The organism is Streptomyces sp. NPDC104371, assembly GCF_055583785.1.
In genome coordinates this window covers 627,444-682,742 of record NZ_JBVJNF010000001.1, presented here as the reverse complement: position 1 = coordinate 682,742, position 55,299 = coordinate 627,444, and the positions used below count along the sequence as shown (strand labels likewise).

General features: G+C 71.5%; 52 protein-coding genes and 1 pseudogene (2 of these 53 running past the window's edge). 29 read left to right on the top strand and 24 right to left on the bottom strand.

Annotated elements, in window-relative coordinates; all coding sequences use genetic code 11:
* The 6 genes from ACZ60T_RS03175 to ACZ60T_RS03150 all read left to right on the top strand — a co-directional run.
* Window positions 1-284, top strand: the 3' portion of a protein-coding gene (locus tag ACZ60T_RS03175) for a hypothetical protein (RefSeq protein ID WP_469663943.1). It extends 172 nt beyond the left edge of the window; 284 of the gene's 456 nt are visible here — the last part of the coding sequence; its start codon lies beyond the left edge, outside the window; it ends in the stop codon at window positions 282-284.
* A 58-nt stretch (window positions 285-342) separates the two neighbouring features.
* Window positions 343-1,344 (top strand): FecCD family ABC transporter permease, encoded by a 1,002-nt coding sequence (locus ACZ60T_RS03170; RefSeq protein ID WP_365630116.1) that lies wholly within the window; start codon window positions 343-345, stop codon window positions 1,342-1,344.
* Window positions 1,345-1,421: 77 nt separating this feature from the next.
* Window positions 1,422-2,489: a FecCD family ABC transporter permease gene (locus ACZ60T_RS03165; protein WP_469664745.1), complete on the top strand. Its 1,068-nt coding sequence runs from the start codon at window positions 1,422-1,424 to the stop codon at window positions 2,487-2,489.
* A complete protein-coding gene (locus tag ACZ60T_RS03160) occupies window positions 2,486-3,322 on the top strand; it encodes an ABC transporter ATP-binding protein (protein WP_469663941.1) in 837 nt (278 codons plus the stop codon). Before ACZ60T_RS03165 ends, ACZ60T_RS03160 begins: the two co-directional genes overlap by 4 nt.
* A 166-nt stretch (window positions 3,323-3,488) precedes the next feature.
* Window positions 3,489-4,544, top strand: coding sequence for an ABC transporter substrate-binding protein (locus ACZ60T_RS03155; RefSeq protein ID WP_469663939.1), 1,056 nt, complete (start codon window positions 3,489-3,491; stop codon window positions 4,542-4,544).
* A 106-nt stretch (window positions 4,545-4,650) separates the two neighbouring features.
* A complete protein-coding gene (locus tag ACZ60T_RS03150) occupies window positions 4,651-5,454 on the top strand; it encodes an SAM-dependent methyltransferase (RefSeq protein WP_469663937.1) in 804 nt (267 codons plus the stop codon).
* Window positions 5,455-5,530: 76 nt separating this feature from the next.
* On the opposite strand, the gene ACZ60T_RS03145 is transcribed toward ACZ60T_RS03150, so the two are convergent.
* Window positions 5,531-5,884: a hypothetical protein gene (locus ACZ60T_RS03145; RefSeq protein ID WP_469663935.1), complete on the bottom strand. Its 354-nt coding sequence runs from the start codon at window positions 5,882-5,884 to the stop codon at window positions 5,531-5,533.
* A gap of 228 nt (window positions 5,885-6,112) precedes the next feature.
* Here ACZ60T_RS03145 and ACZ60T_RS03140 point away from each other — a divergent pair, with 228 nt between their 5' ends.
* The 3 genes from ACZ60T_RS03140 (at window position 6,113) to ACZ60T_RS03130 (ending at window position 8,355) form a co-directional block, all read left to right on the top strand.
* Complete coding sequence (locus tag ACZ60T_RS03140; RefSeq protein WP_469663933.1) at window positions 6,113-7,324, top strand: globin domain-containing protein; 1,212 nt, start codon at window positions 6,113-6,115, stop codon at window positions 7,322-7,324.
* Window positions 7,325-7,603: 279 nt separating this feature from the next.
* Complete coding sequence (locus ACZ60T_RS03135) at window positions 7,604-7,948, top strand: hypothetical protein (RefSeq protein ID WP_252422850.1); 345 nt, start codon at window positions 7,604-7,606, stop codon at window positions 7,946-7,948.
* Between the two features lie 188 nt (window positions 7,949-8,136).
* The gene (locus tag ACZ60T_RS03130) at window positions 8,137-8,355 is read left to right on the top strand and encodes a hypothetical protein (protein WP_365630138.1); all 219 of its coding nucleotides are present in this window, start codon (window positions 8,137-8,139) and stop codon (window positions 8,353-8,355) included.
* Between the two features lie 49 nt (window positions 8,356-8,404).
* Here ACZ60T_RS03130 and ACZ60T_RS03125 read toward each other — a convergent pair whose 3' ends face one another.
* The 5 genes from ACZ60T_RS03125 to ACZ60T_RS03105 form a co-directional block, all read right to left on the bottom strand.
* Entirely contained in the window at window positions 8,405-9,733 is a 1,329-nt protein-coding gene (locus tag ACZ60T_RS03125) for a protoporphyrinogen/coproporphyrinogen oxidase (protein WP_469663931.1), read from the bottom strand.
* A gap of 62 nt (window positions 9,734-9,795) precedes the next feature.
* A complete protein-coding gene (locus ACZ60T_RS03120; RefSeq protein ID WP_469663929.1) occupies window positions 9,796-11,391 on the bottom strand; it encodes a class I adenylate-forming enzyme family protein in 1,596 nt (531 codons plus the stop codon).
* 161 nt (window positions 11,392-11,552) lie between these two features.
* Window positions 11,553-12,557 (bottom strand): UbiA family prenyltransferase, encoded by a 1,005-nt coding sequence (locus ACZ60T_RS03115; protein ID WP_469663927.1) that lies wholly within the window; start codon window positions 12,555-12,557, stop codon window positions 11,553-11,555.
* A 100-nt stretch (window positions 12,558-12,657) separates the two neighbouring features.
* Complete coding sequence (locus tag ACZ60T_RS03110) at window positions 12,658-13,146, bottom strand: hypothetical protein (RefSeq protein ID WP_365630150.1); 489 nt, start codon at window positions 13,144-13,146, stop codon at window positions 12,658-12,660.
* 102 nt (window positions 13,147-13,248) lie between these two features.
* Entirely contained in the window at window positions 13,249-13,665 is a 417-nt protein-coding gene (locus ACZ60T_RS03105; protein ID WP_469663925.1) for an ester cyclase, read from the bottom strand.
* 242 nt (window positions 13,666-13,907) lie between these two features.
* On the opposite strand from ACZ60T_RS03105, the gene ACZ60T_RS03100 reads away from it, so the two are divergent.
* Both ACZ60T_RS03100 and ACZ60T_RS03095 read left to right on the top strand, forming a co-directional pair.
* The gene (locus ACZ60T_RS03100; protein WP_365630156.1) at window positions 13,908-14,573 is read left to right on the top strand and encodes a lytic transglycosylase domain-containing protein; all 666 of its coding nucleotides are present in this window, start codon (window positions 13,908-13,910) and stop codon (window positions 14,571-14,573) included.
* A gap of 149 nt (window positions 14,574-14,722) precedes the next feature.
* The gene (locus tag ACZ60T_RS03095) at window positions 14,723-15,130 is read left to right on the top strand and encodes an SseB family protein (RefSeq protein ID WP_469663923.1); all 408 of its coding nucleotides are present in this window, start codon (window positions 14,723-14,725) and stop codon (window positions 15,128-15,130) included.
* A gap of 24 nt (window positions 15,131-15,154) precedes the next feature.
* Here ACZ60T_RS03095 and ACZ60T_RS03090 read toward each other — a convergent pair whose 3' ends face one another.
* Window positions 15,155-15,544, bottom strand: a complete 390-nt coding sequence (locus ACZ60T_RS03090; RefSeq protein WP_469663921.1) for a MarR family winged helix-turn-helix transcriptional regulator — start codon at window positions 15,542-15,544, stop codon at window positions 15,155-15,157.
* 227 nt (window positions 15,545-15,771) lie between these two features.
* On the opposite strand from ACZ60T_RS03090, the gene ACZ60T_RS03085 reads away from it, so the two are divergent.
* From ACZ60T_RS03085 to ACZ60T_RS03070, 4 genes are all read left to right on the top strand, one after another.
* Window positions 15,772-16,248, top strand: a complete 477-nt coding sequence (locus ACZ60T_RS03085; protein ID WP_469663919.1) for a fluoride efflux transporter FluC — start codon at window positions 15,772-15,774, stop codon at window positions 16,246-16,248.
* A 20-nt stretch (window positions 16,249-16,268) separates the two neighbouring features.
* Window positions 16,269-16,643, top strand: coding sequence for a DUF190 domain-containing protein (locus ACZ60T_RS03080; RefSeq protein WP_469664743.1), 375 nt, complete (start codon window positions 16,269-16,271; stop codon window positions 16,641-16,643).
* Window positions 16,640-17,014, top strand: coding sequence for a fluoride efflux transporter CrcB (gene crcB / locus ACZ60T_RS03075; protein ID WP_365630166.1), 375 nt, complete (start codon window positions 16,640-16,642; stop codon window positions 17,012-17,014). Before ACZ60T_RS03080 ends, crcB begins: the two co-directional genes overlap by 4 nt.
* Before the next feature lie 109 nt (window positions 17,015-17,123).
* Window positions 17,124-17,957, top strand: a complete 834-nt coding sequence (locus ACZ60T_RS03070; protein WP_469663916.1) for an undecaprenyl-diphosphate phosphatase — start codon at window positions 17,124-17,126, stop codon at window positions 17,955-17,957.
* 67 nt (window positions 17,958-18,024) lie between these two features.
* Here the strand turns inward: ACZ60T_RS03070 and ACZ60T_RS03065 are convergent, their stop codons facing one another.
* From ACZ60T_RS03065 to ACZ60T_RS03040, 6 genes are all read right to left on the bottom strand, one after another.
* Window positions 18,025-19,173 carry a D-alanyl-D-alanine carboxypeptidase family protein gene (locus ACZ60T_RS03065; RefSeq protein WP_469663914.1) on the bottom strand — a complete coding sequence of 383 codons (1,149 nt, stop codon included), beginning with the start codon at window positions 19,171-19,173 and terminating at the stop codon, window positions 18,025-18,027.
* A gap of 105 nt (window positions 19,174-19,278) precedes the next feature.
* Complete coding sequence (gene rho, locus ACZ60T_RS03060) at window positions 19,279-20,427, bottom strand: transcription termination factor Rho (protein ID WP_365630176.1); 1,149 nt, start codon at window positions 20,425-20,427, stop codon at window positions 19,279-19,281.
* Window positions 20,428-20,779: 352 nt separating this feature from the next.
* Window positions 20,780-21,757, bottom strand: a complete 978-nt coding sequence (locus ACZ60T_RS03055; RefSeq protein ID WP_469663912.1) for an acetylxylan esterase — start codon at window positions 21,755-21,757, stop codon at window positions 20,780-20,782.
* 75 nt (window positions 21,758-21,832) lie between these two features.
* Window positions 21,833-22,417 (bottom strand): Rv1733c family protein, encoded by a 585-nt coding sequence (locus ACZ60T_RS03050; RefSeq protein WP_252422866.1) that lies wholly within the window; start codon window positions 22,415-22,417, stop codon window positions 21,833-21,835.
* A gap of 320 nt (window positions 22,418-22,737) precedes the next feature.
* Window positions 22,738-23,511, bottom strand: a complete 774-nt coding sequence (locus ACZ60T_RS03045; RefSeq protein WP_469663909.1) for a ferredoxin reductase — start codon at window positions 23,509-23,511, stop codon at window positions 22,738-22,740.
* A 7-nt stretch (window positions 23,512-23,518) separates the two neighbouring features.
* Window positions 23,519-24,124, bottom strand: a complete 606-nt coding sequence (locus ACZ60T_RS03040) for a sulfite oxidase-like oxidoreductase (protein ID WP_365630188.1) — start codon at window positions 24,122-24,124, stop codon at window positions 23,519-23,521.
* Between the two features lie 351 nt (window positions 24,125-24,475).
* Here ACZ60T_RS03040 and ACZ60T_RS03035 point away from each other — a divergent pair, with 351 nt between their 5' ends.
* Window positions 24,476-25,252, top strand: coding sequence for a putative protein N(5)-glutamine methyltransferase (locus tag ACZ60T_RS03035; RefSeq protein WP_365630191.1), 777 nt, complete (start codon window positions 24,476-24,478; stop codon window positions 25,250-25,252).
* Window positions 25,253-25,261: 9 nt separating this feature from the next.
* On the opposite strand, the gene ACZ60T_RS03030 is transcribed toward ACZ60T_RS03035, so the two are convergent.
* Window positions 25,262-26,083 (bottom strand): alpha/beta fold hydrolase, encoded by an 822-nt coding sequence (locus ACZ60T_RS03030; RefSeq protein ID WP_469663907.1) that lies wholly within the window; start codon window positions 26,081-26,083, stop codon window positions 25,262-25,264.
* Window positions 26,084-26,142: 59 nt separating this feature from the next.
* Here ACZ60T_RS03030 and ACZ60T_RS03025 point away from each other — a divergent pair, with 59 nt between their 5' ends.
* The 3 genes from ACZ60T_RS03025 (at window position 26,143) to ACZ60T_RS03015 (ending at window position 29,331) form a co-directional block, all read left to right on the top strand.
* Window positions 26,143-26,616, top strand: a complete 474-nt coding sequence (locus ACZ60T_RS03025) for a MarR family winged helix-turn-helix transcriptional regulator (RefSeq protein WP_365630197.1) — start codon at window positions 26,143-26,145, stop codon at window positions 26,614-26,616.
* 94 nt (window positions 26,617-26,710) lie between these two features.
* Window positions 26,711-28,726: an NADPH-dependent 2,4-dienoyl-CoA reductase gene (locus ACZ60T_RS03020; RefSeq protein ID WP_469663905.1), complete on the top strand. Its 2,016-nt coding sequence runs from the start codon at window positions 26,711-26,713 to the stop codon at window positions 28,724-28,726.
* Window positions 28,727-28,776: 50 nt separating this feature from the next.
* Window positions 28,777-29,331 (top strand): PadR family transcriptional regulator, encoded by a 555-nt coding sequence (locus ACZ60T_RS03015; RefSeq protein ID WP_365630204.1) that lies wholly within the window; start codon window positions 28,777-28,779, stop codon window positions 29,329-29,331.
* A 267-nt stretch (window positions 29,332-29,598) separates the two neighbouring features.
* Here the strand turns inward: ACZ60T_RS03015 and ACZ60T_RS03010 are convergent, their stop codons facing one another.
* The 3 genes from ACZ60T_RS03010 to dhaK are packed head-to-tail and all read right to left on the bottom strand — an operon-like array spanning window position 29,599 to window position 31,635.
* Window positions 29,599-29,994, bottom strand: coding sequence for a PTS-dependent dihydroxyacetone kinase phosphotransferase subunit DhaM (locus tag ACZ60T_RS03010; protein WP_365630635.1), 396 nt, complete (start codon window positions 29,992-29,994; stop codon window positions 29,599-29,601).
* 13 nt (window positions 29,995-30,007) lie between these two features.
* Window positions 30,008-30,607, bottom strand: a complete 600-nt coding sequence (gene dhaL, locus ACZ60T_RS03005; protein WP_469664741.1) for a dihydroxyacetone kinase subunit DhaL — start codon at window positions 30,605-30,607, stop codon at window positions 30,008-30,010.
* A gap of 35 nt (window positions 30,608-30,642) precedes the next feature.
* A complete protein-coding gene (dhaK, locus tag ACZ60T_RS03000; protein ID WP_365630207.1) occupies window positions 30,643-31,635 on the bottom strand; it encodes a dihydroxyacetone kinase subunit DhaK in 993 nt (330 codons plus the stop codon).
* 339 nt (window positions 31,636-31,974) lie between these two features.
* On the opposite strand from dhaK, the gene ACZ60T_RS02995 reads away from it, so the two are divergent.
* Both ACZ60T_RS02995 and ACZ60T_RS02990 read left to right on the top strand, forming a co-directional pair.
* A complete protein-coding gene (locus tag ACZ60T_RS02995; protein WP_469663902.1) occupies window positions 31,975-33,330 on the top strand; it encodes an NAD(P)/FAD-dependent oxidoreductase in 1,356 nt (451 codons plus the stop codon).
* 78 nt (window positions 33,331-33,408) lie between these two features.
* On the top strand, window positions 33,409-34,995 hold the full coding sequence (locus tag ACZ60T_RS02990) for a phytoene desaturase family protein (protein ID WP_469663900.1): 1,587 nt from the start codon (window positions 33,409-33,411) through the stop codon (window positions 34,993-34,995).
* Window positions 34,996-35,064: 69 nt separating this feature from the next.
* Here ACZ60T_RS02990 and ACZ60T_RS02985 read toward each other — a convergent pair whose 3' ends face one another.
* Complete coding sequence (locus ACZ60T_RS02985; protein WP_469663898.1) at window positions 35,065-36,870, bottom strand: serine hydrolase domain-containing protein; 1,806 nt, start codon at window positions 36,868-36,870, stop codon at window positions 35,065-35,067.
* 229 nt (window positions 36,871-37,099) lie between these two features.
* On the opposite strand from ACZ60T_RS02985, the gene ACZ60T_RS02980 reads away from it, so the two are divergent.
* Entirely contained in the window at window positions 37,100-38,605 is a 1,506-nt protein-coding gene (locus ACZ60T_RS02980) for an acyl-CoA synthetase (RefSeq protein ID WP_469663896.1), read from the top strand.
* Window positions 38,606-38,607: 2 nt separating this feature from the next.
* Here the strand turns inward: ACZ60T_RS02980 and paaK are convergent, their stop codons facing one another.
* A complete protein-coding gene (paaK, locus tag ACZ60T_RS02975) occupies window positions 38,608-39,903 on the bottom strand; it encodes a phenylacetate--CoA ligase PaaK (RefSeq protein ID WP_365630222.1) in 1,296 nt (431 codons plus the stop codon).
* Window positions 39,904-40,111: 208 nt separating this feature from the next.
* Here paaK and ACZ60T_RS02970 point away from each other — a divergent pair, with 208 nt between their 5' ends.
* The 4 genes and pseudogenes from ACZ60T_RS02970 (at window position 40,112) to ACZ60T_RS02955 (ending at window position 43,029) form a co-directional block, all read left to right on the top strand.
* Window positions 40,112-40,948: an alpha/beta fold hydrolase gene (locus tag ACZ60T_RS02970; protein ID WP_469663894.1), complete on the top strand. Its 837-nt coding sequence runs from the start codon at window positions 40,112-40,114 to the stop codon at window positions 40,946-40,948.
* A 130-nt stretch (window positions 40,949-41,078) separates the two neighbouring features.
* Window positions 41,079-41,322: pseudogene (locus ACZ60T_RS02965) on the top strand (DUF397 domain-containing protein).
* A 164-nt stretch (window positions 41,323-41,486) separates the two neighbouring features.
* Window positions 41,487-42,404, top strand: a complete 918-nt coding sequence (locus tag ACZ60T_RS02960) for a universal stress protein (protein ID WP_469663892.1) — start codon at window positions 41,487-41,489, stop codon at window positions 42,402-42,404.
* Window positions 42,405-42,531: 127 nt separating this feature from the next.
* A complete protein-coding gene (locus tag ACZ60T_RS02955) occupies window positions 42,532-43,029 on the top strand; it encodes a hypothetical protein (RefSeq protein WP_365630235.1) in 498 nt (165 codons plus the stop codon).
* A 68-nt stretch (window positions 43,030-43,097) separates the two neighbouring features.
* Here the strand turns inward: ACZ60T_RS02955 and ACZ60T_RS02950 are convergent, their stop codons facing one another.
* Both ACZ60T_RS02950 and ACZ60T_RS02945 read right to left on the bottom strand, forming a co-directional pair.
* Window positions 43,098-45,074: an N-acetylmuramoyl-L-alanine amidase gene (locus tag ACZ60T_RS02950; protein WP_469663891.1), complete on the bottom strand. Its 1,977-nt coding sequence runs from the start codon at window positions 45,072-45,074 to the stop codon at window positions 43,098-43,100.
* A 267-nt stretch (window positions 45,075-45,341) separates the two neighbouring features.
* Window positions 45,342-46,472, bottom strand: a complete 1,131-nt coding sequence (locus ACZ60T_RS02945) for an aminoglycoside phosphotransferase family protein (protein ID WP_365630241.1) — start codon at window positions 46,470-46,472, stop codon at window positions 45,342-45,344.
* Between the two features lie 233 nt (window positions 46,473-46,705).
* Here ACZ60T_RS02945 and ACZ60T_RS02940 point away from each other — a divergent pair, with 233 nt between their 5' ends.
* Window positions 46,706-48,205: a DNA-binding protein NsdB gene (locus ACZ60T_RS02940; RefSeq protein ID WP_365630244.1), complete on the top strand. Its 1,500-nt coding sequence runs from the start codon at window positions 46,706-46,708 to the stop codon at window positions 48,203-48,205.
* 53 nt (window positions 48,206-48,258) lie between these two features.
* Here the strand turns inward: ACZ60T_RS02940 and ACZ60T_RS02935 are convergent, their stop codons facing one another.
* Complete coding sequence (locus tag ACZ60T_RS02935; protein WP_469663888.1) at window positions 48,259-49,659, bottom strand: PP2C family protein-serine/threonine phosphatase; 1,401 nt, start codon at window positions 49,657-49,659, stop codon at window positions 48,259-48,261.
* A gap of 191 nt (window positions 49,660-49,850) precedes the next feature.
* Complete coding sequence (locus ACZ60T_RS02930) at window positions 49,851-50,948, bottom strand: baeRF3 domain-containing protein (RefSeq protein WP_365630250.1); 1,098 nt, start codon at window positions 50,946-50,948, stop codon at window positions 49,851-49,853.
* Window positions 50,949-51,036: 88 nt separating this feature from the next.
* Between ACZ60T_RS02930 and ACZ60T_RS02925 the strand changes: the two genes are divergently transcribed.
* Window positions 51,037-52,293 (top strand): arginine deiminase, encoded by a 1,257-nt coding sequence (locus tag ACZ60T_RS02925; protein ID WP_469664739.1) that lies wholly within the window; start codon window positions 51,037-51,039, stop codon window positions 52,291-52,293.
* A gap of 308 nt (window positions 52,294-52,601) precedes the next feature.
* A complete protein-coding gene (gene asnB / locus ACZ60T_RS02920; RefSeq protein WP_469663886.1) occupies window positions 52,602-54,443 on the top strand; it encodes an asparagine synthase (glutamine-hydrolyzing) in 1,842 nt (613 codons plus the stop codon).
* Window positions 54,444-54,453: 10 nt separating this feature from the next.
* Here asnB and ACZ60T_RS02915 read toward each other — a convergent pair whose 3' ends face one another.
* Window positions 54,454-55,299, bottom strand: the 3' portion of a protein-coding gene (locus tag ACZ60T_RS02915; protein ID WP_469663884.1) for an alpha/beta hydrolase. 717 nt of this gene lie beyond the right edge of the window; 846 of the gene's 1,563 nt are visible here — the last part of the coding sequence; its start codon lies beyond the right edge, outside the window; it ends in the stop codon at window positions 54,454-54,456.

Genomic DNA, 55,299 nt, shown 5'->3' with positions numbered 1-55,299 from the left:
TCACCACCTACCTGGTTCTGTCCTCCGTCATCGGAGCGCTCGGTGTGCTCACCTGGCTCGGGACGATATGGGCGGTCAGGGCGGACATGCGGTGGGCCCGCCCCGCCGCGACCGTGGCGTTCGTGCTCGGCGCGGGCGTCGGGCTGGCCGGGCTGCTCACCAAGGACACCTCCGGCGAGACCGGTCTGCCGCCGACGCTGGGCTGGGTCGGGATGGCGCCCTGTCTGGCAGGGCTGTTGGTGGTCGTACTGCTGTGGAGGCGACCGCCGCCCCGCCGGGGGTGACGTCCGGGCACCGCGTAGGCTTAGGCAAGCCTTAGCTAAGCGATGCCGGGAAGGGTTCATGTCAGGAGTCGTAAGACGCCGCTTCGGGTGGCTGGTCGCCGCCCTGCTCCTCCTGCTGCTGGCGGTCCTGCTCAGCCTCGCGGTGGGCAGCCGGGCGATCGCGCCCTCCGCGGTGTGGGACGCCCTGCTGCACGGCGGGAACAGCGCCGACGCGCAGGTCGTACGGTCGTTGCGGGTGCCGCGGACGGTCATCGGGGTGATGGTCGGCGCCGCGCTCGCCGTCGCCGGAACGGTCTTGCAGGGGATCACCCGGAACCCCATCGCGGAGCCCGGCATCCTGGGCATCAGCCAGGGGGCGTCGATGGGCGTCGTCTGCGCCATCGCCTTCCTCGGCGTGCACAGCCTGAACGGCTATGTCTGGTACGCCTTCCTGGGCGCGGGCGTCGCGGCGGTCCTGATCTACGCCGTCGCCAGCAGCGGACGAGGCGGGGCCTCGCCGGTCAAACTGGCGCTGGCGGGCGCCGCGATGAACGCGTTCCTCGCCTCGCTGATCTCGGCCGTCCTCACCACCGACGCACGCGCCCTGGACGAGTTCCGGTTCTGGGACGTCGGTTCGATCAGCGGCCGGGACGCCGCGATCGCCGGTCAGGTCTGGCCGTTCCTCCTCGCCGGTCTGCTGCTGGTCCTCGCCATGGCCCGCGGCCTCGACGCGCTCGCGCTCGGCGACGACATCGCCCGAGGGCTCGGCCGCAACGTCGCCCTGCTGCGCGCGACCGGCGCCCTGGGCGCGACCGTCCTGACCGGTGCCGCCGTCGCCGCCGCCGGTCCCATCGCCTTCATCGGTCTCGCCGTACCGCACATGGCCCGCGCCCTCGTCGGGCCGGGCCACCGCTGGCTGCTGCCCGTGGCCGCGCTGCTCGGGCCCGTGATGCTGCTGCTCGCCGATGTGCTCGGCCGCGTCGTCGTACGGCCCGCTGAGGTGCCCGTGGCCGTGATGACCGCGCTGGCCGGCGTGCCGTTCCTGGTCGTACTGGTCCGACGGAAGACGGTGGCGGCGTGACACGCGGCGGAGCGGTCGACGACACCAGAGACGTCGACGACACCAGAGACGTCGAGGGCATCAGAGACGTCGAGGGCATCAAGGGTGGGCGTCCGGGCGGCCGACCCGCCGGGCATGCCGTCCTACGAGCCGGGCAGGGCAGCTTCCTCGTGCACCGCAGAGCCCTGGTGGTGGGTGCCGTCCTCACCGTGCTGCTCGCCGGTGCCGTGGTGACGTCGCTGTGCGTCGGTGAGTCCTTCGTCGCGCCGAGCGAGGTGGTCCGCGTCCTCCTCGGCATGCCCAGCCCCGATCAACTCGTCGTCGGCACACTGCGGTTGCCGCGCCTCGTGACCGGACTGCTGGTGGGCGCCGCCTTCGGTATGTCCGGCGCGCTGATCCAGACCATGGCCCGCAACCCGCTCGCCAGCCCGGACGTCATCGGTGTCACGCACGGCGCGGGCGCGGCGACGGTCGCCGCGATGACGTTCGGCCTCACCTCGTACACCGCTCTGCCCTACGTGTCCGTGGCGGGCGGACTGCTCGCCGCGCTGCTCGTCTATCTCTTCGCCTGGCGGGGCGGGTTGACCGCCTCCCGCTTCGTCCTGATCGGCATCGGCATCTCGGTCGCGCTCGGTTCAGTGACCCGGCTGCTGGTGACCAAGGGCGACTATCTGGTCGCCCAGCAGGCCAAGACCTGGCTCACCGGATCGCTCAACGGCCGCGGTTACGACCAGGCGGCGCCGCTCGCCACGGTCCTGCTCCTGGCGGTGCCGTTCCTGCTGTGGGCGGCGCGTGCGCAGCGTGGCTCGGCGTTCGACGACGACACGGCCACCGCCCTCGGTATCCGGCTCGGCCGGGTCCGGGTCGGGCTCAGTGTCCTCGGTGTCGTCCTGGCGTCCGTCGCGACCGGGGCGGCGGGGCCCGTCGACTTCGTGGCCCTGCTCGCCCCGCAGATCGCCCGTCGGCTCACCCGTACCCCGCACATCCCGCTGGTGTGCTCGGCGTTGACGGGCGCGCTGATCGTGGTCGTCGCGGATCTGCTGGCCCGCAGGCTTCTCTCGCCGCTGGAGCTTCCGGTCGGCGTGTTCACCGCCCTGGTGGGCGCCCCCTATCTGATGTGGCTGATCGTCCGCACCCGTAGCAGCCGTTCCGGAGGAAACGCGTGACCGGCAACCCTTCCACCGCCCCGGGACCTTCCCGTCTCACCGCACGGGATCTCACCCTCGCCTACGAGGACCGTACGGTCGTCGAGGAGCTGGACCTCGACATCCCGGACGGCAAGGTCACCGTCATCGTGGGCCCCAACGCCTGTGGCAAGTCCACCCTGTTGCGCGCCCTCGGCCGACTGCTGAAGCCGCGGCGCGGGGCCGTCCTGCTGGACGGAACCGAACTGTCCCGCCTGCCCACCAGGCGGATCGCCCAGGTGATCGGGCTGCTGCCGCAGACGCCGGTGCCACCGGAGGGCATCACGGTCGGGGATCTGATCGCGCGCGGGCGCCAGCCGCACCAGAAGTGGTGGCAGCAGTGGTCGGAGGCGGACGAGGCATCCGTCTCGGCGGCGATGGAACGCACCGGGACCGCCGAACTCGCCGAGCGTCCGGTGGACGAACTGTCCGGCGGGCAGCGCCAACGGGTCTGGATCGCCATGGCACTTGCCCAGGACACCGATCTGCTGCTGCTCGACGAACCGACGACGTACCTCGACATCGCGCACCAGGTGGAGGTCCTGGACCTGGTGCGCCAACTCAACCGGGAACGCGGCCGGACGGTCGTGGCGGTCCTGCACGATCTGAACCAGGCCGCGCGCTACGCGGACCATCTGATCGCCATGCGGGCGGGGCGGATCGTCGCACAGGGACCGCCCGTTGACGTCGTCACCGCCGAACTGGTCGAGGAGGTGTTCGGCCTCGCGTCGGTCGTGGTGCCGGACCCGGTGACGGGTGGCCCCATGGTCGTTCCGCAACGACCCGGTGGAGCAAGCCGATTCGTCGACGTGTGACCGGAAGCACACATTCCAGGAGCATCAGGGGCACGGATACCCCATAAGGTAAGCCTTACCTAAATGTCTAAGTGTCGCGAGCCGCTCGCGCGTTGCTCTCGATGCTGCCGTGCCCCCCGTGTCCCACCGTGTCCCCCTCGATCCCCTCACGACAGGAGCCCTCCCCATGTCTGTCGGACGCCGCGGTACCGCCGCCGCAGCCCTCACCCTCGCCGCCGCGCTCGCCCTGACGGCCTGTGGTGGTGCCGGCACCTCGGAGGAGGGCGCGGGCGGCAAGTCCTCGGCGGAGACAGGCGCGGGCGGCAAGAAGTCCGTCGCCCAGGGCGGGAAGGAGTTCGCGGACGCGGCGAAGAAGACCGCGGCGATGGGCACCGACGCGGCACCGGGCGAGTGGCCCCGCACCGTCACCCACGCCATGGGTAAGACCGAGTTGAAGGCCCAGCCCAAGCGCGTGGTGGTCCTCGACGTCGGTGAACTCGACAACGTCGTGTCCCTGGGCATCAAGCCGGTCGGCCTCGCGCCCACCGAGGGATCCCCCGAACTCCCCTCGTACCTGAAGAAGGGCGCGGGCACTCCGAAGAACGTCGGCACGATCAACAACCTCAACCTGGAGGCGATCGCCGCGCTCAAGCCCGACCTCATCCTCGGCAGCCAGCTCCGCGCCGCCGACAAGTACGACGAGCTGTCGCAGATCGCGCCGACCGTCTTCTCTCTCCGTCCCGGGTTCACCTGGAAGGAGAACTACCTGCTCAACGCCGCCGCGCTCGACAAGACCGCGCAGGCGAAGCAGAAGCTCACGGCCTACGAGGGCAAGGCCAAGGAGCTGGGCGAGAAGCTCGGCGCGGACAAGCCGACCGTCTCGATGGTCCGTTACCTGCCCGACGGCGTCATCCGCCTGTACGCCAACGCCTCGTTCATCGGCACGATCCTGAAGGACACCGGGATCCCCCGGCCGAAGAACCAGGACATCGACGACCTCGCCGCCGAGATCAGCGCCGAGAACATCGACAAGGCCGACGCCGACTACATCTTCACGGGTGTCTACGGCGACCCGAAGGCCACCGACCGGTCCAAGGCGCAGAACAACCCGCTCTGGAAGAACCTCGGCGCCGTGAAGGCGGGACACGCCTACAACGTCCCCGACGAGACCTGGTACCTCGGCCTCGGCGTGACGGCCGCCGACGAAGTGCTCGCGGACCTGGAGAAGCACCTCACCAAGTAGGCCGCGACGCTGAAGACTTGAGCGACGAGAGCCCCTCGGGCGTCAACAGCGAACGAATGTACGGGAGTTGAGCGCTCCCACAGTCGTTCTGTGTCATCCTTCGATCATGAGTGACCGAGACGATCAGGACAGCAGGTTGCAGACCGACCGGCCCCACTCGGCGCGGGTGTGGGACTACCTTCTCGGTGGGAAGAACCACTACCCGGTGGACAGTGAGGCCGGTGAGCTGATTCTCCAGAACTTCCCCGAGTTCGCGGCCATCGCCCGTCTGCAACGGGGCTTCCTGGTGCGGTCGGTGCGGTTCCTGACGCGGGAGGCGGGGATCCGGCAGTTCCTCGACATCGGTACCGGGCTGCCCACGGCCAACAACACCCACGAGGTCGCCCAGTCCATCGCGCCCGGGAGCAAGATCGTCTACGTCGACAACGACCCCATCGTGCTGGCCCATGCCGATGCCTTGCTGCGCAGCGCGCCGGAGGGGGAGTGCGCCTATCTCGACGCCGATGTGCGCGATCCGCAGAAGATCCTCGCCCAGGCGGCTCATACGCTCGACTTCGACCAGCCCATCGGGCTCATGCTGCTCAACATCATGGGTCAGGTCTCGGACGCGGAGCGGCCGGAACGTATCGTGGCCGAGCTGGTCGACGCTCTGCCGCGCGGCAGCTACGTGGCGTTGAGCGACGGCACGGCTACCAATGACCAGCTCAAGGTGGCCGTCGAGGCGTACAACGCGGAGTCGGTCAACACGTACCACCTGCGCTCGCCCGAGCACATCGGGAGGTTCTTGCAGGGGCTGCGTCTGGTCGAGCCGGGCCTGGTCAGGTCCGCCGACTGGCGCCCGGACCCCGGCGCGGCGGAGGCCACTCGGGAACAAGGGAACGCCGTCGGAGCGGTGGGTCTCAAGGAGTAGAGGCCGCGGAGGTGTGGTGTCCTGTGTCCGCCGTCCATGGCATGACACAGGACATGGGCCGGGTCGGGCCGTCAGGTCAGGCAGGGTCTTCGTCCGCTTCCGCCGCCGCTGCCATGAGCGCGGTCTCGTACAGGTCGACGACCTGCTCCACGGTGCGGTCGGTGTACTTCGCGAGGTCGGAGACCGCCGCGACGGCCCAGTTCGCCAACGACAGGGCGAAGGCCAGCAGTTCGTCGTCGCCACGAGCGCGTTTGACCCCCAGCAGGTAGGCCAGGTTCAGGTAGGGCACCAGGTCGGGCTGCGCGACCTGCTCCGCGCTCTTCCGCACCATCTCGATCGTGGTCCGCGTCGCCTCACCGCGCAGCGGCAGCAACCGCTCCCGCTCGGCCTGGACTTCGGCGATCAGCCACGTGCGCTCGTGCTTGTCCACGCTGTACCTCCCGGACGGTGTCCCCACCCAATGTCGCCGATAGGGCTTCGACTTACCGCCGGTTTGGTCGAACTACGCACGTTGTAGGGCTATTTGTTGGCCTTCTCCGCGCCTCCCGCTCGATCGGCTACGGAGGCGGCGGTAGACGGAGGTGGCGGACACCCCTCGTGACGCGGACCGCATATCAAGGGACAGTGGGGGACACCTACGGCCTCTGGAGGTAGCACCGTGCTCTCGCAGAAGTCCCGTCCCGTCGTCATCGCGACCCTTCCGGTCGTCGCCGACCACATCGCCGAGATCGCCCAGCGCTTCTACCGGCACATGTTCGCCGAGCAACCAGAGCTTCTCGACGGCGTGTTCAACCGCGGCAACCAGACGCAGGGCCACCAACAGCAGGCGCTGGCAGGCTCGGTGGCCGCCTTCGCGAGCGCCTTGGTGGAGACACCGGAGCGGCTGCCCGAGCATCTGCTCCGTCGCGTCGCGCACAAGCACGCGTCCCTCGGCATCCGCCCGGACCAGTACCGGATCGTCCACGACCACCTGATGTGGGCGATCGTCGACGTCCTGGGCGACGCGGTCACCCCGGACGTCGCGGCGGCCTGGGACGAGGTCTACTGGCTCATGGCCGACACCCTCATCAACCAGGAGCGAGGCCTGTACAGCGCGCGCGGGGTCCGGGCGGACACGGTGTGGCGGGACTGGCGCGTGGTGCGGAAGACCAAGGAAGCCGAGGACGCGGTCACCTTCGTGGTCAGGCGGACCGACGACCGCCTGGTGAAGACATCATTGCCGGGCCAGTACGTCACCGTACGGATACGCATGCCCGACGGGACTCTCCAGCCGCGCCAGTACAGCCTGACCCGGGCCGACGACGGAGAGCACCGCCAGTTCACGGTCAAGCGGGTGCGCGGGGAGGACGGCGATCCGGACGGTGAGATGTCGGTGGTGCTGCACGACACGGTGAGCGTGGGCGATGTCCTGTCCCTGTCGGTGCCGTACGGCGACGTGGTGCTGGACGACTCGGGGCGCCCGGTGGTGCTCGTGAGCGCGGGGATCGGCGTCGCTCCCATGGCGGGGATGCTCTCGCACCTGGCGGCGGCCGAGTCGGGGCTGCCGGTCACCCTGCTCCACGCCGACCTGGACGAAGCGTCCTTCCCGCTGCGCCGCCAGGTCGTCAACGACGTCCTGGCGCTGAAGAACGCGCGTATGTACCTCTGGTACGAGCGGGGCGCGCACAGTCAGGAACCCGTGGACGGCGTGTTCGAGGGCTTGATGGACCCCACCGCCGTCGACCTGGCCGAGGACGCCCTGTACTACCTGTGCGGTCCGCTGCCGTTCATGCGGGACGTACGGAGCCTGCTGATCGCCCGCGGGGTGGCCCCGCGTGACATCCGGTACGAGGTCTTCGGCCCCGATCTGTGGCAGGCCGACCGCGATTGAGACGGCTCGACCAGGGCGGCGCGGCCGACGTCCAGCGCCGATTCCGCCGTACCACCGCCCAGTACCCCAGAGCACGCGCCGGGGAGCGCGGCCCGCGGAGAAGCTGCCGCTTCACCGACCGGAGTGGTTTGGCCGTTCCCGGCGAGTGACGGCCTCGGGGTGACCATGGCCTGTCGTGAGGAGCCTTGGTGCACTCGTACCGCACTCGTCCGCCTGCCCGGCACCCCCAGGCAGGCGGATGAGTCCAGGCACCTCGGCAACCCACATCTGGAGGACTGGATGACGACACGCAGAGGCTGGACGGCGGCAGGCCGATGGGCCGCGGCCACGGCGGCGGCACTGGCACTGGTCGGAGCGGCATCGGCGACCGCCACCGCCGACCCGGCACACGAGCACGAGCCCACCTACCGGTGCGTGCTGTTGGAGACCCATGAACTGCCCTTCGCGGTGGGCCGGTTCTGCGAGGCCCACCACGGGGCGCCGCATGAGGGGCCCATCTTCGGCCACTTCCGCATCGAGAGCCCCCGAGGAGCCGTGCGCTGCGAGGTCTTCCGCCCGTTCTCCGGCTTCGCGCAACTCCCGGAGCGGGTCGAGGGACGGTTCTGTCACCACATCGTGAGGTGACCGGCCCACGGTGACCGGTTGACCGGTTGACCGATTGACCGGCTGACGGCGACCGGCTGATACGGAGCGGTGAGCGGAGTGCCCAGGGCGGCAGCCCGGGGGCGTCCTCCGCTCGCCGTTCCGTACGCGTCTCCACTGACAGCCCTCTCCTGCGTGCGGTGCGGCGTTCCGGGCGGGAGGCTGGAGCCATGGCTGAGCGTCGTGTGATCGTGGACCGGCCCGAAGAGGGCGGCGGTCGGCGTGTCCAGGTGGATGGCGAGTCGCTGGGTGTGGCGTACAGCCTGCACGATCTGTCGGTGTTCCTGGAACGCGCGGGCCTCGAGGGGCTGGACGAGTTGGACGTGGCCATGTCGCCGCTGATCGAGTGGCACGGTGGCGGGCCCGAGGTGTGGCCGGCGACGGACTGACGCCACGCCACGACCGGTCGCCCCGCACCGGTGGCCCCGCACCGACGGCTCACATGTCGACGGCGAGCACGCGCCGCGCCGCGATCCGTGCCGAGCGGACGGCCGCCTCGCTGTTGGGCCGCAGCATCACCCAGTCACCGGCGTAGTCCACCCGGCGCCGGGGCCGCTCCATGAAGGCCGACCGCAGGCGCAGCGCGGCCGGAGTCGCCTCCGGCAGCCCGTTCGGCCAGCGCACCACGAACTGCGTATGCGTCGCCCCGGTCAGGCCCGGCAGATACCGCTCGGCACGTGCGCGGACCATGGACGCGATCTCGTCGTCGGAGCGCGCCATCAGCTCCGGTGACGCGTACGGCGAGACGAACAGGCTGACCAGTCCCCGGCCGGGCGGGACCCGGTCGGGTGCCTTGAGATGGTCGAGGATGGCCCCGGCGAGCAGCGGGTCGGCCGCGGCCGGGACGGCCAGGGCGTACGACGGGTGCCGGGTCGGGCTCGGCAGCGGGCGGTCCAGCAGACACAGCACCTTCAGCATCGGACTGTAGGTACTCGCCGCGAGGTAGGGACGCTCGTCGTCCGGCGGATCGGCGTGGAGCGTGAGCGCCACGGGCGCGGGCACGGCCAGTACGGCGCACCGCGCGGTCACCGTCGCGCCGCCTGTGAGGTCGACGCGTACCGTACGCGGTCCCGGCTTGACCGCGACGGCCGCGGTGCCGGTGACGACGTCCAACTGGTCCGCCAACGCGCTGGCCAGCGCGTCCATACCGTCCTGGTAGGCGCACCAGCGGGCCGCCGCACCGCCCACGGCGAGCAGCAGCGCGGCCATCGGGCCGATCGCCGAACGCTCCGGTCGCCAGCCGAAGAAGCCACCGGCCATCGGCTGCAACAGACAGTCGTACAGGTCGCGATGGTAGTGCCGGGCGAACTCTTCGACGGTCGCGTGACCGAGGGGAGTGGCCTCGGGACGGTCCTGGTCGAAGCGGTCGCGGTGCCGCATCAGCGTGCCGGTGAACCGCAGCCAGTCGAGCCGCCCGCGCCATGACATCCCGGCCCCGGTCAACAGTCCCGCCGGGTGACCGAGGTTGGTGTGGGCGCGGCCGTCGCGCCAGAGCGCGATCCGGCCGCCGACCGGCATCACGGCGTCGTCGCCCAGACCGACCGCCCGCACCAGCCGCCAGGTGTCCTCGTAGCCCCGGACCGCGAGGTGCTCCGCGCCCTGGTCCAGTACATAGCCCTCGTGGCGACGGGTGACCATCCGCCCGCCCACCTTGTCGAGTGCCTCGAACACCCGCACGGACCGGCCGGCTCGGGCCAGATGGAAGGCGGTGGCCAGGCCGGAGATCCCGGCCCCCACCACGGCGATGTCGACATCGGTCTCGGTCATGAGCGGTTCATCCCTCGTGAAGGTGTCGATACGGAGGTGCCAGGGCGTGGACGCGGCCGGGATCAGATCCAGTGCCCGGTGCCGTACGGTTCCGCCCCGTCGAGCAGCCGGTCCCGCAGCTCCTGTCTGCGGACCTTGCCGGTCGCGGTGAGCGGAAGCCGACCGTCCGGCATCAGCACCGGCTCGGCGAGCGGCGGCAGATCGGCCGCGGCCCGGCGCCACGCGGCCCGGTCCAGCGTGCCGTCGCGGGTCACCAGGACCGGCAGCGGCCGTCCGCTCGCGCGACCGAGCACCACCGCCTCGACCACCTCCGGCAGCCGGTCGTGGAGCACGTCCTCGATCTCCACACAACTGCCGCCTTGGACCGTGTCCACCTCGCGGTCGAGCAGGAGCAGCCGCCCGGACCGGGTGAGGATGCCGAGATCCCCGGTGGCGAACCAGCCGTCGGTGACCTTGGCCCGCAGCCGCTCCGTCTCACCGACGTACCCGGCGCACAGCGCCCCCGTACGGGCCAGCACCAGGCCGGGCGAACCACGCCGCACCGGCCGCAGCGTCTCCGGATCCACCACGCGCAACCGTGTCCTGCCGGGAACCGGGCGGCCCAGGTCACGGGTGGTGGGGTGGCGTCGGCCCACGGCGCGCACCGAGCGCCGGGTGAGGCAGCGGAAGGTGAGCGGCCCGGTCTCGGACTGCCCCCAGACCTGCACCCACAGCGGCAGACGGCGGCGGGTGGCACCGAGGAACGCCCGTACGGTGGGCGGGTGAACGGCGTCGAAGGTGTTGACGTAGAGCCGTACATCGCGGAACGGGTGGTCCGGTGCCGCGGCGAGCGACTGCCAGCGTACGAAGGCCGCGGGCGCCGCCTCCACGACGGTCGGCGGATGGGCGCGCAGGACCGGTTCGGCGCGCCGGGGGTCGTAGCTGTCGAGGATCACCGCCTCGCGCGGGGCGAGCCAGAGCACGCTGAGCGTCCAGGTGAGACCCCGGCCGTGGGCGTACGAGGTGGCCTGGACGACGGTGTCGTCACGCCGCGGCGACACGAGAGGCAGGCGTCGTGCCTCGGCGGCGGCGATCCGGTGGATCAGGGTCTCACTCGTGTGGGTGACCAACTTGGGGATCCCGGTGGTGCCCGAGGTGTGCATGAGAGCCAACGGCGCGCCGTCCGGGCGGCGTCGGGGTGGTGGCGGCTGGTGTCCGCGTACGTCCTCCAGCGGGACGGCGCCGCGCGCGGGGCCGTCGAGCGTCAGGGTGCGACGCGTGAACGCGCTCAGGTCCGTGCCCGCGGCATCCGCGCTCACCAGGGTGTCCGCGGTGGTGACCAGCGCGGTGGCGTCCAGCCGCTTGAGCAGCAGTTGGAGCGTCTCGGCCGGGAGGCGGTCGGAGAGCAGCGCGGGCACGGCGCCGATACGGGCGGCGGCACAGGCGAGCAGGACGTAGTCCCAGTGGTTCGGCTTGACCACGGCGACCCGGTCGCCACGCGCCACGCCCAGCGCGTTGAGCCAGCCAGCGGCCTGCGCGACGAGTTCGGCGAGGCCCTCGATCCCGTACGTCGTCGGGCCGTTCGGCGCGATGTCCAGGGCCCGGCCCAGACGGACGAGGGTCGGGGTGCCGCGCTCGGCGAGAACGTCGAAGAACGGGCCGGGGTCGAGAGGGATCATCGTGTCGCTGCCTTCTGGATGAGGCTGGTGGGTCGGGCTTCGGGAACGGGCTGCCGGGGCAGGCGTGTGGATCGGGCTTCTGGACCGGGCTTCCGGGCAGGCGCCTGGATCGGGCTTCCGGCGCAGGCGTATGGATCGGCTGTCCGGACCGGGCTGCCGGATCAGGCGGTGCGGGCGCTCAGCAGATTGGCCGTCACCAGCGCGGCGACCAGGAGCCGGTGGGCGCGGATACCGATCAACCGGCCGCGCAGGACATCGCCGCGCACCATGCCGATCGTGAACTGCCCGACGCGGGCCGCCGTCACCGGCAGCAGGACCAGCGGGAACCACCAGGGCACGGCCCCCAGGAGCGCCGCCGCGCCGACCACCGCGGTCTCCAGTACGGAGAGCGCGCCGATGAAGGCGGTGTTGCCGCGCGGCGACAGGAGACACGCGAGGGTGGGACGGCCCACCGCCCGGTCACCGGCGATGTCGTTCGTGTTCGAGTACACGCCGAACAGCAGCGGCCCCAGACCGAAGAGGAACGCCTCCACGACGGCCGGACCGGTGGCCTCCCCGGTGAGCAGGCCGTGCAGCGGCAGCACGAACGCCCAGCCGACGGCCGCGAGGAACACCTCCTGCGCACCCCGGTGGCCCAGCCGCAAACCCCACGAGTACTGCGGGACCACGAGTCCGGCGCCCACCACACCGAGCACCGCCCACAGCGGCCGGTGGGGCGCGGCCACCAGCGCGACCGCCCAGCACAGACCGCCGCCGACGAGCGCTCCCCAGGCGAAGCGCAGCGCGTCCGCCTCGGTCAGCGTGCCGGCCAGCAGGGGCTTGCGGGCGAGTCTGCGGACCGGCGCGTCCGCCCCGTAGTTGGCGGCGTCGCTGCCGTCCCGGTAACCGGCGACGTCGTCGAACGCGACCGCCGCGCCGACCAGGCACACCTCGCCGAGCAGGAACGCGAGCAGCGTCACCCCTGTCGACACGCCCTCACCGGGCCGCTCCCGCGCGACAAGAAGCGACCCGACGACGAACAGGCTGAGGTAGTAGTCGACCATGCCGAGCTTGGCCAGCCGGACATAGGCGGCCAGCCGGACACGGTCGGGCAGCCGCGTCCATGGGTGCCCGCCGGGGCGGGCCGAAGTCGCGGTGGTGGCGGCCGGGTTCAGCTCAGCGGCCATGAACGCTCCCTGCTGTCGTGTCGTCGAAGGGGCCTGAACGCGTCGTACTCACGGAGAGAGCCGCCGAATGTCTCGGCGGCTCCCCTTGCCTGCTCGGGCCTTACTTGAAGTCGACGACGACCTCGTAGACACGGGGCCGGTGGGCGATGATCGTCGCCTGGCCCTGTGCGCCGTCGTACATCCCGGTGCCGCCCTGCACCACGCCCTGGAACGTGTACGGGTAGTCGCGCGGGTTCACGTCGACCGTGGCCTGGGTGCTCAGGTCCAGCTCGCTGCCGTTGGCGAACTTGACGTACACCGTGCAGATGACGTCCGCCGTCGTGGCGTTCTCGATGCCGTCCACGGCGCAGGTGTCGTAGGCCGTGCCGATCTGGTTGCCGTCGGAGTCGACAACCGGGCCGTTCCCGGCGAAGCCTCCGCCCAGCGTCGGCACCTGCGGGAACGACGTCTTCGAGAAGTCGACGGTGAAGTTCAGGGGGTCGGGAGCTGCCGCGTGGGCCTGCACCGAGCCGGTCAGGCCGAGAGCACCGGCGAGGGACGCGGTGGCGAGGGCGGCGGCGATCCGCCTGCCCACAGCGAGTTTGCGCATGAAGTCTCCTTGGACATCTCGGGCCCGTTGCCCGACGACCGACACAGTGGATCACAATGCACAACCGTGAGACTACTAAGCGTGATCGTGGCGCGTCCCGTGTCAGTGCTCCGGCACCGCGCCGATCTGCCGAAGGACCGAGAGCGAGTCGAAGTACTCCCGCTCGCGGTAGATGAGCCGGTCGCGGACCTCGATGACATGGCAGGCGTGCGACACGACCGTCTCGCCGGTCGGCTTGATGTCCCCGAGCGGGCCGAGGTGGGTGCCGCGGCACACCACCTCCACGAAGGAGACGGCGTCGGACTCGCCGGAGTGGAAGGCCCGGTAGGAGAACCGCAGATCGGGGAACGCGGTGTGCACACGGCGCATCATGGCGACCGGGGTGTCGGTCTCCGAGAACTGCCGCCCGGTGTTGTCGGTGTAGACGTACTCCGGGTGGTAGAGCCCTCTCATCCCCTCCCAGTCGTGGTTCTCCACGGCCTCCCACTGCCGCCGGTGGATCTCGGTCGCCAGCATCATGCGCGCTCCCGTAGTCAGTCGATCGTCCAGTCGGTGATCATCGCGATGGTGATCAGTACGCTAGGAGCGCCGGGGGCGGTGAACCATCACGCATCCGGGTTGACTTCGCGGGACGGAAGGCCGACGCGGCAGCGGCGTGCCGCGTCGGGTCCGTGGTCCGCGGCCGGGTGTTCGACGGTCCGGTGTCCGATGTCCGACACGGGTCGTAGGGTGCCTGCTGTCGGGCGAGGGAAGGGTGGGAGATGGGCGAACCCCGTGCGGGGCGGTCGTGGCGGTGGCTCGGTGTGGTGGTCTTCGCGCTGGCCCTCTACGTCATCGTCCGCGCCGCCAACTCCCCGCAGGCCGACGCTCCGCCCGCGCCGGGCGCCCAGGCCTCCCCGTCGGCCTCGCCGACCGGACCCTCCGCCTCGGCGACCCCCTCCACGTACGACCCCGCCGACTACGCCTCCCAGGTCCGTACCCGGGCCCGGCAGACCGGCGTCAGCGCCCGACTGCTCATGGCGATCCTCTACAACGAGTCCTACAAACCGCACGATCCGGAGCTGGAGCGGGCCTGGCAGCGGTACAAGGAGGACTCCGCCTTCGGGATCGCGAACATGCACCGCGCCGCCTTCGACGAGGTCAAGCAGGGCCGTGACTTCGCGAACCGGCGCTGGGAGGAACTGCCCGACGACCGCGATCTGGCGATCCAGGCCGAGGCCTGGTATCTGCACGACCTGTCGGCCCAGCTCCCCGCCCAGTGGTCGGCCGCCTACAGCCGGGACGAGTTGCTCGCCCTCGGCTACAACACGGGCGCGGGCAACATGCTCGCGTTCGCCCGTGGCGCGACCCCCGGCAGCCAGGCGCAGTCGTATCTCGACAAGCTGCACGCCAACTGGGCCAAGGCGGGCAAGGTGGTCACTCCGTGACCGACAAGCCCGCTCGTCGCTGGTCACGCGGGCGGTGATTCCGGGCGGTGGCCTCAGGCATGCCCCGGCTCCCGGCGGGTACCCGAGCCGGAGTGCGCCCGGAGGGGATGGTTCCGGCGCGCCCGACCGTCACTATCTGGGGATCTGCCATGGACATACCTGACAAGAACCAGCATCCGACCACGGCGCAGGAAGCGCTGGACACCCTCGTGGTGCACTCCGAGGACACACAGGCGCTGGACACGCTGGCCGGGAGCGATGTGCTCGTCCCGGTACCGGACGACGCCACCGAGGCCGAGGCGGCCAACCCCAACACCGTGGCCCTGCCCGTCCTCCAGCAGCCGGACGGCGAGCAGACGGTGCCCGTGTTCACCTCGGAGACGGAGATGGCCGATCTGCTGCCGTTCGTCTCGCGCTACCGGCTTGTGCCGCTCGGCGCGTTGGCCTCGCAGTGGCCCACCGGCGAGCTGACGCTCACCATCGACGCGGCCTCACCGCACGGACTGACGCTCAACTCCGACGGCGTCCGCACCCTGCTGGCCCGGCCGCACGGGTGAGGCGGCGGGGCACGCCCCGCGCTCCTACCCCTTCAGCGTGCGGGTCAGTGCCTCGCGCTGGAGCGGCAGCACCTCGGCGTGCAGCGCGCGGCCCTTCTCGGTCAGCGCGACCCACACACCGCGCCGGTCCTCCTCGCACACGGACCGCCGCACCAGGCCCTCCTTCTCCAGGCGGCCGATCAGCCGGGACAGGGCGCTCTGGCTGAGATGCACGCGTCCGGCGATGTTCTGCACACGGCAGTGGTCGCCGTGTGCGGACATCTCGGCGGCGAGGATGTCGAGCACCTCGAAGTCACTGGCGCCGAGGCCGTGCGGATGGAGCACGCGGTCGATCTCGCAGAGCGTGCGCGCGTGGACGCACAGGATCTCCCGCCACTGTTCCGCCAGCCGGGAACCGGCCAAATCCGCTGCCATGGGGGCACGGTAACAGAAACGGCGTATTGCATTTACGTGCATCTAATGCGTCTGCAACCAACTCGCCCGAACGAGGCTGCGTTACCCTGTTTCCCGGCCGCGAACCTCTCTCGCGGCGCGGCGGTGGGGCCCGCCGTATCCGAACCGCGGCACTGCGCCGCCAACGGTCCCTACTTGCGAACGAGCGTGCCCCTTCCCGGGGCCCGGCGAGTAGGAGACGTATGCCCATGAGAGTTCCGCAACCCCAGAGCGCCGACGCGGTCGGGGCCGCCGAGGCCGAGTCCTCCCGGCAGCCCTCGCCCTGGCGAGGTCAGGGGCCCGTGGTGGCGGTGGTCGCCCTCGGCGGCGGCATCGGCGCGGGTGCCCGGTACGGTGCCTCGCTGCTGTGGCCGACGCCGACCGGTGGCTTCCCCTGGACCATCTTCGTGGTCAACCTGGTCGGCTGCGCCGTGATCGGCGTCTTCATGGTCGTGATCACCGACGTCTGGGCGGCCCACCGGCTGGTGCGGCCCTTCTTCGGGACCGGTGTGCTCGGCGGCTTCACCACCTTCTCGACGTACGCCGTCGGCGTCCAGGAACTGGTCAGCGGGGACCACCCGCGCATCGCGCTCGCCTATCTGTTCGCGACGCCCGTCGGCGCGCTCGCGTCCGTGTGGCTCGCGGTGGCGGGCGCCCGCCGTGTGCTGGCATGGCGGCAGCGATGAACGAGACGGCGGAGGCGGCGATGACACGACTGACCGGCAGGGCCCTGCGGCTGACCGTCCTCATCGGTGAGAACGACCGATGGCACCACAAGCCCCTCTACGCGGAGATCGTGCACCGCGCGCACGGCGCGGGCCTCGCCGGAGCGAGCGTCTTCCGCGGCGTCGAGGGCTTCGGCGCCTCCTCGCTCATCCACACCTCGCGGCTGCTGTCGCTGAGCGAGGACCTGCCGGTGGCCGTCGTCATCGTCGACACCGAGGAGCGCGTCCGCGCCTTCCTGCCCCAGCTCGACGAACTCGTCGCCGAGGGTCTGGTCACCCTGGACGCGTGCGAGGTCATCCGGTACGCGGGGCGCCATGACACGCCCGCGGACGGCGAAGGTGAGAACTCGTTGTGAACTGGCTGCTGGTGATCGGCGGTGCCATGGTCGGTGCGCCGCTGCGCTATCTCACCGACCGGGCGGTGCAGCTCCGCCATGACACCGTCTTCCCCTGGGGCACCCTCGTCGTCAACGTCATGGGCTCCGTGATCCTCGGCGTGCTGACCGGCGCGATCGCGGCCGGACACGCCTCGCCGCAGGTGCAACTCCTGATCGGAACGGGCCTGTGCGGGGGCCTGACCACGTACTCGACGTTCTCCTACGAGACGTTGCGGCTGACCCAGACCGGGGCGGGGTTCTACGCGGTCGTGAACGTCGTCGCGAGCGTGGCGGCGGGGCTCGGCGCGGCCTTCGTTGGCGCGGCGTTCGCCCAGGCGTTGTGGCGCTGACCCTGGAACGTCACCCGCGCGTAGTAGAAACGTCTTCACTGCCGGGGCCGAAGACACCGCCGGCAACTTCTCGGGAAACACCGCCGGCACCTCCTCGGAAACGGAACGCATGAGCGCCATCAACGTCGGTCAGGCCGTCATCCTCGGCGTCGTCGAGGGGGTGACCGAATTCCTCCCCGTGTCCTCGACCGGCCATCTCAAGCTGACCGAGGGGCTCATGGGGATCCCCGTCGACGACAAGTCCGTCGTCGGCTTCTCGGCCGTCATCCAGGTCGGCGCCATCGCGGCCGTCCTGCTGTACTTCTTCAAGGACATCGTGCGGATCGTCTCCGCCTGGTTCCGCGGCTTCACCGACCGCGAGGTACGGCAGCACCACGACTACAAGTTCGCCTGGTGGGTCATCTTCGCCACCCTTCCGATCGTGGTCGTGGGTCTGGCCGCCAAGCCGTTCATCGACGGCCCGCTCGGCTCGCTCTGGGTCGTCGCGGGCTCGCTGATCGTCGGGTCCGGCGTGATGTGGGTGGCCGACCAGATGGGCCGGCACAAGCGCGGCGAGGACGACACCTCGTTGAAGGACGCGATGCTGGTGGGCAGTTCGCAGATCCTCGCCCTGCTCTTCCCCGGGTTCTCCCGCTCGGGCGCCACGATGTCGACGGCGCTCATCCTCGACCTCGACCGGGTCGCCGCCACCCGCCTCTCGTTCTTCCTCGGCATCCCGGCCCTCACCGGAGCGGGCCTGTACGAGCTGAAGGACGCCCTCGGCGCGGGCGTGGACGCCACCCCGCTCGTGGTCGGTACGGTCGTCTCCTTCGTCGTCGCGTACGCCTCGATCGCCTGGCTGCTGAAGTTCGTCGCCCGGCACTCCTTCAACGCGTTCGTGATCTACCGGATCATCGTCGGCGTCCTGCTCCTCGGCCTGCTCTCGACCGGCGTGATCGGCTGACCGGCATGACCGCTGTGACCGGCTGACCGGCGCGGACGGACCGGCCGCCGCTCGCGCGGCCGGTCCGTCAGCCGCGCGCCGACCGGCCGCCCCACCGCCGCAGCGCCACCACCGCCGCGCCCGCGCCCGCGCCGACCGCGCCCGCGAGCGCCCCCGCCCCGAGCCAGTCGTCGTCCGGCTTCGCCGCGTGCACCGCGACGGGAGTGGACCGCGGCACGGGCTGCCGGGGCGGCAGGAGGGAGCCGACCGGCGCGATACGCCCGGACGTGGCGAACCCCCAGTCGAGCAGGCGGCGCGCCTCCTCGTAGACCGCGAAGCCGCCGTACTGGGGGTGCATCACCGTCACCACGAGGGTGCGCCCGCCGCGGCGGGCCGCGGCCACCAGGGTGTTGCCCGCGCCGCTGGTGTAGCCGTTCTTGACGCCGATCAGCCCCGAGTACGCGGTCACGCCGTCGCGGCCGGTCAGCAGCCGGTTGGTGTTCGCGATCTCGTAGGGCGCGCCGTCGCCGGGGAAGCTCGACTCGGTCGTGGCGCAGTAGCGGGCGAAGTCCGCGTTGCGCAGTCCGGCCCGCCCGAACACGGCGAGGTCGTACGCCGACGACACCTGGCCCGGAGCGTCGTAGCCGTCGGGCGAGACGACGCGGGTGTCCAGGGCGCCCAGCGTGCGGGCCTTGGCCTGCATCTGGCGGGCTGTGGTCCGCCAGCCGCCGTTGAGCGAGGCCAGCACATGGACGGCGTCGTTGCCGGAGTGCAGGAAGACCCCCTTCCACAGGTCGCTCACCTGGTAGGTGAGGCCCGGCTTGACCCCGACGAGGCTGCTGCCGGGGCCGATGCCCGCCAGATCCTGTCCGGTGACGGTGTGCCGGGTGCCGCCGGGCAGCGCGGGCAGGACCGTGAGCGCGAACAGCGTCTTCAGAGTGCTCGCGGGCGGCAGCGGGCGATGGGCGTCGTACCCGGCCAGCACCTCGCCGGTGTCCGCGTCGGCCACCAGCCAGGACAGCGCCGTCATCTCCGGGACCTCCGGGAGCCCGGGGTGCCAGTGGACCTGGGTGCCGGACCGGTACAGCAGCCGCTGTGAGGAGTCCGTCGACGACGCGCCGGCGGCGTCGGTGCGCGTCTGGGCGGCGGCCGGGTGCGGTGCGGCGAGGGCCAGCACCCCGACCGCGCAGAGGGTGCGGCAGGCGACGGCGATGCGGTGCGGAAATACGACGGTCATAGCGAACACCGTAGGAACGGAGAGCGCCTGAGCGCTGATCACTTGAGCCGAGTGGGGGGACCGTACACCCGGATGCGGGACGCGGGGGCCTCGCGGCCGGGCAGGTCAGTCGGTCGGCAGCGTGGGCTGGATCCGGCGCAGGAAGGACGCGTTGTCGGGGGTGGTCCGCATCCGCTCCAGCAGGACCTCCAGGCTCGACCGGCCCTCGCGTGACCGCAGGGCGCGGCGCAGGCCCCGTACCGCCGTCAACTCGCCTGCGGAGAGCAGGAGTTCCTCGCGCCGGGTGCCGGAAGGGGTGATGTCGACGGCCGGGTGGACCCGGCGGGTGGCGAGCGCGCGGTCCAGGCGGAGTTCCATGTTGCCGGTGCCCTTCAGCTCCTCGAAGAAGAAGTCGTCTGCGCGGGAGCCGGTCTCGACCAGGGCGGTGGCCAGGACGGTGAGCGAGCCGCCCTCCTCGGCCAGTCGGGCGGCACCGAAGAGCCGCTTGGGGCCGTGCAGGGCCGCCGCGTCCACCCCGCCGCTGAGCGTGCGGCCACCGGCGGCGGCAGCGTTGTTGTGCGCCCGGCACAGCCGGGTCAGCGAGTCGAGCAGCAGGACCACGTCCTGCCCCTGCTCGACCAGCCGCTTGGCCCGTTCCACGACGAGGTCGGCGAGCGCGATGTGCTGCCTGGGGGTCTGGTCGAACGTGGAGGCGTACACCTCGCCGCGCACCGAGCGCCGCATGTCGGTGACTTCTTCCGGCCGCTCGTCGAGGAGCAGCACCATCAGGTGGCACTCGGGGTGGTTACCGGCGACGGCGGCGGCGAACTGCTGGAGCAGGACGGTCTTGCCGGTCTTCGGCGGGGCGACGATCAGCCCGCGCTGGCCCTTGCCGACGGGCGCGATCAGATCGACGACCCGCCCGGCGAGACCGCTCGCGGGGTGTTCGAGCCGCAGGCGCTCGCGGGGGTGCAGCGGGGTCAGATCGCGGAAGTGCGGACGGCCGCGCTGCTCGTCGGGGGTACGGCCGTTGACCCGCTCGACCTCGGCGAGGGCGCGCTGCTCCCCGCGTACGCCGACGAGCGTGTCGCCCTTGCGCAGGCCGAGACGGCGGATCAGGGCCGCGGGGACCGGGAGGTCCGCGGGCGAGGGCAGGCAGTCCCGGGCGCGCAGATGTCCCTTGCCGCCGTGGTCGATGTCGAGGACACCGGTGACGGTCCGGGGCCGGGGCGCGGGCGCCTGCTGTACGAGAGGCTGTTCGAGTGTGGTGGTCATGGAAGCCCTTTCACGGACGGAAGGCAGCAGGAAGGGGGGAGGGGATGGCCGCGAAGGCGGTGTGTGAGCACGCCTCGACACGGCGGGGAAGACCACCTCGGGTGCGGCAGAGAAGCACTGCTCACGAGGTGATACCGGAAGCCGCTGCCGACCGGAGATGGCGGATCGGCGGGCTGGGGAGGAACAAGCACCGGCGCCCGAGAAGGGGCGTACACAGGTGCTGATGGCACTGTACCACGCGGGGCGCGAGTGTGAAGGGTGAGCGCAGCCGAACGGCAACTCGCAGTCGAACGTCAACTCATAGTTGAAGACGGGGCGTTGGGGGAGACGCGGAGTAACGCCCCGCGTCGGCTCAGGTGTTGTCCCGGAAGCGGGCCGGGAGCCAGCGCAGCTTGACCGCTTCCTGGTGGGTGCCGCCGCCCTCGTGGTCGTTGAAGTCGTACACCTCGATCGTCTTGTCCGCGTGCGCCCAGGAGTTGAACGCGGCGAACACCGTCGACGGCGGGCAGGTCTGGTCCTCCAGCGCCGCCGAGAACAGCGCGGGCGCCCGGCCGCGCGCCGCGAAGTGCACCCCGTCGAAGTAGGACAGCGTCCGCAACACCCGCTCGGTACGCCCCCGATGGGTCTTGAGGTAGGCGCCGATCTCCCGGTACGGGCTGCGGTCCGTGAGCCTCGTCGCCCGCGGGAAGTCGCACAGGAACGGCACGTCCGGCGCCACCGCCACCAGGTCCGGTACGAGTCCGCCGACCGCCAGCGTGACACCGCCGCCCTGGCTGGTGCCGATGACCGCGGTGCGCGAGGCGTCGGTCAGCGGGTGGGCCCGTGCCGCCTCGACGGCCCGGACCCCGTCCGCGAACAGCCGCCGGTAGTAGTACGTTTCGGGCTCCTCGACGCCTCTCGTCATGAACCCGGGGACGGCCGGTGCGCTGCCCACCGGGTCCGGTGTGTCGCCGCCGCTCCACGCGCTGCCCTGGCCGCGCGTGTCCATCACGAAGTGCGCGAACCCCGCCGAGGCCCACAGCAGGTGCGTGTGCGGAAGGTCGCGCCCGCCGCCGTAGCCGATGAACTCCACGACCGTGGGCAGCGGTTCGTCCGTGGCCGCGGGCACCGTCAGCCAGCCCTTCACCGGATGGCCGCCGAACCCCGCGAACGTCACGTCGTACACCCGCACCGTCCGCAGACCCGTCTCGACGGGCTCGAACCGGGCGGCCAGTTCGTACGCGCGGGTCTCGTGCAGCGTCTTCGCCCAGAACGCGTCGAAGTCCGCGGGCTCGGTGGAGGCGCTGCGATACGTGCGAAGCTCGGCGAGCGGCAGGTCGAACACGGCCATGCGGCAACCCTTCGAGGTCGGAGCGACGCACCACACCGTACGGTCATCGCCGTACGGTCCACCAGACCGCCCCCGTCACGCGGTGTGCCGCCGCCACTCCGGACCCGTGCGGGCCCACTCGGCCTCCCACTCCGCCATCCGGTGCCGCTCGGCGACCCGGCGGATCACGGCGCGGGACAGCAGCACGGTCCCCGCGACACCGCCCGCCGCCCAGACGCCGGCCGACACGGAGTGTTGCCACACCGCCGCGTCGCTGACTGGCGGAGCCACGCCGTGGCCGCGCGCGTCCAGCCACACCTCGGTCCGCTCGCCCTGCCGCGAGCCCGCCGGTACCTGGGCGTAGGCGGTGTGGGTGCCCTTCCCTGGGTCGGTCCAGTGCACCTTCACGCGGTACAGGGGCTGGTTGCCGTTCTGCGTCGAGGGCGCGGCGGCCGGGGCGTCCTCGACCAGGACCGCCGGTACCTCATGGCGCTGGGCACGCTGGGTCACCTGGGTCGCGTGCACCGTGCCGTACGCCCACAGGCCCGCGACCACGCCCGCGAGCGGGGCGCCCACGCAGAGCAGAAGCGCGAGGATCAGAGCCGTCCACGCTTCTATGACATCCGACCTGCGGCGCAGCGGATTGCGCCGCCAACGCCAGCCGCGCACCCGGGTTCGCATCTCGACCTCCTAGCCGCCGCGTCCCGCCCGTGGCGAGCGCCGATGCGCCTTCCCGGCGCACCGTGCCCGACGCGAGCGTTCCGGCGTCGACTCCATGCCCGTGCGACCACCCCCGGGTCGGACGTCGGCCCCTCGGTGGGGTACCGCGTGGCAGCGCCTGCGGCGCGTCCGAACCCCTCGCCTCTCGGCGGGCCGTTCCGACACCTCACCGCGTCCGGGAGGCTCCCGGATCGCGACGGCGTGTCGAGCGGCTTTACGTACCGATTGTCCTCCCGACGCAGGTTCCCGGCCATACGGTCCCGAAACGCCGTAAGGGCGGCTCAGCCGAAGCGTTCGATCCGGATCCGGTCCACCGGCTGCCCCGCCGCGACGAGCAGTCGCGAGGCGTGTTCCGCGAACCCGTTGGAGCCGCACACATAGGCCTCCCACCCACCAGGAGGGGCGTCGGCCAGGAGTGGCGCCACATGGGCCGCCGACATACGGCCCACGGGCACACCCTCGGGCGCGCTCCGCGTGAAGACCGGCGTGGTCTCCGCGCCGTACTCGTCCGCGTAGATCAGCTCCCGCGGTCCGCGCGCCGACACCAGCAGCCGCAGCGGTACGTCCAGGCCGCGCGCCCGGTGGTGGCGCACCATCGACATCAGCGGGACGACCCCCGACCCGGCCCCGAGCAGCAGCGCGGGCCGGTCGCCGGGCCACGCGAAGAAGCCGCTCAGCGGCCCGCGCACCCGCACCTCGTCGCCGGGCCTGGCCACCGTGTGGAACCAGCCGGAGACCTCGCCGCCCTCGACATGGTCCAAGGTCAGCTCGATGTGCCCGGCGTCGTCCGGCGCTGACGCGATCGAGTAGTGCCGCTGCGCCACGTAACCGTCCGGCGCGGTCAGCCGCAGCATCAGATGCTGGCCGGGCAGATGGCCCGCCCACTCCGGCACCGCGAACCGGAACGTCGCCGCGCGCGGCGTCTCCCGGCGGATCTCGGTCAGCGTCGCGGTCTGCCACACGCTTGCCGTGCCCTCGCCGACGGCGATGCGCCCCGGCACGGCGAAGCGCGTGGGCGGGACGAAGGGCTCGGAGGCCAGAGTCGGCTCAGTCACCGTCGTCTCAGTCACCGGAGTACCGCTGCTCCTCCCACGGGTTGCCCCGCGCGTGATAGCCGTTCTGCTCCCAGAACCCCGGCTCGTCGTGATCGAGGATCGTGAGGCCCGCGATCCACTTCGCGCTCTTCCAGAAGTACAGGTGCGGCACGATCAGCCGCGCGGGACCGCCGTGCTCGGCGGGCAGCGGTTCACCGCCGTACGTGAAGGCGATCCAGGCCCGGCCGCCGGTGAGGTCGGCGAGGGGGAGGTTCGCGGTGTATCCGGTGTGGGAGTAGGCGACGGCGTGCGTGGCCGTCGCCTCGGGCCGTACGAGATCCAGGAAGGCGTCCAGGGACACGCCCCCGAACCGCACCCCGAACTTCGACCAGCTCGTCACGCAGTGGATGTCACCCTCGTACACCGACCCCGGCAGCGCGTGCGCCTCGTCCCAGGTCCAGGTGCGGGGCTCGGCCACCAGGCCGTCGATCCGGAACGTCCAGTCGGCCGCCGCCAGCTCGGGTGTGACCTCGGCGGACAGGACGGGCCAGTCGTCACCCGCGTCGTACTGGCCGGGTGGCAGGTGAGGGCCCGCGACCCGGGGGCGTCCGGTGAAGCCTCGGGTGACGTTCATGGCGGTGGTGCCTCCAGGCCGTCCTGCGGGGGACGACCGGTCGTGCGTGAGCAGTGCGTACGCGTTCAACGGTACGTGCCCGCGGGGTGTGCTCCCGCCGGGGCTGCCGGGTGCGCTTGCTCGGGACGTGGGCGCCCGGCCGATGGGCGTGCGCGAGGGCCCGTCGGGGCGGTGGCGCTGCTGCTAGGGTGACCGTCCCGGCTGCGGAGCGTCCCGGCCGGTTCGTGATCGAGGAGGTGAGACCCATTTCCGCCGTGTCGGCTCGGGTGCTCTCCTCTCCCAACAGCGCGGATCTCCGCCGTAGTTGATCGCGAGAGCGCCCTTCGGTCCACCGAAAGGCTTCTTGGCTTCATGCCATCGCTGTCGTACCCCACTGTTGTCTCCCTGCTGCGCTCCGCCGGTTGTGTCTTCGCCGAGGACGAGGCGCGGTTGATCCTCTCCACCGCCCGTACGCCCGAGGAGGTCGCCGCCATGGCCGACCGCCGGGCCGCCGGGCTTCCGCTGGAACACGTCCTCGGCTGGGCCGAGTTCCACGGTCTGCGGGTGGCCGTGGAACCGGGCGTCTTCGTGCCCCGCCGTCGTACCGAGTTCCTGGTCGACCAGGCCCTCACGCTCGGGACGGACGCCACCGTCGTGGTGGATCTGTGCTGCGGCTCGGGCGCGGTGGGCGCCGCCCTCGCCGCGGCGCTCGACGCGCCCGAACTGCACGCCGCCGACATCCACCCCGCCGCGGTGCGCTGTGCCCGCGGCAACGTGGCGGCGTACGGCGGGCGCGTCCACGAGGGCGACCTGTTCGCCGCGCTCCCGGGCGAACTGCGCGGCCGGGTCGATCTCCTGGCCGCCAACGTGCCCTATGTCCCCACGGGCGAGGTCGCGTTGCTGCCCTCCGAGGCCCGCGACCATGAACCCCTGGTCGCCCTCGACGGCGGCGCGGACGGACTGGACGTCCTGCGCCGCGTCACCGCCGAGGCGGCGCGGTGGCTGGCACCCGGCGGCGCACTGCTGGTCGAGACCAGCGAACGCCAAGTCCCGCCCGCGACAGAGGCGTTCACCCAGGGCGGCCTGGACGTCCGGCTCGCGGTGTCGGAGGAGCTGTACGCCAACGTCCTGATCGGCACGGCGCGTTAGCGGCCGGCGTCAGGAGTCCAGGGCACGCAGGAACTCCTGGACGATGGTGTCGAAGGCGTCGGGCCGCTCCATGTTGGGGTAGTGCGCGGTGTCTTGGACCGTCGCGGCCCGGCCGCCCGGGACAAGGCGGACGAGCCGTTCCGCCATGCCGATGTGGTCGGCCGAGTCGCTGCCGCCGTTGACGGCCAGCAGTGGCACGGTGATCGTCGCGGCGCGGGCCCAGGTGTCGGTGACGGGGACGGACCAGTCCGGTTCGTCCCCGGTGTGCTTGGCGATCGTGCTCCGCGTCATCTCCCGTAGGCGGCGGTCGACTTCGGGGTTCACGTCCTCGGCGGTGCGGTGCGGGCCGTAGATGAACAGCGAGAACGTGTCGATGAAGGTGTCGATGTCACCGGCGCCGAGGGCCTGCCAGTACGCGGACTGGGTGGCCGTGGTCCACGGGTCCTGGAATGCGGGCTCGCTGGTCCCGACGCCGCTGACGACCAGGGCGCGTACGACGTCGGGGTGTTCCAGCGCGGTGTCGACGGCGATCCCTCCGCCCATGGACAGGCCGACCAGGATCGCGGGGCCGGCGTCGAGGTGGCGCAGCAGCGCGGCGAGGTCGTCGGTGTGACGGAACGGCCGGGTCGCGTTCGAGGAGGCTCCGTGGCCCCGGGCGTCCGGGGCGATCACCCGGTGGGTCCGCGCGAACACGGGGATCTGGGCGTCCCACATCCGGTGGTCGACGAAGCCGCCGTGCAGCAGCACCAGCAGGGGTCCCGCCCCCTCGTCGCGGTAGGCGAGGCGGCCGTCTTCGGTCTCGAACGTCTGGATCTGCGAGGTGCTCATCATGACAACCAAGGTGTCAAATTCACCCCACGCTTGACAACCCAGGTGTCATAATCGCCTTCATGACCGACGAGAACGCGCCACATGCCCCCGAGGGTCTCGCCCCTCATCTCATGGAGGTCTTCGCCCTGGTGGGCCCGCTGTACCGGCGGGTGCTGCGCAAGGTCGAGCAGGCCGAGTCGATCGAGGGGGTCTCCGTAGGGGTGCGGGCCGTCCTCGATCTGCTGCGGGGGAGTGGGCCGCTGACCGTCCCGCAGATGGGCCGGGCGCAGGCGCTCAGCAGACAGTTCGTCCAGCGGACGGTCAATGAGGCGGCGGCGCGCGGGCTGGTCGAGAGCATCCCCAACCCGGCCCACCGGCGTTCCTCCTTGATCCGGCTGACGGACGACGGCCGGGCGGCCATCGATGCCGTCACCGCCCGCGAGTACGCCCTGCTCGCGCAGGTCCGCGGCGATCTGACCGAGGCCGACGTACGGGCCTGTCTGCGGGTGCTCACCGGGATGCTCGAACTGTTCGACGACGTGGACGTGAACTGAGCGCCTCATGGGCCGGGGCGGTTATGCAACTAGTTGCATAACCGGGGCGTCGTCGTCTACAACAGACGAGCACCACACCCGACGGAGGGCCCCCATGAGCCGCTACCCGCACCTGATGACCCCGCTCGACCTGGGCTTCACCACGCTGCCCAACCGCGTGCTGATGGGCTCGATGCATGTGGGCCTGGAGGAAGCGGACGGCGGCTTCGAGCGCATGGCCGCCTTCTACGCCGAGCGGGCCCGCGGCGGCGTGGGCCTCATCGTCACCGGCGGTATCGCGCCCAACGACGCCGGACGCCCGTACGAAGGCGGTGCCAAGCTCACCACCGAGGCGGAGGCCGAGCAGCACTCCGTGATCACCGAGGCCGTGCACCGCGCGGGCGGGCGGATCGCGTTGCAGATCCTGCACTTCGGCCGGTACGCCTACCACCAGAACCTCGTCGCGCCCAGCGCGCTCCAGGCCCCGATCAGCCCGTTCGTCCCGCACGCGCTGACCGACGCCGAGGTCGAGCAGACGATCGAGGACTATGTGCGCGCGGCCCGGCTGGCCCGTCGCGCCGGGTACGACGGCGTCGAGATCATGGGCTCCGAGGGCTACCTCATCAACGAGTTCATCGCGCCCCGGACCAACCGGCGCGAGGACCGCTGGGGCGGCTCGTACGAGAACCGGATGCGCTTCCCGGTGGAGATCGTCCGCCGCGTCCGCGAGGCGGTCGGCGAGGACTTCGTCATCGTCTACCGGCTGTCCATGCTCGACCTCGTGCCCGACGGCTCCTCCTTCGAGGAGGTCCTCACGCTCGCCAAGGCGGTCGAGGCCGCCGGGGCCACCATCATCAACACCGGCATCGGCTGGCACGAGGCCCGTATCCCGACCATCGCCACCTCCGTGCCACGCGGCGCCTATGCCTGGGTGACCAAGAAGGTCATGGGCGCCGTCTCGGTCCCGCTGGTGACGGTCAACCGCATCAACACCCCTGAACTGGCCGAGGAGTTGCTCGCCGAGGGGTGCGCCGACATGGTGTCCCTGGCCCGCCCGATGCTCGCCGACCCCGACTTCGTCGCCAAGGCCGCGGCCGGGCGCCCCGAAGCCATCAACACCTGCATCGGCTGCAACCAGGCCTGCCTCGACCACACCTTCAGTGGGAAGATCACCTCCTGCCTGGTCAACCCGCGCGCCTGTCACGAGACCGAACTGGTCCTGTCCCCGACCCGGTCGCGCAAGCGCGTCGCGGTCGTCGGCGCCGGTCCCGCCGGGCTCGCCTGCGCCGTCACCGCCGCCGAGCGCGGCCACGACGTCACGCTCTACGACGCGGCGGACGCCGTCGGCGGTCAGCTCAACGTCGCCCGCAAGGTCCCGGGCAAGCAGGAGTTCGACGAGACGCTCCGCTACTTCCGTACGCAACTCGCCGAGCGCGGCGTCGACGTCCGGCTGAACACCCGGGTCACGGCCGCCGACCTCGCGGACCATGACGAGATCGTCGTCGCGACCGGCGTCACCCCGCGCACCCCTGAGATCCCGGGCGTCGACCACCCCAGCGTCCTCGGCTACCTCGATGTGCTGCGCGACGGCGCCCCCGTCGGCAAGCGCGTCGCCGTCCTCGGCGCGGGCGGCATCGGATTCGACGTCGCCGCCTACCTCACCGACCCCGGCGACCGGGCGAGCCAGGACCCGGCGGTCTACTTCCGGCACTGGGGCGTCGACCTGGACTACCGCGCCCCCGGCGGCCTCACCGCACCCGAACCGGCCGCCTCGCCGCGCACGGTCCACCTCCTCCAGCGCAAGACCTCCAAGGTCGGCGCGGGGCTCGGCAAGACCACCGGCTGGATCCACCGCACGGAGCTGCGGCACCGGGGCGTCACCATGGTCCCCGGCGTCCGCTACGACCGCATCGACGACGCCGGGCTGCACCTCACCGTGGACGGCGTGAGCCAGGTCCTCGAGGTCGACACGATCGTCCTGTGCACCGGGCAGGAGCCGCGCCGCGACCTGTACGAGGAGCTGCTGGCCGCGGGCCGCACCCCGCACCTGATCGGCGGCGCCGACGTCGCGGCCGAACTGGACGCCAAGCGCGCGATCAAGCAGGGCACCGAGCTGGCCGCGGCCCTGTAGAGCGTCCCCATGGCGACCTCGTGCCACGGGCGCGTCCCTAGGATGACCTCATGTCACTCCCGCACGCGATCCTGACCGCCCTGCTGGAGAAGCCGTCGTCGGGGCTCGAACTGACCCGTCGCTTCGACCGGTCGATCGGCTACTTCTGGTCGGCGACCCACCAGCAGATCTATCGCGAGCTGGGGCGGCTGGAGAGCGACGGGCTGATCCGCGCCCTCCCCTGCGAGCAACCGGTCCGCGGGCAGAAGAAGTCGTACGAGGTGCTGCCCGCGGGCCGTGCCGAACTCGCCCGCTGGACCGCCGCGTCCCAGGACCCCAAGCCGATGCGCGACGTCCTGCTGCTGCGGCTGCGTGCCGCCGCCGTCGTGGGCACCGAGGGCATCGAGGCGGACCTTCGCCGCCATCTCGCCCTGCATCAACGGCAGTTGGCCGAGTACCAGGAGATCGAGGCGCGCGACTTCGGACCCGGCAGGGACACGGCGCAGGACCGCCTCCAGCATCTCGTGCTGCGGGGCGGGATCGACCTGGAGAGCTTCTGGATCCAGTGGCTGACCCACGCGCTGGAGGAGTTCGGGGAGTTGCCTCGACCGGCGGATCCGGCATAGGTCGGGCGGGTCCGGCCCGGTGAAGCCGAACCGGGCGTTGGCCGGATCGCGCGCAGGCTACGTATGCTGGGCCTGACGCGGCGTGAACTCGCTTGCCCGTGAGGGCAGTTCGTGCCGACGGCGCGGTCCGCTGTCGTCGCTGATCCCGCGCCGACGAGCGCGGTCGGGTGGCCGGGCCGGTACCGGCCCCGCCACCCGACCGCACGCCTGTGTCCGACGGCCGGACACCACTCACCGTCCGGGCACCACGCACTGTCCGGACACCGCTCACTCCTTGTGGTACGTGTACGCCTCCTTGGCCGCCGCCTCCACCGCCGCCAGATCGGCGCCCGCGGAGGCCGTGACCACCGCCGCCACCGCGCCCTCGACGAAGGGCGCGTCGATCAGCCGCGCGTTCGCGGGGAGTTCGTCGCCCGCCGCGAGCAGCGTCTTCACGGTGAGGACCGCACTGCCCAGATCCATGAGCAGGGCCACGCCCGCGCCCTGGTCCACGGCGAAGGCCGCCTGGGAGATCAGCTCGGCGCTCGTGCCGAGCCCGCCGTCGGGTGTGCCGCCCGCCGCCGCGACGGGCGCGGTCGCGCCGCCGCCCGCCAGCCCCTTCGCGAGGTCCGCGACCGACTCGGCCACGGCGGCGCTGTGCGAGACGAGGACGACGCCGACCATTTTCTGCGCGCTGTCACTCACCGGCGGCCTCCGCGAGCGCGGCGAACAGCAGGGCCGAGGAGGTGGCACCGGGGTCCTGATGCCCGATGCTGCGCTCGCCCAGATAGCTGGCCCGGCCCTTGCGGGCCTGCAACGGTGTCGTCGCGGCGGCGCCCTTGTCGGCGGCGGCGCTCGCCGCGCCGAACGAGGTGCCGAGCGCCTCCACCGCGGGCACCAGGGCATCGATCATGGTCTTGTCGCCGGGCGCGGCCCCGCCCAGCGCCATCACCGCCTCCACGCCCGTCCGCAGCGCCTCGGTCAACTGCTCCTCGGTGACGTCGGCGGTGTCCCCGAGGGCCTTGCCGGCACGGCGGAGCAGGGTGCCGTACAGCGGCCCCGACGCGCCCCCGACCGACGAGATGAGCTGGCGGCCCGCCACCTGGAGAATCGCGCCGGGGGTGGCGGGCGCCTCCGCCTCCAGCACGGTGCGGACCGCGCGGAACCCGCGCTGCATATTGCTGCCGTGGTCGGCGTCGCCGATCGGCGAGTCGAGCGCGGTCAACCGCTCCGCCTCGCGGTCGACGGATGCGGCTGCCGCCGTCATCCAGCGGCGGAAGAAGTCGGCGTCGAGCAACTGGATCTCCTTGATCGAAACGGACGTTGACTCACTCACCTGCCCCAGCGCAGCCCCGGTGTGCTGACCGGCGCGTCCCACAGCCGCAACAGTTCCTCGTCGACCTGGCAGAGGGTGACCGAGGCACCTGCCATGTCGAGGGAGGTGACGTAGTTGCCGACCAGGGAGCGGGCCACGGCGACACCCCGCTCGGCCAGCACCCGCTGGACCTCGGCGTGGTAGCCGTACAGCTCCAGGAGCGGGGTGGCACCCATCCCGTTGACCAGGACGAGCACCGGGTTGTGCGGCTCCAGATCGTCCAGGACGGCATGCACCGAGACGTCGGCGATCTCGCGTGCCGTCATCATCGGGCGCCGCTCGCGCCCCGGCTCGCCGTGGATGCCGACACCCAATTCCAGTTCGCCTTCGGGCAGATCGAAGGTGGGGGTGCCCTTGGCGGGCGTGGTGCAGGCGCTGAGGGCGACACCGAAGCTGCGGGAGTTCTCGTTGACCTGCCGGGCGAGGGACTGGACGCGTTCCAGCGGCTGGCCCTCCTCCGCCGCCGCGCCCGCGATCTTCTCCACGAACAGGGTGGCGCCGGTGCCGCGCCGCCCCGCCGTGAACGTGCTGTCGAGGACGGCGACGTCGTCGTCCACCAGGACCTTGGCGACCTGGATGCCCTCGTCCTCGGCGAGTTCCGCCGCCATGTCGAAGTTCAGCACGTCACCCGTGTAGTTCTTCACGATGAACAGCACACCCGCTCCGCTGTCCACGGCCGCGGCGGCGCGCACCATCTGGTCGGGCACCGGCGAGGTGAACACCTCACCGGGACAGGCCGCCGACAGCATCCCCGGACCGACGAAGCCGCCGTGCAGCGGCTCGTGCCCGGAGCCGCCCCCGGAGACGAGCGCGACCTTGCCGGCCACCGGGGCGTCATGCCGTACGATCACCCGGTTCTCCACGTCGATGACCAGTTCGGGATGCGCGGCCGCCATGCCCCGCAGCGCGTCCGCGACCACCGTTTCCGGGACGTTGATCAACATCTTCAAGGGAGCCTCCTGGTGAGCCCGGCAGCCGAGCCCCCCGACCTGTGCCCTGTCCGGCCGGAGGGAACGGCGACAGTTTCTGATCTCAGTGGTCCGTAATGTGTGGTGGTTCGCTCACCGCAGTATCGGACTTGACAGCGCGATGGTCACGTGTGCGGACGATTGTGGGCGCGTACGAGTCTTGGGCGCGCTCGGGTGACGCACCGTGCCCAGGGGGCGCGAGAGGGCGGCGGCGGCCTGCGCGGAAGGGTGATTGCGCAGGTGAGAGGCGTTACGGATGCGGACTCGGGCGCGGTTCCCTAGCGTGGCAGGCATCGGCGTCTCCGTCAGGAGGGACCTCTCATGGCCGTGCCCCGGATCGTGATCGTCGGTGGCGGATTCGCCGGGATGGAGACCGCGCGCAGACTCGAGCGGATCCTCAAGCCCGCCGAGGCCGAGCTGCGGCTCGTCACGCCCTACGCCTACCAGCTCTATCTGCCCCTGCTGCCCCATGTCGCCTCGGGGATCCTCACCCCGCAGTCGGTCGCGGTCCCACTGCGCCGGCTGCTGCACCGCACGGTCATCGTGCCCGGCGGGGCGGTCGGCATCGACCCCGGCGCCAAGGCCGTGGTCGTACGCAAGATCAACGGTGAGACGAGCGTCGAGCACTACGACTACCTGGTGCTGGCGCCGGGCAGCGTGACGCGGCAGTTCGACATCCCCGGCGTGGACCAGCACGCGGTCGGCATGAAGACGCTCGCCGAGGCGGCCTGGGTCCGCGACCATGTCATCTCCCAGCTCGACCTCGCGTCGGCCAGCTCCGACCCGTTCGAACGCGAGACCAGGCTCCAGTTCGTGGTCGTCGGCGGCGGCTACGCGGGTACCGAGACCGCCGCCTATCTGCACCATCTGACCACCGCCGCGGTCCAGCGCTATCCGGGCCTGGACCCGGCGCTCATCAAGTGGCACCTGATCGACATCGCCCCCCGGCTCATGCCCGAACTCGGTGAGCGGCTCGGCGCGAAGGCCCTCGCCATCCTGGAACGGCGCGGCCTGAACATCTCCCTCGGGGTCTCCGTCGCGGAGGTCACCCGCAACACCGTCACCTTCACCGACGGCCGCACGCTGCCCTGCCACACCCTGATCTGGACGGCGGGCGTCGCGCCCAGCCCGCTGATCGCCACCCTGGACGCCGAGACCAACCGGGGCCGTCTGATCGTCCGGCCGGACCTCACCGTGCCGGGCCTGGACGGGGTCCTCGCCCTCGGGGACGCCGCCGCGGTACCCGACCTCGCCAAGGGCGACGGCGCGATCTGCCCGCCGACCGCCCAGCACGCCATGCGCCAGGGCTGGACCGCAGCGAAGAACGTGGCGGCGTCGCTGCGCGGCGCGCCCCTGACCGAGTACCGGCACAAGGACCTCGGACTGGTCGTCGACCTCGGCGGCGTCCAGGCCGTCTCCAAGCCGCTCGGCCTGGAACTGACCGGCGCGCCCGCCCAGGCCGTCGCCCGCGGCTACCACCTGGGGGCCCTGCGCACGGTCCCGGCCCGGCTGCGCACCCTGACGAACTGGACGCTCAACGCCCTCGCGAGCTTCGATTTCGTCCGCATCGGCTTCCAGGCGGGCCGCCCCGCCACGCTCAAGGACTTCGAGCGCACGGACGCCTATCTGACACCCGACCTGATCCTCTCGCACACGGCGCAGAAGTCGGTGAGCTGAGCCGGGGTACGACGCCCTTCGGCGCCACCCCGGCCCGACCCTGGCCGACCGGGATCAGCGCGTGCTACGAAGAACCCCATGCCTGCACACGACGGATACGACGCCGTGATCGTCGGCGGTGGCCACAACGGTCTGGTCGCCGCGGCCTGTCTCGCGCGGGCCGGACGGTCCGTACTGGTCCTCGAACGCCTCGACCACACCGGGGGCGCCGCCGTCTCCACACGGCCGTTCGCCGGGCTCGACGCACGGCTGTCGCGGTACTCCTACCTGGTCAGCCTGTTGCCCCCGAAGATCGTGCGCGACCTGGAGCTGGACTTCCGGGTACGGGCGCGCACGGTGTCCTCGTACACCCCGGTCGAGCGCGCCGGGCGTCCCACCGGGCTGCTCGTCGGCGGCGGCGAGCGGCGCACCCGCGAGGCGTTCGCCCGGCTCACCGGATCCGACCGGGAGTACACGGCCTGGCAGCGCTTCTACGGGATGACGGCGGGCGTCGCCCGGCGGGTCTTCCCCACGCTCACCGAACCCCTGCCCACCCGGGGCGAGTTGCGGCGCCGCATCGACGACGAGGAGGCCTGGCGGGCGCTGTTCGAGGAGCCCCTCGGTGTCGCCGTCGAACGGTACTTCGCCGACGACCTGGTGCGCGGTGTCGTCCTCACCGACGCGCTCATCGGCACCTTCGCGGACGCCCATGACCCCTCGCTGCGGCACAACCGCTGCTTCCTCTACCACGTCATCGGCGGCGGCACCGGGGCCTGGGACGTCCCGGTGGGCGGCATGGGCGCACTCACCGACGCCCTCGCGAGGTCCGCGCGCGCCGCGGGAGCGGTGATCGCCACCGGGCGGGAGGCCGTACGGATCGAGACCGACGGACACGCCGCCGAGGTCACGTACCGCGGCGCGGACGGCGAGGGCGTCGTCGCGGCCCGGCACGTCCTGGTCAACGCCTCGCCGCAGGAGCTGGCCCGGCTCACCGGCGACACCCCGCCCGCCCCGGCCGAAGGCGCCCAGCTCAAGGTGAACATGCTGCTCACCCGGCTCCCGGCACTGCGCGACACCGCCGTGGACCCGCGCGAGGCGTTCGCCGGGACCTTCCACGTCGCCGAGGGCTACGGCCAACTGGCCACCGCCCACGCCCAGTCGGCCGCGGGTGAACTGCCCACCGCGCCGCCCTCGGAGATCTACTGCCACTCGCTCACCGACCCGACCATCCTCGGCCCCGACCTCGTGGAGCGGGGCTACCAGACCCTCACCCTCTTCGGCCTCCACACCCCCGCGCGCCTGTTCGCGGGCGACAACGACCGGGTACGGGAGGAGTTGCTGAAGTCGACGCTGGCACAGCTCGACGCCCACCTGGCCGAGCCGATCGAGAGCTGCCTGGCCACCGACGCGGACGGGCGCCCCTGCATCGAGGCGAAGACCCCGCTCGACCTGGAGCGCGAACTGCGGCTGCCCGGCGGCAACATCTTCCACCGCGAGCTGGCCTGGCCGTACGCCCAGGAGAGCACGGGCCGTTGGGGCGTGGAGACCCGGCACGCGAACGTCCTGCTGTGCGGCGCGGGCGCGGTGCGCGGTGGCGGGGTGAGCGGGGTGCCGGGGCACAACGCGGCGATGGCGGTGCTGGAGGGGTGCGCCCGGCCCACCGACCGGCCGACGGCCGGGGCCTGACCGATCGGTGGGACGCGGAGGGCCGACCGCCGGACGTCGGCGGAGGGCAGAACCGACGGCCTCCCGGTGTCAGTCGGTCGACGCGGTCCAGCCCTTCGCCTCGATCCGCGTCGCGTCCGCCGGTCGCATGCCGTCGAACACGACCCGCCCACCGGCCTCGACCTTCAGCCCGTCCACGTACACGCCCCGTCCCACGTACAGCGTGTCGGTCGCGTACCGCCACCGCAGAGTGAGCCGGGCCGTCGTCGGCAGGTGTGCGCTGAGCTGGTGCCACACGCGTCCCGACCAGCCGGTGACCGAGCCGGACGGATGCTCCTCGGAGTCCCGGCCGCCGCGTGCCGTGGTGAACGGCACCGCCTCCCAGGTCGCGCCGCCGTCGCGGGAGGCCTCCAAGTGGGCCGCGTCCGAGGCCGGTTCGGTGTCCCACCACAGGTCGCACCGGAGCCGGGCGTCACCGCTACGGGTGTCCAGCGCGGGCAGCGTGAGCGTCGCCGAGGTGGCGCTGGCCATGCCGGAGAACCACGCCGTACGTCCGCGTGTCGGCCGGACGGCCACCGCCCGCGCCAGGTTGTTCCCCGCGGCCACCCGGGGCGCCGAACCGGACCGCCAATTGCGCACGGGATGCACGGAGTTGCCCAGCACCACGAGGAACGTGTCGGTGCTCGGGTCGAGGACGAGGCAGGTGCCCGTGAAGCCGGTGTGCCCCGCCGTGCGCGGCGTGGCCATCGCGCCCATGTACCAGTGCTGGTAGAGCTCGAAGCCCAGCCCGTGGTTCTGGCCCGGGAACGCGGTGTTGAAGTCGGTGAACATCAGGTCCACGGACGCGGGTTCCAGGATGCGCGCGCCGCCGTACGCGCCGCCGTTCAGCAGCGTCCGGCCGAGCACCGCGAGGTCCCACGCGCTGGAGAACACCCCCGCGTGCCCCGCCACCCCGCCGAGGCTGTAGGCGTTCTCGTCGTGCACCTCTCCCCAGACGAGCCCGCGGTCGAGTCCGGACCAGGGCTTGCGGGCGTCCTCCGTCGCCGCGATCCGCGGCTTCCAGGAGGCGGGCGGGTTGTAGCGGGTGCTGCTCATGCCGAGGGGAGCGGTGATCTCCTTGCGCAGCAGGGCGTCCAGCGGCTGACCGGTGATCTCCTCAAGGACGAGCTGGAGGGAGATCAGGTTCAGATCCGAGTAGAGGTAGGCCGTGCCGGGCGGGTTCAGCGGCGCCTCGTCCCAGATGAGTCGGAGCTTGCCCTCGCGGGTGGGCGCGTCGTAGAGGGGGATCCAGGCGCGGAACCCCGAGGTGTGGGTGAGGAGTTGGCGGATCGTGATGTCCTGCTTGCCCGCGCCGCTGAACTCCGGCAGGTAGGAGGCGACCTTGGCCTCCAACTTCAGTGCGCCGCGCTCCAGTTGCTGGACGGCGAGGATCGAGGTGAACAGCTTGGAGACGGACGCCAGGTCGAAGACCGTGTCCTGGGCCATGGGGATCTGCTGCTCGGCGGGCAGCTCGACTCCGGTGTCGGTCTTCTCGTCGTACGCCGAGTAGCGCACCGCCGAACCGATCGGCTCGTGCAGGGCCACGGTGGCGCCCCGCCCGGCGAGCAGTACGGCACCCGCGTACCAGGGGTGTGTGGGGGAGGGGTCGAGGTAGGTCTTCGCGTCGGTGACCAGGCGCCGCAACTGCTCGGGGAGCAGCTCCGCCTGCTGGGCGGAGCCGCGCCGCAGCACGGGGCGGCCGGACTTCTCGGGCGCGGCCGTGGCCGTGTCGGCGTCCGTGTCCGCCGCCGCGGCCGGGGCGGCGCCGAGTGGCGCGAGGATCAGCGCACCGCCCAACGCTGCCGTGACGCCACCGAGTTGACGTCTCGTCAGTCCGTGGTCCGCACTCTCTGTCATGTGAGGCCTCCTGCCGCGTCGCCTGAAAGAAACTTTCCGGAACCGCTGTGCAGAGTGAAAGATTCATGTCAGTGGGAGGGTGTGTCAAGAAGCCGGCGCCCCGCGCGGGCCGGTCCCACCCATCAGGGGGGAACGCCCGCCTGCCCGGCCCTTGACCTTCCGCGCGGGACGCCGCAAGGATCACGTCAGGGTCCGGGCGAACCGAGCCCACCTCACGGAGGAGCACGGCATGACGGCGGGACGAAGTGTCACGGTCGACAGCATGCTGCGGCGCAGCGCCCGGCGTACCCCGGAGCGCGTCGCGGTCCGCTACCGCGAACGGACCTGGACCTACGCGGCACTTGACGACGCGGTGTCCCGCGCCGCGCGCGTCCTGCGTGAGACCGGTCTCGCCCCCGGTGACCGGGTCGGCGCCTTCGGGTACAACTCCGACGCGTATCTGATCGGCTTCCTGGCCTGCGCCCGCGCCGGGTTGGTGCACGTACCGGTCAACCAGAACCTGACCGGCGACGACTTGGCCTACATCATCGAGCAGTCCGGCTGCTCCCTCGTCCTCGCGGACCCGGACCTCACCCGCCAACTTGCCGAGCGCGTACAGGTGTTGCCACTGCGCGACGCGGACGACTCACTGCTCGCGCGACTGGCCACGGCAGAGGCGTACGACGGTGCGGAGCCGCGCGGCGAGGACCTGGTCCAACTCCTCTACACCTCCGGTACGACCGCCCAGCCCAAGGGCGCGATGATGACCCACGGCGCGCTGGTGCACGAGTACCTCAGCGCGATCGCGGCCCTCGATCTGCGCGCGGACGACCGGCCGGTGCACTCGCTGCCGCTCTACCACTCCGCGCAGATGCATGTCTTCCTGCTGCCCTGCCTCGCCGTGGGCGCGGAGAACACCATCCTGGACGCGCCGGACGGGGACCAGCTCTTCGACCTGATCGAGACGGGCCGCGCGGACAGCCTGTTCGCGCCGCCCACCGTGTGGATCGGCCTCGCGGGCCGCCCCGACTTCACCACCCGCGACCTGAGCGGACTGCGCAAGGCCTACTACGGCGCCTCGATCATGCCCGTGGCCGTCCTGGAACGCCTGACGGAACGTCTGCCCGAACTCGCCTTCTACAACTGCTTCGGACAGAGCGAGATCGGCCCGCTGGCCATGGTCCTCGGCCCGAAGGAGCACACCGGGCGCATGGACTCCTGCGGACGCCCGGTGCTGTTCGTGGAGGCGCGGCTCGTCGACGAGTCGGGCGAGGACGTGCCGGACGGGGAACGGGGCGAGATCGTCTACCGCTCACCGCAGTTGTGCGACGGATACTGGGACAGACCCGAGGAGAGCGCCGACGCCTTCCGCGGCGGCTGGTTCCACTCCGGCGACCTCGCCGTCAAGGACACCGACGGCTACTTCACCATCGTGGACCGGGTCAAGGACGTCATCAACTCCGGTGGCGTACTGGTCGCTTCACGTCAGGTCGAGGAAGCCCTCTACACCCACGAGCGGGTGGGGGAGGCCGCGGTGATCGGGCTGCCCGACGAGCGCTGGATCGAAGCGGTCACCGCGGTCGTCGTCCCGCGCGGCGAGGTGACCGAGGCCGAACTCCTCGCCCACGCACGCGAGAAGCTCGCCCCCTTCAAGGCACCCAAGCGGGTGCTGTTCGTGGACGAGCTGCCGCGCAACGCGAGCGGGAAGATCCTCAAGCGAGAGCTGCGGAACCGCTTCGCCGGGGACGGAGACTGACCTCAGCGCGGGCGCTGGTCCACGATGCGCCTGATCTTGCCCACCGACCGCTCCAGCGACTCCGGTTCGACGATCTCGACGCCGACGGAGACCCCGATCCCGTCCTTCACGGCCGCGGTGATGGCCCGCGCCGCCGCCTCGCGCTGCTCGGGCGTGGCACCCGCCCTCGCCTCGGCCCGCACCGTCAGTGAGTCGAGCCGGCCCTCACGCGTGAGCCGGAGCTGGAAGTGCGGCGCCACGCCCGGGGTGCGCAGCACGATCTCCTCGATCTGCGTGGGGAAGAGGTTCACCCCGCGCAGGATGACCATGTCGTCGCTGCGGCCGGTGACCTTCTCCATCCGCCGGAACACACGGGCCGTACCCGGCAGCAGACGGGTCAGATCCCGGGTGCGGTAGCGGATCACGGGCATGGCCTCCTTGGTCAGGGAGGTGAAGACCAGCTCGCCCTCCTCGCCGTCGGGCAGTACCTCGCCGGTGATCGGGTCGACGACCTCGGGGTAGAAGTGGTCCTCCCACACATGCAGACCGTCCTTGGTCTCCACGCACTCCTGCGCCACGCCCGGACCGACGACCTCCGAGAGGCCGTAGATGTCGACCGCGTCGATCGCGAACCGCTCCTCGATCTCGCGCCGCATCTCCCCGGTCCACGGCTCGGCGCCGAAGATCCCCACGCGCAGGGAGGTACTGCGCGGGTCGATGCCCTGGCGCTCGAACTCGTCGAGAAGGGTGAGCATGTACGACGGGGTCACCATGATGATGTCGGGCTTCAGGTCCTGGATGAGCCGTACCTGACGGGCCGTCATGCCACCGGAGGCGGGGATCACGGTGCAGCCGAGGCGTTCGGCGCCGTAGTGGGCGCCGAGGCCGCCGGTGAACAGGCCGTAGCCGTACGCCACATGCACCGTGTCACCGGGCCGACCGCCCGCCGCGCGGATCGAACGGGCCACCATGTCCGACCACATGGACAGGTCGTTCTCGGTGTAGCCGACGACCGTGGGGTGTCCGGTGGTACCGCTGGAGGCGTGGAGCCGCCGTATCCGCTCGCGGGGGACGGCGAACATCCCGTACGGGTAGTTGTCCCGCAGGTCGGCCTTCACCGTGAAGGGGAACCGGGCCAGATCGGCGAGCGTGCGGCAGTCGTCCGGGTGGACCCCGGCCTTGTCGAAGGAGTCGCGGTAGAACGGCACCTGGGTGTACGCGTGCCGCAGTGTGGCCCGCAACCGCTCCAACTGCACGGCCCGTAGCTCCTCGGCGCCGAGTCGTTCCCCGTCGTCCAGCAGGTCTCGCGTATCCGCCATGGGGACGTCTCCCTCGCCCATCACACTCGCCCATCACACCGATTTCGGACGACCGATCATTCGGTCGACTTGTTGGGGATCAGTAATCCAGCCAACCTGGCACAAGGCAAGAGGTCGACGCGAAATTCTCCCCACAGACAGCGTCTGTGGCTGCCCGCGCGGGCAATCCTGTTGCCGTCGGGCCGTCCCGCTCGCGAGGATCGGCGTCATGCCTGTTTACGACGCGTACGACGGAACCCGCCTCGCCTACCACCTGCGCGGAGAGGGGGAACCCCTGGTCGTCCTGCCCGGCGGGCCCATGCGGGCCGGCGCGTATCTCGGGGACCTGGGCGGGCTGGCCGCCCGGCAGCAGCTCGTCCTGCTCGACCTGCGGGGCACCGGGGACTCCGCCTCGCCCGCCGACCCGGCCACGTACCGCTGCGACCGCCTCGTCGACGACGTGGAGGCGCTGCGCGACCATCTCGGCCTCGACCGCATGGACGTCCTCGCCCACTCGGCAGGCGGCAGCCTGGCCCTGCTCTATGCGGCCCGGTATCCGCAACACATCGCGCGGCTCGCCCTGATCACCGCCACGCCCTGGGCCCTCGGCATGCCCGCGACCGCCGAGGACCGGCTCGCGGCGGCCCGGCTGCGCGAGGGCGAGCCCTGGTTCGCGGACGCCTTCCCGGCGTTCGAGGCATGGCTGACCGGGCACGGCGACTTCGACCCCGCCTTCCTGCCCTTCTTCTACGGCCGCTGGGACGCGCGGGCGCAGGCCCACGCGGACGCCGAGGAGGAACAGACCAACGACGCCGCCGCCGACGTCTACGGCTCCGACGGCGCCTACGACCCGCCCGCCACGCGGGCGGCGCTCGCGCGACTCACCGCGCCCGTCCTCGTCCTCGCGGGCGGACTCGACGGCGGACCCCGCCCGGACCTCGCGCGCCGGGTCACCGAGGCCGTCCCGCACGCCGAGTTCGCAGTTCAGGAGGGTGCCGGCCACTACCCGTGGCTGGACGACCCCGACGGGTTCACGGCCCGCGTGGGCGACTTCTTCGCCAAGTGATCGGCCGATCGGGCTCCTGGTCGCGGCGTTCCCGGGACACGACCCGCGGGCATCCCTCCGTGGTGGCCTGTCGGCGGTCGGACACGATCGCTAGGCTGGCCGCGGACGACGAATCGGGAGGAGCACGGACGTGGCCGAGAGCACCACCCAGCGGCAGCCGCTCACCGGCTGGGACAAAACCGGAGCTGGACCTCAGCAACGCCGACTGGCACTCCAGCAGCAGAGGGCTCGGAGATGTCGAGATCGCCTTCATCGAGGGCTTCATCGCCATGCGGAACAGTGGCCGTCCCGAGAGCCCTTCCTTGATCTTCACCCCCGCGGAATGGGGCGCCTTCGTGTCCGGGGCGCGGAAGGGGGAGTTCGACCTGACGTGAGCCCGTAGCAGGGCGCGCGACCGGGACAGCGACCGGTTCGACCGCTCCCCGCGCCCGCGGGGATGGTCCTTCGCGGACACGCGGCCGGTGACCCCGCTCCGGGGCCGTCGAGTACGTCAGGCTGGCCCCGGAACGATCACCGTGTGTGCCGGAGGCGAGAATCCATGAGCACCCTGCCGGTTGTCGCGGCCGTCGACGGATCGGACGACAGCCTGCGCGCCCTGGAGTGGGCCCTGACCGCCGCACGGCTGCGCGAGGCGCCGCTGCGCGTGGTCCATGTACGCCAGTACGCGTCCTGGGCGCAGCCCGACGTCCTCGTCGCCGGTCCGCCGGATCCGGCCGAGGACCCGGTGCTCGACCAGGTACGGGCCGAGCTGGAAGGGCGCGCCGACCGCCCCGTCATGGAGTACCTGTCGCTGGCCGGGGCCGCGGCTGCCGTGCTGCCCGAACTGGGCGGCACCGCTCAGCTTATGGTGCTCGGCTCACGGGGCCGCGGCGGCTTCGCCAGCCTGCTGCTCGGCTCCAGCGGTGTGGCCGCCGCGCGCGACGCCGAGTGCCCGGTGGTCGTGGTGCCGCGCCCGGGACGCGAGGTGCACGCGGGCCCGCCTGTCGAGCCGGGGCCGCGTGTCGTCGTCGGCCTCCAGGTCGACAGCCCCGCCGACGCGACCCTCGCCTTCGCCTTCACGGAGGCGGACCGCCGCGGCGCCCTGGTCCAGGTGATCGCCGCCTACCCGTGGCCCCCGGCCCGCATCTGGACGGCGCCCGGCGAACTCGTTCCCCCGGGTGACGACGAGGACGCCGTGGAGGGCGAGGTCCGGACCCTGGCCGCGAGCCTCCTCGCCCTGCACCGGGAGCGGCACCCGCGGGTGCGGGTCGACCTCGTGACACCGCCCGGCGACGCCGCGGGCCATCTCGTCGCGGCCTCCAAGGACGCCGAACTGGTCGTCGTGGGCCGTCACCGCCGCCGCCTCCTCTCACCCGCCCGCATGATCGGCTCGGTGACCCAGGCCGTACTGCTCCACGCGGCGAGCCCCATCGCGGTGATCCCCCCGACGACGGAACCCGCGCGCACCGACGGGTGACACCACGGGTGGCGGATCGGCAGACGTCGGGTGATCGCGCGCAGGGTCCCGCTCGGCGGCCGTCGAGCGGCTCTGCGCGGGGCCCACCCCAAGTCCCGCTGTCCGCTCGGCCACGTACCATTGCGGCATGTCCTTCCTCCGCCGCCGCAGCGCCACCCCCGCAGGCCCCGACTTCGATGTTCTGGCCATGGATCCGGGGGACTGGCCGGGCAACCTCGGTGCCGGTCTGCTGCCCGCTCCCGACGGCAGTTGCCAGGGTGTGTTCCTGCGCTACGACCTGTTCGGCGGACGCGGACCCGCGATGATCATCGGCAATCTGCCGGAGGGCTCCCCGGCCCGTGAGGTCGCCGAGGGTGAGATCCCCTTCGAGGTGGCCCAGCTCCTTCTCGCGCTCGACAACGACGAGGAGGTCACCGTCGTCGGGACCGAGGACATCCCGGTGATGCAGGGCGACAACCTCCTGATCGTGCGCCGCCTCAAGCTCTCCGAGGGCCGTATCTCCTGCGTCCAGTTCGACCGCAGTGACAACGTCCTGGTGACCATCGCCGCCTGGGACCGCCCCATCACCGACGACCTGTACGTCCTGCTGAAGCCGCTGCCCGCGGAACTCTTCCAGCAGGGCTGAGCGCCCCGGCGTACCGAGAGGGCCGGGACCGTCGAGTGTCCCGGCCCGGCCCTCCCGTCTCGCGCGTGCTACGACGCCGACGGCACCACGTCCACGTCCGCCGCCCGCACGAACGCCACCCGGTGGCCGAACTGGATCTCGTAGTAGCGGTCCTGGCCGGTCACGACCTTGTGCGAGTCCAGGTCGAAGGTGACCGAGTAGTAGTACTCACCCGCCAGCTCGTCACCGACGACGTACTTCTGGCCCGCCGGAAGCCGGTAGGACAGCGGCGAGACCGACTGCACGGGCACACCTGCCGGGTACGCCTCCTTCTCCGGGTACGCCCTGCCGTACACCGGGATGTCCGCGCGGCCGGACTTGGGCGTCACCACCAGCCCGGACGCGTGCACCGCCGTCGACTGCTTCTTCGGGTTCTTGAACCAGGCCTTCTGGCCCAGGTACCAGATCGCCGTCCAGTCCCCGGCGCGGTCGGCGACCGCGTACTGCTGACCGGTGGAGACCCGCGAGGCCACGTCGTTCACGTCGATCGTGGAGTCCTCGCCCCCGGGCCGCAGCCCGATGTCCTTGATCAGCGGTGAGGTGTCGTCCGGCGCGCTGTACAGGCGCACCTCGCTGGAGCCGTGCGACGCGCACAGCTCCCCGGCCGTGGTGCAGCCGGTGTACTCGGGCCGGTTCTTCGCGTAGTCCGGCAGGATCGTCACCAGACCGCCGCCGGGACCCGCCGTGGGGTGGAACGGCTTGCCGAGCAGCTCGAAGTAGTGCCGCCAGTCCCAGTACGGGCCCGGGTCCGTGTGCATGCCCGGGATCGAGGACGTCGTCGGGCCCGGTACGTTCTCGTGGCCCAGGATGTGCTGCCGGTCCAGCGGGATGCCGTTCTTCGCGGCGAGGTACTTCACCAGCCGGGCCGATGAGCGGTACATCGCCTCGGTGTACCAGGTGTCGGGCGCGACCAGGAAGCCCTCGTGCTCGAGGCCGATCGAGCGGGCGTTGACGTCCCAGTTGCCCGCGTGCCAGGACACGTCCTTCGCCTTGACGTGCTGGGCGATGTGCCCGTCCGTCGAGCGCAGGGTGTAGTTCCAGGACACATAGGTCGGGTCCTTGATGAGATTGAGGACGCCGTCCCAGCCGCCTTCGGTGTCGTGGATCACGATGTACTTGATCCGCTGCGACGCGGGCCGGTTCCCCAGGTCGTGGTTGCCGTAGTCGCTGTCCCCGAACTCCTCGTACGGCGCCGGGATCCACTCACAGGACACACTCTTCGGGCACTCGGTCCCGGCCGCGCCCGCCGCGCGCAGTACGGCACGCTTCAACTGGGCGGTGTCGGGCGTCAGTTCGGGCTGAGCGGTCAGTGCGACGTGGTCACCCTTGTCCGTGGTGCGCCGCTCACCCTCGCGCATGACCTGGAACACGTCGTCGGCGTACGTGGCCGCCGTCGCGCGGTCGTCCGCGCCGGAGAACGCCGCCACCGCCCCGTACCACTCGGCCGGGTCGGCGGTCAGCGGCGCGCCGAGGTGCTTCTGGGCGTCGGCGAGCAGCGCGGCACCGCCCGCGATGTTGGCCGCCGGGTCGGTACGCAACCGCTGTGCCGGGATGCCGGTCAGCTCGGCGGCCTTCGGCAACGTCTTCAGCCGGGCCGGGAGTCGCGAGTTCTCGGGGATCTTCGTCGTGGGCAGCAGCGCGGCGCGGGCCTGGTCGCCGCGGGCGTCCTCCGTGCCCTCGCTGTGGTGCGGGGTCTCGGCGAGCGCGGTGCGGGCGTCGGTGAGGTGCATCGGGCCGTAGCCGCCGGTGACACTCGGCGCGCCCGCGTGCGCGTCCCAGCGGGACTGGAGGTAGGAGACACCGAGCAGCACGCTCTGCGGGACGTGGTACTCGGCCGCCGCGGCGGCGAAGGCACCCTGCAGCCCGGCCGAGGGGTGCCGCTCGGGGGCCGGGGCGGCGCCCATCAGCGCGGGCAGCAACAACGCCGCCGAGACGACGGCACCCGCCGCCGTGAGAGCGCGTCTGCGCCCGGCGGTGAGGTGGGGGACGGTGGCGGATCCTCGCAATGCAGCCTCCTGGGACGGTGGGCGCTCTGAGACGTGCGGGGCCGAACGTGCGTCAGTGGTACCGGCTCCCGGACGATCCGTCAATCACGCCCAGACACAGCAGATTTCCCATGTCAGCAGCAACGAAGCCCAGTTTCGCACCGACGCCGACGCGGCCTGCGGGGCGTCAGTGGAGTGGACCAATGACCCACACGGACACGGGTCGAGTCGAAGCGGAGACATGTGTCCCCCGGCCGATTCCGTGGACGCGGGCCTTGTCCCGTCAGCTCAGCGCGTGCCCACCGCCGCTCGTACCGCCCTGCGGGCCATCTGGCAGTCGTCGTGCAACCGCCGTAGCAGGAGGCGCTGTTCCTCGCCGGAGGGCAGGGGGCCCGGCTGGGACGTGCCCAACGGTGCGTCCTGGAGCGAGCGTTGTACCGCCGTCTCGTACCTGCGGATCTCGCGGGTGAGGACGAGCATCAGGTTCACCAGGAACGCGTCGCGTGAGGCCGGGCCCGCCGACTGGGCGATCTGGCTGATCTGGCGCCGGGCCGCCGGGGCGTTGCCGAGGACCGCCCACAGCGTCGCCAGGTCGTACCCGGGCAGATACCAGCCCGCGTGCTCCCAGTCCACGAGGACCGGGCCCGCCGGTGACAGCAGGAGGTTCGACAGCAGCGCGTCGCCGTGGCAGAACTGGCCCATGCCCTGACGCCCCGCCGAGTAGGCGATGTCATGCAGCAGCTTCTGCAGGTCACCCATGTCCCGGTCGGTCAGCATGCCCAGCTCATGGAAGCGCGCGATCCGCTCCGCGTAGTCCAGCGGCGCCTCGAACGTCCCCGCCGGGGGACGCCACGCGTTCAACCGGCAGATCGCGGCCAGCGCCGCCCGGAAGTCGCCGCGTGGCGGTGCCTCCGCCGGATGCCGCTGGAGCGCGGCGACCCGGCCCGGCGCCCGCTCGATCACCAGTGTGCAACTGTCCGGGTCCGCCGCGATCAGCCGCGGCACGCGCACCGGCGGCCGATGCCGGACGAACGCCCGGTATGCCGCTATCTCGTGCCGCATGCGCTCCGACCAGATGGGGGAGTGGTCGAGCAGACACTTGGCGACCGCTGTGGCACGCCCCGTCGTACCGACGATGAGCACGGACCGCCCGCTGCGGCGCAGCACCTGCACCGGAGCGAACTCAGGGCAGATGCGGTGCACCGACATGATGGCGGCCCGCAGTTGCGCGCCCTGCGGGCCGGACAGGTCGATCCGCCCGCTGAGCGACGGGGCGCCGCCCGCCGGCATACGACGTGTCCTCGCGGTACCGAGCACGGGGGCCGCGGGACGCGCGGCGTCGAGTAAGGGGCCGCCGACGCCCGGACGGGAGCGCAGTGACCGGGGCGGGGCGGACACGGAGGACGATGCTGCGTACATAAGGCGAGACAGATCCCTTCGTGTGCCTGCGAGTTCGGCGCCGCCCGCCCCGGCCGCCCAGGCACACCCTGGGGAATGTCCCTGCGGCGACCGGGTCGGGATGGCGCTTTCCTACCTGACACCCGATGCCCCGTGGCACACCATCTGGCGCACCCTGGCGAACCCTGGCGAATAGTCCCGAAGCATCTGACAGAGGGCTACTGTCAACTCAGCCGAGAACCTGGGGGCTTGACGTGAGCGGACAACCCAACACCCGCCTCTCGGACCTGTTCGGCCTGGCCGGCTGGTCCAAGGGCGAACTCGCGAGGCTGGTCAACCGGCAGGCGGCGGCCATGGGCCACCCCCAGTTGGCGACCGACACCTCACGGGTGCGGCGTTGGATCGACATGGGAGAGATCCCGCGCGATCCCGTACCGCGGGTGCTGGCGGCGCTGTTCACCGAGCGACTCGGTCGTGTCGTGACCATCGAGGACCTCGGTCTGGTCCGGCACGGGCGCCCGGGGAGACGGCGTGACGAAGGGCGTGCCCGGCACCCCGACGGCATTCCCTGGGCGCCCGAGCGGACTGCTGCGGTCCTCACCGAATTCACGGGAATGGACCTCATGCTCAACCGACGCGGCTTGGTGGGCGCGGGCGCCGCGCTCGCCGCAGGATCAGCACTCAGCAGCGCCATGCACGACTGGCTGCGCACCGACCCGGCCCTCGCGGCCGACGCTCCCCGCTTCGACGATCCGCTGCACGCCGACCTCGTGGGCTTCGACCGCTACGAGGCCGCACCCATCGGCTCGCAGGAGATCGAGGAACTGGAGCGCTCGGTCGAGGTGTTCCGGGCCTGGGACGCGACGCGTGGCGGCGGACTGCAACGCAAGGCTGTCGTGGGACAGCTCAACGAAGTGGGAGGCATGCTCTCCTACCGACACCCCGACCATCTCCAGCGGCGCCTGTGGGGCGTCGCCGCCAACCTCGCCGTCCTCGCGGGCTGGATGTCGCACGACATCGGTCTGGAGCCCACGGCACAGAAATACTTCGTCATCGCCGCGCACGCGGCCCGTGAGGGCGGCGACCGCCCCCGCGCCGGGGAGGCGCTCTCCCGCGCCGCCCGTCAGATGGTGCATCTCGGCAAGCCCGACGACGCACTCGACCTGATGCAACTCGCCCGGTCCGGCTCCGGCGACCAGGTGCTGCCCCGTACCCAGGCCATGCTCAACACCATCGAGGCGTGGGCGCAGGCCTCGATGGGCAAGGGGCAGGCCATGCGGCGCATGCTCGGCGAGGCCGAGGAGCTGTTCGTCTCGGACAAGGCGGATGTGCCGCCGCCGAGTTGGATGCAGATGTTCGACGAGGCGGATCTGCACGGCATGCAGGCGCTGGCCTACCGCACGCTCGCCGAACACGAGCCGGACGCGGCCGCCGTCGCGCAGCGGCACGCGAAGGAGGCGCTGGAGCTGCGCGGGCCGGGCCGGGACCGGTCGAACATCTTCGACCACATCTCCCTCGCGTCCGCGTGCTTCATCGCCGACGACCCGGAACAGGCGGACCGGTACGCACGGCTGGCCCTGACGTCGATGGGGTCCAACTCCTCCCACCGCACCTGGGATCGGCTGCGCGAGATGTACCGGCTCACCGCGCAGTACGCCGGCTATCCGAAGATCAAGGACCTACGGGAGGAGATCGAACAGGCGCTGCCCAAGGGCCTGCCGAAGCCGAGAGGAAGTAACAACGTGCAGGCGTAGGAGGCCTGAGTGGGCAAAGCACCTTGGTGAGTTGACGTACCGTCAACGTCCTGTCAGGAGACGACCCTGGCGATCAGTACGCAGGCCTCGTCCTCGCGATCGCTCTCGCCGAACTCCTCCACCACGGTCCGTACGCAGTCCTGGGCTGTGCGGGTGGCGCCGAAGCGTGGGGCCAGGTCGAGCAGTCGGTGGACGGCCGCCGTGCCGCTGCCGCGCGGGAGGAGCCCCTCGGTGTGCAGCAGCAGCAGGTCGCCTTCCCGCAGGGTCTCTTCGGCCTGCCCGTAGACCGCTTTGGTGGTCGCCCCGAGCAGGACGCCCTCCGGTGGTGTCAGCACGCGCCCCGTCCCGCCGCGGAACAGCAGTGGGGCGGGGTGTCCTGCCTGGGCCCAGGTCAGGGTGTGGGTGTCAGGGCGGTAGCGGCAACAGGCGGTGCTGCCCAGGGACGACTGGACGGAGGTGTTCAGTAACTGGTTGAGCAGAGACATCAGTTGACCGGGTTCGGTGCCCGCCACGGCCATGCCGCGCAGGGCGCCGATGAGTGTCGCCATGCTCGAAGTGACGGACACACCGCGCCCGGTGAGGTCACCGACGGCGAACAGCACATCCGCGTCCGGCAGTTCGAGTGCGTCGTACCAGTCGCCGATCGCCGTGCTCAGGGAGGAGGAGGGCAGATGGCGGGCCGCCAGGTCGAGCGCTCCGCTGCCCTGGCGGGGCAGTCGCAGGGAGTCACGCCAGGGCGGCAGTACGGCCTCCCGTAACGCGACGGCCGCTTGATGCTCGGCCTGGGCCCGATGCCGCTGGCGTTGCAGCGCGTCATGGGACATGTGTACGGTCCGGCGTCGGCGGCGCAGTTCGCTGACATCCCGCAGGACGGCCCACATCGAGGTGGTGGTGCCGTCGGCGTCGAGTACGGGTTCACCGGTCATATGGACGGTGCGTGTCCCGCCGTCGGGGCGCAGGATCCGGAACTCCCCGTCTATGGGCTTGCCGTCGACCAGGCAGTCCGTGACCATGGCCGCCAGCAGCGGGCGGTCGTCCTCGTGTGCCAGGGCGGGGAGTTCGTCGAGGGTGAGCGCGGGGGTGGCGGGGGCGCGGCCCAGGATCTGGTACAGCTCCCTGGACCAACTCGCCTCGTCGGTCAGCAGGTTCCACTCCGCGCTGCCGACCTGTCTGGGCGAGGAGCCCTCGGACGGGGCCGTGCGGTCGACGGCGAGGGCGGGCAGGCCGTCCCGTAACTGCGCCAAGTGCTGGTCCACATCGCTCAGTTGATGCAGCGTCAGATCGCACAGGGCGCGCTGCCAGCGGGCCGCCGGCTCCGATCCGTCCGTCAGCGCCTCGCGCCGTACCGCGTCGACCTCGTCGCGCAGCCGCCGCGTCTGCGAGATGAGCGCATCGACCGCGCCGCGCTGCGGCGGGCGGACGGATGAGCGATCCGCGGACAGATGGGGCGGCATGACGCACTCCGATACGAGAACGGTTCACGAAGACCGGCTGACGGAAGGGCCGCTAAGACTGTTGCACAGTCGGCGAAGCGCTGTAAGGCGTTTGGCAAGACACGATCCGGTGATGCCTTTGGCATATGCCACCGGCCCGCCGGGGTGTGACCGGCACCTTCGAGCGGCCGGTGTCTCCGTGGCCCGTGTCCTCAGTAGCGCAGCACCCCGGCGATCCCCTGGGCGTCACCCAGCGTCCCGTCCGGGACGAAGCGGACCTCCGCGCCCGTGTCCAGGCAGCGCTCCACGATCTCGTCCACGATGTCCTCGCGTGCGTCGAGATCGCCGCTCTCGGCCGGTACCAGATGGTCACCGGCGTCGTCGCGCACCGTCACGCGGTAGTTCTCCTCGACCGCGAGGAGCCGGATGCGGCCGTCGGAGGCGTTCTGCCAGACCTCGTCCACCCCCGCGGCGAACGTCTTGCGGCCGCGGGCCGCCACCAGCTCGCGGCTGACCGTGTCGACCTCCTTGCGGTCCTGGGCCTCGATCACGGGCTGGATCGCCTGCCACACGGCGTCGGGGGTGCCGTGGGCGAGACCGCCGTGCGGCACCTGGACGGCGTCCTTGGCGAGGGTGCCGACCTCGTCGAGGCAGGACAGCGCCGCCGGTTCGCCGGTGATGTACAGCGGACGCGGGTGCTCGCGCAGCACCGCCTGCATCGCCGTGTCGGCGTCCCGCAGGAAGTGGCGGGTGCCCTCGTCACGGAAGGCGCTCGGCAGATCGCCGATCTGCTCCTGGCGCTCGGCGTCGAAGTTCTCGCGGCTCCTGGACATCGGGAAGGCCCCGATGCGGTCCTCGGCGACGCGTTCGGCGCCGCCGTTCCACAGCGTGACCCGGTCGGCCGAGACCGACAGCACCCAGAACGGCCGCTCGGCGGCCTGCGCGGAGACGAGGTTGCGGGTCAGGAAGGTGTCCGCGAGCACCACGCGCTCGGGCACCGTACGCGCCAGTGACCACACCTGGTGCTCGCCCGGCGCGGCGAAGATGACCAGGCCGTCCTCCGCGTGGGCCAGATCCACCTCCGTGAGGGCCTGCTCGAGCTGCTTGACGACATCGGTGCGCCGCTCCCGGGTGACCCCGGGATCGGCCTCGAGCTGCTTCTTGGCCTCGGCCACCACATTGCGCAGCCGGACCGGATCCTGGGCGTTGTCGGGCTCGCGGCGGTGGGTCGGCGTCAGCACGGACACCGCGGGGTAGTTGCGGGGCCGCCGCAGCTCGGCGAGGGTCGCGGGACTCAGATCGTGCTCCATAGCAGCACGATAGGGCCGATTCACGGATAAGGCATTTGGGGCAATGCGGGACTTTCGCAACAGGCCCTAGAGTCGAGATGTGCGAGATGTGACCGAACAGGACACCCGCCCCGCGTACGGCGTCCACTCCGAGGTCGGCCGGCTGCGCAAGGTGCTCGTCTGCGCGCCCGGTCTCGCCCATCGCAGGCTGACGCCCACCAACGCCGAAGAACTGCTCTTCGACGACGTGATGTGGGTGGAGAACGCCCAGCGCGACCACGCCGCGTTCGTCGGCGAGTTGCGCGGGCGCGGCGTCGAGGTGGTGGAGCTGCACGACCTGCTCGCGCAGACCATGGCCGTCCCCGGAGCGCGGGACTGGCTGCTGGACCGGAAGATCACCGCGAACGAGGTCGGCCTCGGACTGGTCGACACCACGCGCGCCTTCCTGGAGTCCCTCGCCCCCGCACGGCTCGCCGAGTACCTGATCGGCGGCCTCGCGACCACCGACCTGCCCGACGACTACCGCACCGGCCCGCTCACCCTGGCCCGCGAGGCGCCCGACGCGCGCGAGTATCTGATGCCGCCGCTGCCCAACACCCTCTACACCCGTGACACCACGTGTTGGCTGTACGGCGGAGTCACCCTCAACCCGCTGTACTGGCCCGCCCGCCATGACGAGACCCTGCTGATGAAGGCCGTCTACACCTTCCACCCCGACTTCGCGGACTCCACCGTCTGGTGGGGCGACCCCGAACTCGACTGGGGCCAGGCCACGTTCGAAGGCGGGGACATCATGCCGGTCGGCGGCGGCGTCGTCCTGATGGGCATGAGCGAGCGCACCTCACGGCAGGCCATCACCCAGGTCGCCGCGGCCCTGTTTGCGGCCGGTGCCGCCGAACACGTCATCGTGGCGGGCCTGCCGAAGCTGCGCTCGGCCATGCACCTCGACACCGTGTTCACCTTCGCCGACCGGGACCTGGTGACGCTGTACCCGGCCATCATGGACGGCGTCCGCACCTTCTCCCTGCGGCCCGCCGACAGGGCCCCGGGCCTCGTGTGCGCCGACGAGGGCGCGCGCCCCTTCGTGGACGTGGTCGCCAAGGCGCTCGGCCTGCCCGGACTGCGGGTGGTCGAGACGGGCGGCGATGTGTACGCCTCCGAGCGCCAGCAGTGGGACAGCGGCAACAACGCGGTCGCGGTGGAGCCGGGCGTGGTCTTCACCTACGACCGCAACACCCAGACCAACGCGCTGCTGCGCGGGGCGGGGGTGGACGTCGTCACCATCGTCGGCGCGGAGCTGGGCCGGGGCCGGGGTGGCGGGCACTGCATGACCTGCCCGATCGTCCGTGACCCCGTCGAGTTCTGAAGCCGTACGGGAAGGAGCCCGTACGAACTCTTTGCCCATGGCCGAGATGCGACGGCCCCCCTCACGTCGGAGAGCGGTCAGAGAGCCGATCGGTGCGTACACACCGCGTAAAGCGCGGCCGAAACAGGGGGTGTGGCGGGGTCGGGCCGGGGTCCGGCCGAGTTGACCTCCCCGCGTGCGTGACGGACGCTCGATATATAGCTGCTGGATACAACTGTTTGCCCGGAGCAGTCGACTGCTCGGCCGACGGCTTGGTGAAGCCGCAGGTGAGCGCGGTGTTCCCGGTGGACAGGACCGGGAGGTAACGCATGTGCGGCATCACCGGCTGGGTCTCCTACGACCGTGATCTGCGGACCGAGACAGCGACCGTGGACGTCATGACGGAGACCATGGCCTGCCGGGGCCCCGACGACCGCGGCACCTGGATCGAAGGCCCCGCGGCCCTCGGACACCGCAGGCTCGCGATCATCGACCTGACCGGCGGGCGCCAGCCCATGAGCGCGCAGACCCCGGACGGCACCGTCGCGCTCGTCTACTCCGGAGAGGCGTACAACTTCACCGAGCTGCGCCGCGAGCTGACCGACCGAGGGCATCGCTTCACCACCGACTCCGACACCGAGGTGGTCCTGCGCGCCTACCTCGAGTGGGGCGACGCGCTCGCCGAGCGGCTCAACGGCATGTACGCCTTCGCCCTCTGGGACAGCCGCCACGACAAGCTCGTCATGGTCCGCGACCGCATGGGCATCAAGCCCTTCTACTACTACCCGACCCCCGACGGCGTCCTCTTCGGCTCCGAGCCCAAGGCGATCCTCGCCAACCCGCTGGCCCGCGCCCGGGTGACCCTGGACGGGCTGCGGGAACTGTTCGCGATGATCAAGACACCCGGACACGCCGTGTGGGACGGCATGTACGAGGTGGAACCGGGCACCGTCGTCACCGTCGACCGCCAGGGCCTGCACCGCCGGGTCTACTGGCGGCTGGAGACCCGGCCGCACGCCGACGACCGCGCCACCAGCATCGCCACCGTCCGCTCGCTGCTGGAGGACATCGTGCGCCGCCAGCTCGTCGCCGACGTGCCCCGCTGCACGCTGCTCTCGGGCGGCCTGGACTCCTCCGCGATGACCGCCCTGGCCGCGCGGCAGCTCGCCGAGCAGGGCGAGAAGGTACGCAGCTTCGCGGTGGACTTCGTCGGGCAGACCGACAACTTCGTCGCCGACGACCTGCGCGCCACCCCCGACACCCCGTTCGTGCACGACGTGGCCCGCGCCAGCGGCACCGACCACCAGGACATCGTCCTGGACGCGGAGGCCCTCGCCGACCTCGACGCACGGTCCAAGGTGATCCGCGCCCGCGACCTGCCGATGGGCTTCGGCGACATGGACACCTCGCTCTACCTGCTGTTCCAGTCGATCCGCGAGCGCTCCACGGTCGCGCTCTCCGGGGAGTCCGCGGACGAGGTCTTCGGCGGCTACCAGCAGTTCTTCGACGAGGAGGCCCGCCGCGCCGCCACCTTCCCCTGGCTCGTGCGCTTCCGCCGGGACTTCGGCGACGACGTCGGCGTTCTCAGCCCCGCGCTGACCGAGGCCCTGGACCTGCGCGGCTACATCGCCGACAGCTACCGCGGCGCCGTGGCGGGCATCCGGCGCCTGGACGGCGAGAGCGACTTCGAGTACCGGATGCGGCAGATCTGCCACCTCCATCTGACCCGCTTCGTACGGATCCTGCTCGACCGCAAGGACCGCGCGAGTATGGCCGTCGGGCTGGAGGTACGCGTGCCGTACTGCGACCACCGGCTCGTCGAGTACGTCTACAACGCCCCCTGGTCCGTGAAGTCCTTCGACGGCCGGGAGAAGAGCCTGCTGCGGGAGGCGACGGCGGACCTGATCCCGAAGTCCGTCTACGACCGGGTCAAGTCCCCCTATCCCTCGACCCAGGACCCCAAGTACGCGATCGCGCTCCAGGCGCACGTCAAGGACCTCCTCGCCCGCCCCTCGCACCCGGTCTTCGACCTGGTCGACCGGGAACAGGTGCGCCGGGCCGCCCACCCCGACAACCCCCAGACCACCCAGGGCTCCCGCCGCAGTCTCGAACGGACCCTGGACCTGGCGCTGTGGCTGGACCTCTACAAGCCCGAGGTGTCCATCGGGTGAGGCCGCGGCCTCAGGAGGGTCGCTCCGGGCCGCAGGTGCTGCCTCCGGACGGCAGGGTGCCGTCGAGGAGGAAGGCGTTCACCTTCGCGTGGACGCAGGCGGAGGCCGGGTACCCGGTGTGGCCCTCGCCCCGGTTGTCGAGCACCACCGCCGACGGACCGAGCCGCTTCGCGGTCTCCTGCGTCCAGCGGTACGGGGTCGCCGGGTCCCCGCGGGTGCCGACGAGCAGCATCTTCGCGGTGTGGACGTCCTTCACCTTCGTCCGGATGAACTCGGTGCCCCGAGGGCGCCCGTAGCACATCAGCACCTGCGAGAGCCGGTGCGGACCGAACACCGGGGAGGCCTTCTCGTACGCGCCCCGCAGCCGGTCGAGGTCCTTGACGAGGTGGTCGGCGCTCGGCCGGTCCGGGTCGTCGGCGCAGTTGACGGCCAGCAGCGCGGCGGGGAGGTTGTCGTCGGGTACGTCCGCGGGGTCGACGAGTCTGCCGCCGGGCGCGGCGGCGGGCGGCAGGGCCACCCCGCCGCCGGAGAAGCGCATGATCCCGCTGGGGTCGTGCTCCTTCACGAGCTGGTCCAGCGCCTGCTCCAGCGCCGGCCACAGGTTCTTGCTGAACAGGGCCTGCCCGATCCCGGTGACCAGGTCCTGCCCGGAGAACGGCGCGCCCAGAGCGGTCGGTACGGGGTTCTCGTCCAGCGAGTCGACCAGCCGGACCACCTGCTTCCGGGCCGCGTGCGCGTCGTGCCCGAACGGGCAGGAGCTGTTCTTGACGCACCAGTCGAGGAAATCGTCCAGGGCGGCCTGCTGCCCGCGGGCGGCGGTGAGGCCCTGTTCCGCCAGGGACTCGGTGAGTGTGTC

What these genes read in the sequence shown, in the direction of transcription:
- ACZ60T_RS02980 (WP_469663896.1), top strand. Translation starts at nt 37,100, where the DNA reads ATGACGGCGGGACGAAGTGTCACGGTCGACAGCATGCTGCGGCGCAGC.
- ACZ60T_RS03150 (WP_469663937.1), top strand. Translation starts at nt 4,651, where the DNA reads ATGAGTGACCGAGACGATCAGGACAGCAGGTTGCAGACCGACCGGCCC.
- ACZ60T_RS03010 (WP_365630635.1), bottom strand. Translation starts at nt 29,994, where the DNA reads ATGGTCGGCGTCGTCCTCGTCTCGCACAGCGCCGCCGTGGCCGAGTCG.
- ACZ60T_RS03090 (WP_469663921.1), bottom strand. Translation starts at nt 15,544, where the DNA reads ATGGCAGCGGATTTGGCCGGTTCCCGGCTGGCGGAACAGTGGCGGGAG.
- ACZ60T_RS03085 (WP_469663919.1), top strand. Translation starts at nt 15,772, where the DNA reads ATGAGAGTTCCGCAACCCCAGAGCGCCGACGCGGTCGGGGCCGCCGAG.
- ACZ60T_RS03025 (WP_365630197.1), top strand. Translation starts at nt 26,143, where the DNA reads ATGACCGACGAGAACGCGCCACATGCCCCCGAGGGTCTCGCCCCTCAT.
- ACZ60T_RS03135 (WP_252422850.1), top strand. Translation starts at nt 7,604, where the DNA reads ATGACGACACGCAGAGGCTGGACGGCGGCAGGCCGATGGGCCGCGGCC.
- ACZ60T_RS03030 (WP_469663907.1), bottom strand. Translation starts at nt 26,083, where the DNA reads ATGATGAGCACCTCGCAGATCCAGACGTTCGAGACCGAAGACGGCCGC.
- ACZ60T_RS02930 (WP_365630250.1), bottom strand. Translation starts at nt 50,948, where the DNA reads ATGGAGCACGATCTGAGTCCCGCGACCCTCGCCGAGCTGCGGCGGCCC.
- ACZ60T_RS03110 (WP_365630150.1), bottom strand. Translation starts at nt 13,146, where the DNA reads ATGCGCAAACTCGCTGTGGGCAGGCGGATCGCCGCCGCCCTCGCCACC.
- ACZ60T_RS03020 (WP_469663905.1), top strand. Translation starts at nt 26,711, where the DNA reads ATGAGCCGCTACCCGCACCTGATGACCCCGCTCGACCTGGGCTTCACC.
- ACZ60T_RS03080 (WP_469664743.1), top strand. Translation starts at nt 16,269, where the DNA reads ATGACACGACTGACCGGCAGGGCCCTGCGGCTGACCGTCCTCATCGGT.
- ACZ60T_RS03155 (WP_469663939.1), top strand. Translation starts at nt 3,489, where the DNA reads ATGTCTGTCGGACGCCGCGGTACCGCCGCCGCAGCCCTCACCCTCGCC.
- ACZ60T_RS03015 (WP_365630204.1), top strand. Translation starts at nt 28,777, where the DNA reads ATGTCACTCCCGCACGCGATCCTGACCGCCCTGCTGGAGAAGCCGTCG.
- paaK (WP_365630222.1), bottom strand. Translation starts at nt 39,903, where the DNA reads ATGGCGGATACGCGAGACCTGCTGGACGACGGGGAACGACTCGGCGCC.
- ACZ60T_RS02995 (WP_469663902.1), top strand. Translation starts at nt 31,975, where the DNA reads ATGGCCGTGCCCCGGATCGTGATCGTCGGTGGCGGATTCGCCGGGATG.
- ACZ60T_RS03035 (WP_365630191.1), top strand. Translation starts at nt 24,476, where the DNA reads ATGCCATCGCTGTCGTACCCCACTGTTGTCTCCCTGCTGCGCTCCGCC.
- ACZ60T_RS03100 (WP_365630156.1), top strand. Translation starts at nt 13,908, where the DNA reads ATGGGCGAACCCCGTGCGGGGCGGTCGTGGCGGTGGCTCGGTGTGGTG.
- ACZ60T_RS03095 (WP_469663923.1), top strand. Translation starts at nt 14,723, where the DNA reads ATGGACATACCTGACAAGAACCAGCATCCGACCACGGCGCAGGAAGCG.
- ACZ60T_RS02970 (WP_469663894.1), top strand. Translation starts at nt 40,112, where the DNA reads ATGCCTGTTTACGACGCGTACGACGGAACCCGCCTCGCCTACCACCTG.
- asnB (WP_469663886.1), top strand. Translation starts at nt 52,602, where the DNA reads ATGTGCGGCATCACCGGCTGGGTCTCCTACGACCGTGATCTGCGGACC.
- ACZ60T_RS02960 (WP_469663892.1), top strand. Translation starts at nt 41,487, where the DNA reads ATGAGCACCCTGCCGGTTGTCGCGGCCGTCGACGGATCGGACGACAGC.
- ACZ60T_RS03105 (WP_469663925.1), bottom strand. Translation starts at nt 13,665, where the DNA reads ATGATGCTGGCGACCGAGATCCACCGGCGGCAGTGGGAGGCCGTGGAG.
- ACZ60T_RS03055 (WP_469663912.1), bottom strand. Translation starts at nt 21,757, where the DNA reads ATGGCCGTGTTCGACCTGCCGCTCGCCGAGCTTCGCACGTATCGCAGC.
- ACZ60T_RS03115 (WP_469663927.1), bottom strand. Translation starts at nt 12,557, where the DNA reads ATGGCCGCTGAGCTGAACCCGGCCGCCACCACCGCGACTTCGGCCCGC.
- ACZ60T_RS03050 (WP_252422866.1), bottom strand. Translation starts at nt 22,417, where the DNA reads ATGCGAACCCGGGTGCGCGGCTGGCGTTGGCGGCGCAATCCGCTGCGC.
- ACZ60T_RS02955 (WP_365630235.1), top strand. Translation starts at nt 42,532, where the DNA reads ATGTCCTTCCTCCGCCGCCGCAGCGCCACCCCCGCAGGCCCCGACTTC.
- ACZ60T_RS03125 (WP_469663931.1), bottom strand. Translation starts at nt 9,733, where the DNA reads ATGACCGAGACCGATGTCGACATCGCCGTGGTGGGGGCCGGGATCTCC.
- ACZ60T_RS03065 (WP_469663914.1), bottom strand. Translation starts at nt 19,173, where the DNA reads ATGACCGTCGTATTTCCGCACCGCATCGCCGTCGCCTGCCGCACCCTC.
- ACZ60T_RS03130 (WP_365630138.1), top strand. Translation starts at nt 8,137, where the DNA reads ATGGCTGAGCGTCGTGTGATCGTGGACCGGCCCGAAGAGGGCGGCGGT.
- ACZ60T_RS02990 (WP_469663900.1), top strand. Translation starts at nt 33,409, where the DNA reads ATGCCTGCACACGACGGATACGACGCCGTGATCGTCGGCGGTGGCCAC.
- ACZ60T_RS02945 (WP_365630241.1), bottom strand. Translation starts at nt 46,472, where the DNA reads ATGTACGCAGCATCGTCCTCCGTGTCCGCCCCGCCCCGGTCACTGCGC.
- ACZ60T_RS03040 (WP_365630188.1), bottom strand. Translation starts at nt 24,124, where the DNA reads ATGAACGTCACCCGAGGCTTCACCGGACGCCCCCGGGTCGCGGGCCCT.
- ACZ60T_RS03070 (WP_469663916.1), top strand. Translation starts at nt 17,124, where the DNA reads ATGAGCGCCATCAACGTCGGTCAGGCCGTCATCCTCGGCGTCGTCGAG.
- ACZ60T_RS03120 (WP_469663929.1), bottom strand. Translation starts at nt 11,391, where the DNA reads ATGATCCCTCTCGACCCCGGCCCGTTCTTCGACGTTCTCGCCGAGCGC.
- rho (WP_365630176.1), bottom strand. Translation starts at nt 20,427, where the DNA reads ATGACCACCACACTCGAACAGCCTCTCGTACAGCAGGCGCCCGCGCCC.
- ACZ60T_RS03170 (WP_365630116.1), top strand. Translation starts at nt 343, where the DNA reads ATGTCAGGAGTCGTAAGACGCCGCTTCGGGTGGCTGGTCGCCGCCCTG.
- ACZ60T_RS02935 (WP_469663888.1), bottom strand. Translation starts at nt 49,659, where the DNA reads ATGCCGCCCCATCTGTCCGCGGATCGCTCATCCGTCCGCCCGCCGCAG.
- ACZ60T_RS02985 (WP_469663898.1), bottom strand. Translation starts at nt 36,870, where the DNA reads ATGACAGAGAGTGCGGACCACGGACTGACGAGACGTCAACTCGGTGGC.